Origin of the sequence: Bradyrhizobium liaoningense (genome assembly GCF_018130955.1) — a bacterium.
In the GTDB taxonomy this organism is placed as follows: domain Bacteria; phylum Pseudomonadota; class Alphaproteobacteria; order Rhizobiales; family Xanthobacteraceae; genus Bradyrhizobium; species Bradyrhizobium liaoningense_C.
The window spans coordinates 1-57671 of sequence record NZ_JAFCJM010000001.1; the positions used below are offsets into that span (position 1 = coordinate 1).

Here is a 57671-nt window from a genome sequence, read left to right on the forward strand (position 1 = left end):
TTCGGCCACGCTCGTCGCCGCCACGAGCATCAGCGGCAACACGCTGTCGACGGCGACCGGCGCCGGCGCGCTCACCGCGAGCGGTGCGGTCAACTGGAACTCTCTTGATATCGCCAAGGCACTCGGGATCACCTCGAGCCAGGGCAGCATCGTCCTCAAGACGGCGCAGAGCGGCGGCACGCAGACGATCCACGCCCATCAGGACGTGACGTTCAACGCACTGACCGCGACCGGCGTGACCGGCGATGCCGGCGGCATCAACGTCAATGCCGACACCGGCTTCATCCTGGCGCAGACGGTGGCCTCGGGTGGGGTCACCACGCAAGGTTCGGTCGCGGCCCACGGCTCGGCGACACTGGTGGCCGCCACGACCATCACCGGCAACACGCTGTCGGCAGCGACCGGCGCCGGCTCGCTCACCGCGAGCGGTGCGGTCAACTGGAACACGCTTGATGTCGCGAGGGCGCTCGGCATCACCTCGAGCCAGGACAGCATCACCCTCAAGACGGCGCAGAGCGGCGGCACGCAGACGATCCACGCCCATCAGAACGTGACGTTCAACGCACTGACCGCGACCGGCGTGACCGGCGATGCAGGCAGCATCAACGTCAACGCCAACACCGGCTTCCTGCTGGCGCAGACGGTGACCTCGGGCGGCGTGACCACGCTAGGTTCGGTCGACGCCCACGGCTCCGTGAGCCTGATCGCGGCGACCTCCAACACCGGCCACAACCTGACGGTGGCCACCGGCAATGCGCTGCTCCAGGGCCAAATCGTCCGCTGGGATAACCTCCAGGTCGCGGGCACGCTCGGCATCACCGCGACGACCGGCGGGATCACGCTCGGCACGGCCGTCAGCGGTGGCACGCAGTCGCTCCAGGCCCATGGCGACATCGTCTTCAGCCAGCTCACCACCAACGGCATCCCGGGTGATGCCGGCGACATCAACCTGCGCTCCGACGCCGGCTCGATCCGCGGCGGATCACTGTCGGCGAACGGCGACACGCACTTCGAATCGGCTGGATCGATCGCGCTCGACCGCATTCGCGGCAACACCGTCAAGCTGGCATCGCCCGGCGACCTGACCATCGGCTTCGTCAGCGTGGTCAAGGAGCTGGACCTCGCGGCCAACACGATCAACGTCAAGGGCGAGCAGATCAAATCCAACCCGTCGATCCCGCTGATCATGAACATCACCGGCTACAACGGCGGGACCGCGACGACGGCCAACGTCTTCATCGACCCGGACGCGATCATCATCAACCAGTTCCGGGTAGTGGACGCGAACTTCATCACCGACGCGCCGGCCGTCAGCATCGTGAACGGCTACGTGCCCGGCCAGCTGATGCTGACCACGGCAACTCAGCAAGTGCTGCTGAACAACCGCTCGCCGGCGCCGTCGGCCTGGCCGACTTTGCAGCTCTACCAGCCCGGTGGCGTGTTCACGATGAGCCAGATCGGCAACGCCAACATCAGCAACAGCTATGTCGTGTTCTACACCGGCGACATCTCGGCCACCGTCACCAATTACGGGTCGTCGCACACCTGCTGCAACGCCTATACGGGCGCCAGCATGCTGCGCAACGTGTCGATCGACGGCGAGGGCACCGAGACCATCGATACCTGGCTGGCGCAGAAGGGCGGGGCAGGGACGTTCTACCTGCTCGGCCTCTCCGGCCATGCGCGGCTGGACGCGCTGCTGACGCCGCGGCCGGTCGAGGCGATCGGCGCGGGCCCCGCCGTCAACGTCGAAGGCCTCAGCGACATGCGCAAGCTACGGCGTCATCAGCCGGGCCAGCGCGCCGGTCGTGCGGGTTGGAAGGACGCGGCCGTGACCGGAGCGGCGAAGCCAGACCTCGGCCATTTCGCCGAGGCCAGGTAACGGGATCGAGTAACGACGATGCGGGGGCTTGGGGCAGCGCTGGGGATCGGATTTGCAGTTTCCTGCATCGTCCCGGCGCGCGCGCAGATCCAGCAGATCAATCCCGGCGTGATCCAGAACGACATCGACCGCCAGCGCCAGCAGCTCGAGCAGCGCAGCGCGCCACCGAAGATCCAGGGTCCTGCGGTGATCGGCGGCGAGCGGGAAAAGGCGCCGCTCTTGAAGCCCGGCGGACCCAAATTCAAGCTGCGCAAGGTCGAGTTCGACACCTCGAAGTTCATCACGCCGGCGGAGCTCGACGAGATCGCGAAGAAATATGTCGGCAAGGACGCCGACATCGCGACGCTGCTCCAGCTGGTCGCAGACATCAATGCCATCTATACCGAGCGCGGCATCGTCACGGCGATTGCGACCTTGCCGGAGCAGGATGCCAAGGACGGCGTCGTTCGCGTCAAGCTCACCGAAGGGCGTCTCGAGAAGATGGCCGTCACGGGCAATCAGCAGACCCGCACCGACTACATCCTCCAGCGGGTGAAGGAACCCGTCGGCGAGGTGCTCGACGTTCCCAAGCTCAATCGGGACGTGATCTGGTTCAACCGGACCAATGACGTGCAGATCAAGGCGCTGTTACAGCCGGGAACGAATTTTGGCCTGACCGACCTGCAATTCGCGGTCATCGAGCCGCCGGTCGATACCTGGCAGCTCTTCGTGGACAATCAGGGCGTCCAGAATACCGGCCGGTGGGAAGGCGGCATGTTCTACAAGCGCCACGGCCTGTTCGGCGTCGACGACCGTCTGACCTTCTATGGCGTACGGTCGGACGGCAACCTCAACGGCAACGTCGCCTACAGCATCCCGGTGAATCCGTGGGGCGGGCGCGTCGGCGTCAGCTACACGCAGGGCCAGATCAAGATCATCCAGGGGCCGTTCGTCGCACTCGACGTCACCGGACGCTCGAGCCAGGCTTCGGTCAATTTCAGCCAGCCGGTCTGGGTGACCCAGAACTGGATGCTGCTGCTCAACGCCGCCCAGACCGAAGGCAAGACGATCAGCCGCTTCGTCGACGTCGCCACCACCAACGACCACTATGACAAGGCAACCGGCGGCTTCGCTCTGAGCCGCTTCGGCGACAACTATTCCGTGACCGTCTCGCCTGCCGTGAACTACATCGAATGGCACGACCACGTGCTGGGCAACAACCGCACCTTCAACACCTATACCGGCACGATGATCGCGTCGGCGGCCGGCGGGCCGCCCAACTTCAGCGTCAATTTTTTGGCGAGCTGGCAGTACACGCAGGAAAAACTGTTGCCGGGCGACCAGATCTTTTCGATCGGCGGGCCGACCACCGTGCGCGGCTATCCGACCAACGCGGTCGCGGGCGACAGCGGCTATTATGTCAACGCCGAGCTGCACTACAACTGGTCGAACTGGCTCAGGGGCTTTGATACCTACGTCTTCGCCGATTGGGGCGCGGTCTATTCGACGTTCCCCGGCATCGTCGAACTGGCCTCGGTGGGCACCGGCTTCTCCTTTACCTACGCGCCGTCGATGACCTTCGAGGCGAGCTACGCGACGCCGTTGAAGTACGCTCTCTCGACCCAGCGCCACTACGAGGCCTATGCGCGATTCATCTTCCGCCCGCTGTTGATGTTCCAGAAGCCCGACAGCCCCGACAGCGATCCCGGCAAGCGGAAGTCGTAGGGCGCTTCCACGCACGCCGCTGTCATCGCCCGCGAAGGCGGGCGATCCAGTATTCCAGAGACGGCGACGAATACGGAGAAGCTGCGGCGTACTGGATGCCCCGCCTGCGCGGGGCATGACGGCGGTAGTTGGGGCGCCGTCCTTCCGCAACGACTTCGCTCGTTCCGAGCCCATCTTCCCACGCCGGCTGCGCTCGACCCCGGCCTTCCCCCCAGGCCGATTGACAACGAATTATTACATGTCTAAAAATATGCAAATTCATATAACTCGAGATGCCTGAATGGACGCGCATCCGCTGAGACTCAAGGTGCAGTCGGTCGCTGCGGAGACACCGTTCATTCGGAGCCTTGTGTTCGGCGTGGACGGCGGAAGCGTCCCTGAGTGGCAGGCTGGTGCGCATATCCGCGTGTCGCTTCCGAGCGGGGGCGACCGGCCTTACTCCTTGATGGCCCTGCCGGATTTGCCCGAGGGGACGTTGGCGCTCGGCGTACTGCGTGAGCAACAGAGTACCGGCGGCTCCCAGTTCATGCATGCGCTCAAGGTCGGCGACGTCGTCACCGCGACGGGACCAGTCAACAATTTTGGTTTGCACGAGGACCGTTCGCCGGCGCTGCTGTTCGCCGGCGGAATCGGCATCACGCCGATCCTGTCGATGGCGGCGAAGCTGAAGGCGCAGGGCATTCCTTACCGGGTGCACTACGCCGGCCGGACGGAAGGACTGTTGGCCTTCCTGCCGCAGTTGCAGACGATTTGCGCGGAGAGTCTGTCCGTCCACTACGACAGCGACGACTCCCGGCTTGATATCGCGGCAGCGCTTGGCGATGCGCCCGCAGGCGCGCACGTCTACGCCTGTGGTCCCGCAGGCATGATCGATGCGGTGAAGGCGGCCGCGCTCGCCCGGGGTATTCCTGCGGATCGGATCCATTATGAGCTCTTCAAGGCGGAGCAGCCGTCTTCGCCCGACAAGCCCTTTGAGGTCGAGCTTAAATCGACCGGACAGGTGGTCACTGTTGCGGCCGGCCAGAGCATCATCCAGGCGCTGGAAGCGGCGGGGCTCGACGTTCTCTACGACTGCCAGCGCGGCGACTGCGGCATCTGCCAGTGCGGCGTGATCGAAGGGGTGCCTGACCATCGCGACGTCATCCTCAGCGACGACGAGAAGGCATCGAACAAGGTGATGCAGATCTGCGTGTCGCGCGCGAAGTCGGAACGGCTGGTGCTGGATCTCTAAGGGGAGGTGAGGGACACCATGGCAAGATACGGACAGAATGCCGGCGCGATTCAAGCGCTGGTGCGCGAGGCCGAAGTTCACCGCGACGTCTATGTCGATCCCGAGGTTTTTGATCTCGAGATGGAGCATCTGTTCCCGAACAGCTGGATCTATGTCGGACATGCGAGCCAGCTGTCGAAGCCCGGCGACTTCATCACCGCCAACATCGGCCGCCAGCCGGTGATGGCAAGCCGCCACATCGACGGCTCGATCCACGTCTTCTATAACCGCTGTCCGCACAAGGGCGTGAAGATCGCCTCCGAGCCCTGCGGCCACACCGGAAAGTTCTTCCGTTGCCCCTATCACGCCTGGTCGTTCAAGACCGACGGCTCGCTGCTCGCGATCCCCCTGAAGAAAGGCTATGAGGGCACCGGCTTTGGCGATGCGAAGGCCAATGAGGGGCTGTCGAGGATCAAGAACGTCAAAATCTACCGAGACTTCATCTTCGCGCGGCTGAACGACACCGGCGTGTCCTTCGAGGATTATTTTGGCGAGAGCCTGTCGACCATCGACAACATGGTGGACCGTTCGCCGGAGGGGAAGCTCGCCGTGATGGCGGCACCGATCCGCTACATGCACACCTGCAATTGGAAGATGCTGGTCGAGAACCAGACCGACACCTGCCATCCCATGGTCGCGCATGAGAGCTCGGCCGGCACCGCAGTGAAGGTCTGGAAGTGCGAGCAGGGCGATGCCACGGAAACGCCGATGGCGGTGCAGCTCTACGGGCCCTTCATGAGCCCGTACGAGTTCTACGAGCAGAGTGGCATCCGGATCTGGCCGAACGGCCACGGCCATACCGGCGTCGCCAACTCGATCCATTCGAACTATTCGGATGTCGAAGGCTATCTCGGCCAGATGGTCGCGGCCTACGGTGAACAGCGGGCGCACGAGATCCTCGGCGAAGTCCGGCACAACACCGTCTATTTCCCGAACATCATGGTGAAGGGTGCCGTGCAGATCTTGCGCAACTTCATCCCGATCGCGGTGGACAAGACGCTGGTCGAGAGCTGGGTCTATCGGCTCGTTGGCGCGCCCGACAAGCTATACGAGCGCGCGCTGATGTACAACCGCTTCATCAACGCGCCGACCTCGATCGTCGGCCACGACGATCTCGAAATGTACGAGCGCGCGCAGGAAGGGCTGAAGTCCAACGGCAACCAATGGGTCAATCTGCAGCGTCTCTATGAGGACGGCGAGGAGGCCGATGCGACCGCTGTCATCAACGGCACCTCCGAGCGCCAGATGCGGAACCAGTTTCATGCCTGGGCCAAGTTCATGACCATGGACATGGACAAGCAGGTCGAGGCCGCGGAATGATCACGGAGAAGACGATCACCGACTTCATCTACCGGGAGGCCGAACTTCTCGATACGATGCAATGGCAGGCTTGGCTCGACCTGTTCCATGCGGAGGGACGCTACTGGATGCCGATGGAGTGGCAGCAGCAGGATCCGGTGCTCCAGCCGTCGCTGATGTACGAGGACCTGTTGCTGCTCAAGGTGCGGGTCGAACGCCTGGCCGGCGAACGCACCTTCAGCCAGAAGCCGAAGAGCCGCTGCCACCATCTGCTCCAGGCCCCGCAGATCGTTGCCTGCGACCCGGCGGCCGGCGTTTTCAAGGCGAAGACGTCCTACATCTACACGGAGACGCGCGGCGATTTGCTGGAGCGGTTTTCGGGATGGGCGTCCCACGATCTGGTTCAGGTCGGCGATAGCCTGAAGATCAAGCTCAAGCGCGTCGATCTCGTCAATTTCGACGCGCCGTTCGGCAACATCCAGCTTTTCATGTGAGCAGACCTTGACCGCTGCGACGACGGTATTCGCCCGCTTTCGTGACACCGCGCTGCGCCGGGGCGCGGCCGGCTTCTTCAACGTGCTGCCGGAAACGGCTGGCATCTACGGCATCGCGGCTGGCGAGATTTCTTATGCCGCCATGCTTGACCGCGTCGAGCGCCGGCGCGCGGCATTCGCAGGCCGCGGCTACGGCGAAGGCCACCGGGTTGGGCTGCTGCTCCAGAACCGCCCCGAGTTCATCGAGCTCTGGTTCGCGCTGAACGCGCTCGGCGTCTCCGTCGTGCCGATCAATCCGGATTTGCGGATGAGCGAGCTCGAATACATCATCGCCCATTCCGAGATGAGCGCAGCCTTCGTGCTCGCCGAGCGGCGTGAAGAAGTCGCGACCGCAGCCCGTCAGGCCGGCCGGCCGATTCCGGTCGTGTCCGAGGCCGACGACATTCCCGCGCCCTTCGGCGGTCCGCGGCCGGCAAGCGCCGGTAACAGCGCGACCGAATGCGCACTGCTCTACACCTCGGGGACCACAGGGCAGCCTAAGGGCTGCGTGCTCACCAACGAATACTTTCTGCATTCCGGAAACTGGTATCGCGACGCCGGCGGGCTGATCGGCCTGAAACCTGACAGCGAGCGGATGATCACGCCGCTGCCGCTGTTCCACATGAATGCGATGGCGGTGTCGCTGATGGCGATGCTCTCGGTCGGCGGCAGCCTGACCATGCTCGACCGCTTCCATCCGCGCACCTGGTGGCAGTCGGTGCGCGACAGCCGCGCCACCTGCCTGCATTATCTCGGCGTCATGCCGTCGATGCTGATGAGCGCGCCTGCCTCTGAGCAGGATCGCGCGCACACCGTCCGCTTCGGCTTCGGCGCCGGCGTCGACAAGCTCCTGCACGCGCCGTTCGAGGAACGTTTCGGCTTTCCGCTGCTGGAGGCCTGGGCGATGACCGAGACCGGCAGCGGCGGCGTGATCGCCGCCAATGTCGAGCCGCGCAAGGTCGGCACCTCCTGTTTTGGCCGCCCGGCACCCGAGGTGGACGTTCGTATTGTCGATGACGGCGGGAATGAAGCAGCGGTGGGAGCACCGGGCGAGCTTCTGGTGCGTCGCGCGGGCGCAAACCCCCGGTACGGTTTCTTTCGGGAATATCTGAAGAACCGGGAAGCCACCGACGAGGCGTGGGCCGGCGGCTGGCTGCACACCGGCGATATCGTCTCGCGCGATGCGGATGGTGATCTTCACTTCGTCGATCGCAAGAAGAACGTCATCCGCCGCTCCGGCGAGAACATTGCCGCTGTCGAGGTCGAGTCCGTGCTCAATCGCCATCCCGCGATCCGGCAGGCCGCAGTGGCCGCCACGCCCGACCAGGTGCGTGGCGACGAGGTCGCGGCCGTCATCATCGCCGAGCAGGCGGGCGCGGATCGCGCGCTCGCCGAAGACATCGTGCGCTGGAGCCTGGAGCAAATGGCCTATTACAAGGCGCCGGGCTGGATCGCCTTCGTCGATCGCCTGCCGCTGACCGCAACGGAAAAGATCCAGCGCGGCGGCTTGAAGGATTTTGTCGCCAAACTGATGCGCGAGGGCGCCTTCTTCGATTTGCGTGATCTCAAGAAGCGGCAGGTCTGATCATGAGCGACATCTACACCACGCTCATCACCGGGGGCAATTCCGGCATCGGCGAAGCGCTTGCCAAGCGGTTGGTCGAGAAGGGCCAGCGCGTCGTCTCGGTCGGGCTGGAGAAGCCGGACTGGACGCACGACTTGCTCTCGGCCTATCGCGCGGATCTGACCAGCATCGAGGAGACCCGCACGATCGCGCAAAAAATCTGCCGCGACCATGCGATCGACCGCATCGTGCACAATGCCGGCGTCATCCTGCCGAACCTGCTGCCCGACGCAAAGCCTGAGGACATTTTGACGCTGGCGCAATTGCATCTGGGCGCGCCGATGCTTTTGACCCAGGCCGCGCTGGAGGGCATGAAGTCGCGCCGCTTCGGCCGCATCGTGTTCGTCTCGTCGCGCGCGGCGATGGGGGCTGCGACGCGTTCGGCCTATTCGGCGACCAAGGCCGGCGTGCACGGGCTGGCGCGGACCTGGGCGCTCGAACTGGCGTCCGGCGGAATCACCGTGAACGTGGTCGCACCCGGCCCGATCCTCACCGACAATTTTTGGGGCATCATCCCAAAAGGCTCGGAGCGGCAGGAGCAGATGGCGCGCAACGTGCCGGTCGGACGGCTCGGCTCGCGCGAGGACGTCGCGCACGCCATCGAATTCTTCCTCGACGCGCGGTCCGACTTCGTGACGGGCCAGGTGCTCTATGTCTGCGGCGGCACAAGCCTGGTCGGGCTGGGGCCTTAAATCTGGTTTTGCCGGATGTTTTGCACCATCTTGGCCAGCACGCGCGCGCAGATTTCGATCTCGTCGGGGTCGATGCCCTCGGTCAGTCGGTCGTAGTTGTTTTCCATGATCGGCCAGATCTTGCGCAATAGCGCTTCACCGTCGGGCGTCAGCGCCACGACGCGGCGGCGCTGGTCCTCCTCCGCGATCTCGCGCTTGACGAGGCCCGCGGACACCATCGATTCGACCATGCGGCTCGCCGTCGACTGCTCGGTGACGGCAAGCACGGCGACCTCGTTGACCGTCAGCGTCTTGTAGATGAACAAAACCGACAGCGTCCGGAACACGACATTGTTGATGTTGTGCTCGCTGAGGTCACGGTTCTGGTCGAGATTCCAGCGATTGGCGAGGCGATTGAACAGATAGGGGATGTAGCTCTGCAACTGGTCCTTGGTCCGCGGCGGACCGGACTTCCATTTGCCCTTGGATTCCTTGGCCATTATTTTCTGCGACTCTGCTTCTTGGTCTCGGTGCGAATTTTCTGGGACAGCGACCGCAACACGCCGAGTGCGGTATCGAGCTCCGGGGCCGGGATATTTTCCAGCCGCTTGCTGAGATGCCTCTTGTGAATGTCGGCAGCTTTCCGGAACAGCGTCGCGCCCTTCGGCGTCAGGCGGACGATGAAGGAGCGGCGGTCCTCGCTCGACATCGCCTTGCTGATGAGGTCGTCGGCGAGAAGCCGCTGCACCAGCCCGGAGACGTTACCCCCGGAGACTTTCAAATTCTGCGACAGCTGCCCGAGCGCGAGCCCCTCCGGATAGCGGTCGAGCTGCGCCAGCACGTCGAACTTTGCCAGCGACAGGCCGAACTCCGAGCTCAGCATGGAATTGAGCGAGGCAAAAATCTCGCCATGCAGCGACAGCAATTGCAGCCAGAGCCGGGTCTCGATCTGGCCCTGGACGGGAACGATGTTGTCTTTGAGTGCTGCAGGCATTGCATGACCAATCGCGGACAAGACGTCTCGTCAAGAGGGTGGGGAGGCAGTTGTCGGAATTATCGCTCCGATGAACGGACCGGGAATCGCAGTCGGGATCGCCGATCCTGACGTTGTTCGCCGTATCAGGCAATCCTGGGCGATCCCGGCCGCATCACGCAAACGTCTTGATGGTCTGGATGACACCGTCGAGCTCCTTGCCGGGGCCGTCCTTCAGCGCGGCCTCGCGCAGGCGGCGGGCCCAGTCGGCGGCATCGTCGCGCCGCTCCACCAGCTTGATCGCGGCCAGCGTCTTGTCGAATTTGGAAAGCCCCCGGCTATGGGTATCGGAATAGCCTTTCACCAGCCGCCGGCATTGCAGGATCTCGACGCCGAGCTGGTAGTTGGTGCGAACAGCCTCCGTCGCGGCCTTCAGCCATGCGTCCCGATGCGCCGTCTCGACGGCATGGCGCAGCGAGCGGCGGCGCATGCCGCGCATCCCGCCCACGACATAAAGCATCAGGAACCAGGGCAGCGAATAGGTCCGCACCCTCCGTCCTTTGTTGACCCGGCGATCGAGCCAGCCGAGCAGGCGGGGCCTTGCGCCAAGCCAGCGGCCAAAGCCGGCCGGCAGCATGCCCATCACCTCCTCCATGCGGGGATGCATGAACTCGGTGGTCTGCAGCACCTGGCCCTCTGACAGCTCCAGCTCGCCCTCGATCCTGACACGGCGGCTGGCGCGCGTCTTGAGATCGGCGACGCGGATCACGTCGTCATAGGTCATGGCGTTGGCAAGATACTTTGCCGCCGCCTGCGTAAAGGCAAAGCTCTTGCTGTCGCCGCCGGCATTCCGATCGGCGGCGTGCAGCGCGCCGAGGATGTCGAGATATTCGCCGCCATACGCGACGTCCTGGAAATCGACCACCTTCTTCAGTCCGGCCCGCGCCATGGCCGTCGCAGGCTCCGGCAGTTCCTTCAGCCGCGCGACGAGCCCGGCCAGTCGGGCGTCCGGGGCCACAGGGGAGGGCGCCACCTTGGACGGCGGGGATGCGGGCGCAGCCGCATCGTCAAAGGACCTCGTCTGCACCCGATCAAAAGCCGCCTCAAACGTCCCGATGCTCGCCTTCGCGCCCTTCTCGCCGGCTTTGATCACGTCGAGATAGCTCTCTCGGCTGAACGGCAGCACGCCGGCGCCTGCGAGCGCACCGAACATCGCGGCCGAGATCACGCTGCCATGCGCGATCGCCAGCGCGTTCAAATCGAAGATGATCTCGGTCTTGGCGGCAACCCCGATCGCGCCTGACACGGCACCCTTGTCGGCGATACCATTGCCCGGCGCGATCTTTTCTCCGATCGCAAAGGAGCGATGGTTGGAGGCGATCAGCGTGGTGCGGTCCGGCGTCACCAGGCCGCGCAGGATCGAGCGGCCGGCCTCCATGAACTCTGCGGCCATCACGACATCGACGTCGCCGGGGGTCGGCATCAGCGACAGGATCGGCTTGCGGCCGTCGAGCGGCGGCATCGCCTCGATGTAGTAGATGGTGGCGCCGGTGCGCTGGGCGACGCCGGGCACCGAGGTGGACTGCGCGACCCAGCCGTGGTTCTCCGCGAGCTGCACGATCCAGTCGGTCAAGACACCGCCGCCCTGGCCGCCCATCGCGACGATCGCGATCGAGATCGGCCGCTCGGTTGCGTCTCCAGCGGCAGGCAGCGCCAGTCTGACGGTTTCGTCTCTCATGCCAGCGCCTCGAGCGCGGGACGGCGGCGATCACGCCGCCGCTGCAGCCAGCCGATCACGGCCATGGCGACCTTGGATTTGAACTTGTCCCAGCCGGTCGGATTGTGAATGACGTCGGCGCGATAGAAGGACGGGCAGAGCACGGCGGCTTCAGCGACCTCGCCGCAATTGCCGCAGCCGACGCAGGAATTGTCGATGGCCGCAACAGGATCGTCGCGCAGGGGATCGTCGAGCTGCTTGACGGACAGGGAAGGGCAGCCCGAGAGCCGGATGCAGGCATGGTCGCCGGTGCAGACGTCCTCGTCGACGCCAAAACGCTCCTTGACGATCCGCGCGCCGTCCTTGATCGCCTTTGATATCTGCGGCTTCACGCGGCGCTGCTTGTTCAGCATGCATTCGGAGGAGGCGACGATGACCTTTGGGCCTTCCTCCTTCGTGGTCAGCGCTTCCTTCAGCGTGTCGCGCATCTTGCCGACATCGTAGGTGCGGTCGAGCTGCCGCACCCATTGGCCGCCGATGCCCTTCACCGCCTGGACGATCGAGTTGTTGGTGTTGCGCCGCTTGTTGACCGCGCGCGAGGACAGGATGTCCTGACCGCCGGTCGCGGAGGTGTAGTAATTGTCGACGATGACGAACACGCCGTCATGCTTGTTGAAGACGGCGTTGCCGATGCCGCTGGTCAGCCCGTTGTGCCAGAAGCCGCCGTCGCCCATCACGGCGATCGAGCGCTTGTCGGCCTTGACGTTGAAGGCCGAGGTCGAGGCCGGACCAAGACCAAAGCCCATGGTCGTCGCGCCGATGTTGAAGGGCGGCAGGATCGAGAACAGATGGCAGCCGATGTCTGCCGAGACATGATGCTGGCCGAGTTCTTCTTCGACGAGCTTCATCGCGGCAAAGATCGGCCGCTCCGGGCAGCCGGTGCAGAGGCCGGGTGGACGCGCCGGCACGACCTGCTTGAGTTTTTCGACCGCGGGATGATTGAGCGTAGGGGCTGCGTCCGGCGCCGGCGGCCGGTTGCCGAGCAGCCGCGGCTCGGTCTTGTCAAGAAATTCCCTGATGCCGCCGAGCAGCACCTGCGCGGTGTAGTCGCCGCCCATCGGCAGCACGTCCTTGCCGTGGACGCGCGCATTGATGTCCCTGCGCCGCAGCACGGTGTTGATCGCCTGCTCCAGATATTCCGGCTGGCCTTCCTCGACGATCAGCACCGCGTCCTTGCCGACACAGAACTCCGCGACCTCGGTGTCGATCACGGGGTAGGTGACGTTCATGATGTAGAGCGGCACCTGCGTATTCGCGTAGGCATCCGACAGTCCCAGATATTGCAGCGCGCGGATGACGTTGTTGTACATCCCGCCCTGCATGATGATGCCGACCTTGCCGTCATCAGGTCCCATCCATTCATTGAGCTTGTGGTCGCGGATGAAGCCGATCGCCGCGGGCATGCGCGTCTTGATCTTCTCCTGCTCGTGTTCATAAGCCGCCGGCGGCAGGACGATGCGGTTGACGTCGCGCTTGGGATTGTTGAGCGCGTCCTTGATGGTGTGCGCCGGCTTGACGTTGTCCTTGCAGGCAAAGCTGCCGTGCATGTGGCAGGCGCGAACACGCACCTCCAGCATCACGGGCGTATTGGAGAACTCCGAGAGCTCAAAGCCCTTCTCGATTAGGTTGACGATGCATTCATGGTCGGGACGGGGATCGAGCAGCCACATCTGCGACTTCATCGCAAATGCATGGGTGCGCTCCTGCATGATGGAGGAGCCTTCGCCATAATCCTCGCCGACGATGATCATGGTGCCGCCGGTGACGCCGCCCGAGGCGAGGTTGGCGAGCGCGTCGGAGGCGACGTTGGTGCCGACCGTCGACTTCCAGGCGACCGCGCCACGCAGGGGATACATCACCGAGGCCGACAGCATCGCCGCGGCAGCCGCTTCATTGGCAGAACTCTGGAACACCACGCCGAGGTCGTCGAGCACGTCCTTGGCATCCGCAAGCACGTCCATGAGATGGGAGATCGGCGAGCCCTGGTAGCCGCCGACATAGGCGACACCGGATTGCAGCAGGGCCTTGGTGATGGCGAGGATGCCTTCACCGCGAAAGGTGTCGCCGTCGCCGAGCCGAAGATCCTCGACTTCGCGAGCGAAGGAACGTTCAGCCATTGCACCCTCCAGAAATATGCGTTAGCATACGTTTACATGTGAAGTAAGTCAACGCCGGGCCATGGTCAGTCTAGCGGATATCTGATCCCGCGGGCGGTCGTGCCGGAGCGACAGGGTGGGCCGAATGCTGAAGCTGCCGCGCTTTAAAGCCGCCGCCGTCCAGGCCTCTCCCGTCTATCTCGATGCGAGCGCGACCGCCGACAAGGCCGCTTCACTGGTGCGTGAAGCAGCACGCAACGGCGCAAGGCTCGTCGCGTTCCCCGAGGTCTTCGTTCCCGGCTATCCCTATTGGAACTGGATCACCGATCCCGTCACGGGAAGTGCGTGGTTCGAGAAGCTCGCCAAGGCCTCTGTCCTCGTTCCGGGGCCGGAGGTGGATGTCGTCCGCAAGGCGGCGCGCGATTCCGGCTGTTACGTCGTGCTCGGCGTCAACGAGCGCAGCCCGGTGTCGCTGGGTGCGATCTACAACACGCTTGTGTTCATCGGGCCGGACGGTGCGCTGATCGGCAAGCACCGCAAGCTGGTGCCGACCTGGGCCGAGAAGCTGACCTGGACCGGCGGTGACGGCTCGAGCCTGCGCGTCTATGATACCGAGATCGGGCGCCTCGGAGGCCTGGCCTGCGGCGAGAACACCAACACGCTGGCGCGGTTTGCGCTGCTGGGGCAGGGCGAGCTGGTGCACGTCGCAAGCTACATCTCGCTTCCCGTCGCGCCGCCCGACTACGACATGGCGGAGGCGATCAAGTTGCGCGCGATTGCCCACTCCTTCGAAGGCAAGATCTTTACGGTGGTCTCCTGCTCGACCGTGTCGGAGGAGATCATCACGGCGATGGAGGCTGTCGTGCCGGATGCACGTGCGCGGCTGCAGCGGAAATCCAGCGCCTTCTCCGGCATCATCGGGCCCGATGGCCGGGTCGTCGGCGAGTCCCTGATCGACGACGAAGGCATCGTCTATGCCGAGATCGACCTCGAACGTTGCATCCAGCCGAAGCAGATGCACGACATCGTCGGCCACTATAATCGCTTCGACGTTTTTGATTTGCGGGTCAACCGGCGTCCCCTGGCGCCGCTGGACCTCGCAGGCGGTGAGGGCGCTGCCGCGGAGCAGGGCTTCATGCCGATCCCACTGAGATCGGAATAGGACTTTGGAGGACAGGATGCGCGAGAACGTGATCGGCCGGGCCAATGTCGAGGACACACCGGAACTCAAAGCCTACTACAAGGATCTCGAAAAATACGAGGCCGGCGCGCTCTGGACCGTCGCCAACAAGATCGAACCGTGGGCGCCGCAATCGGCGTCCGTTCCCGTGCTCTGGCGCTACAACGATCTGCGCGAGCACGTGCTGCGCTCCGTCGTGCTGGTCTCGCCGGAGAAGGCGGGCCGTCGCGTGATCTATCTCAACAATCCCGGCCGCCGTGATGTCTCGGCTGCCGTCGGCTGGCTCTATTCGGGCCTGCAGGTGATGCACCCCGGCGAGGTCGCCACCGCGCATGCGCATTCGGCGTCCGCCTTGCGCTTCATCATGGAAGGATCCGGTGCCTACACCATCGTCGACGGCCACAAGATGACGCTGGGCGCGCGCGATTTCGTGCTGACGCCGAACGGCACCTGGCACGAGCATGGCGTCGAGGCCGACGGCTCGGTCTGCATCTGGCAGGACGGCCTCGACATTCCCCTGGTCAATGCGCTCGAAGCCAATTTCTTCGTCGTGCATCCAAAAGTCCAGCAGGAGGAATCCGGCTATCCCGTCGACGACATGACCAAGACCTGGGGCAATCCCGGTCTGCGGCCGGCCGACTCCAGATGGTCAAAAGGCTATTCGCCCATGTTCAAATATGAGTGGGAGCCGACCTACGATTCCCTGCGCAAGTATGGCGCCGCGACCGACGGATCACGCTATGACGGCGTCCTCATGAATTACGTCAACCCGATCACCGGCGGGCACGTGATGCAGACGATCGGCGCCAGCATGCAGTTGTTGCGGCCGGGCGAGCGTACCAAGTCGCACCGCCACACCGGCAGCTTCATTTACCAGGTCGCCAAGGGCCGCGGCTATTCCGTCATCGGCGGCAAACGCTTCGAGTGGCAGGAGCGCGACATTTTTTGCGTGCCGTCCTGGGCTTGGCACGAGCATGGCAATCTCTCTGACAGCGAGGATGCCTGCCTGTTCTGCTTCAACGATCTGCCCGTGATCGAAGGCCTCGGTCTCTACCGGGAAGAGGCCTATGGCGACAATGCCGGCCACCAGCCGGTCGCCGCCTGACGCGTTCACCAACAGAATTCAACCGAAAGAGTCGGATCAAACCTCCATGCGCCTTGTCACCTATACTTTGGGCTCCAGCGGTGCGCGCCTCGGCGCGCTCGTCAACGGATTGGTCGTCGATGTCGAGCACCTCGGTGCGTCCAGCGGCGCGACATGGCCGAGCGACATGCTGTCGTTCATCGACAACAGTGTGACCCTGTTGCCGGCGCTGAGGGATGCTCTGGAGGATGCGAATGGGCGCTTCCCGGCCGGCTCCGCCGTTGCCGTCGAGGACGTCAAGCTGCAGGCCCCAATTCCGCGTCCGCGGAAAAACATCTTTGGCATCGGGCTGAATTACCGCGCCCATGTCGCTGAGTCAGCCAAGAGCCTCGATACCAGCAAGGACCTGCCGAAGCAGCCGGTTGTGTTCTCCAAGCCACCGACCTCGGTGATCGGCCCCGGCGCCGCCATCCAGCACAACGCGAAGATGACCCAGCAGCTCGACTGGGAGGTCGAGCTCGCCGTCATCGTCGGCAAGACCGCAACGCGCATCGCAACCGACAAGGCGATGGATCACGTGTTCGGCTATTCGGTCATGATCGACATTTCCGCGCGCGACAATCGCCGCGCCGGCCAGTGGATTTTTTCCAAGGGTATGGACACCTATGCGCCGTTCGGCCCATGCATCGTGACCGCGGACGAGATCCCAAATCCGCATGATCTGCGGCTGTGGCTGACCAAGAACGGTGTCATGAAGCAGGACTCCAACACCAAGTACATGATCTTCGACATCCCGGTGTTGATCGCCGACATCTCCTCCGGCATGACGCTCGAACCCGGCGATATCATCGCGACCGGAACGCCCGAAGGCGTCGGCGCCGGCATGAGCCCGCAGGAATGGCTGTGGCCGGGCGACGTGGTCGAGGCCGGCGTCGACGGTGTCGGCGTCATCAGGCATCCGGTTGTCGCGATCTGATGACGAGGTTCTCGTTCGATCGCGAGCTGCGGTTCGGGGACTGCGATCCTTCGGGCATCGCCTATTTCCCGTCCTACCTCAACATCCTCAACGGTGTCGTCGAGGAGTTTTGGGCAGGAATCGGATTCCCCTGGCCTGAGCTCATCACGGTCCGCAAGATCGGGACGCCCACGGTGCACCTCTCCTGCGATTTCTCCCGGCCGTCGCTGTTCGGCGATCGCCTGACGTTCGCCTTGCGCATCGGCAAGGTCGGCCGTGCGTCGCTGCATCTGGCGCACGTCGTGTCGGGCGCAGACGGCGTGCGCTGGAAGGCGCGCCAGGTTTTGGCCGCGACATCGCTCGTCGATCACCATGCCATCCCCTGGCCCGACGACATCCGCACTGCGCTGATGGCGCACCTGCACGTGGAGAAGGGAGCGGAGGCGATGTCCTCATGATCTCCTTCTTCATGACCTTCTCCGATCCGGCCGGCGCGCGCCGGATCAGCCCCGGCGATCTTGACGCAGCCGCGGCCATGATCGGATCGGTCCCGCGCATGACCGAAGGCTTGCTGTTCACACCGCTGGAGCATCCGGTCGAGCATCCCTACAGGGCCGATGGCGCCGGGCCGGCCTTCGCCGTCCAATTGCGCTTTCCGGACCTCTTCGCCTGCGAAGCAGCGCTCGACCGCGGCGGAGTTATCGCTGTCCTCGCGGCGGGCGGAGGCCTGCCAAGCCTCGCCGGACTCGACGTCACGCACCAGACCATGGTGACGCGGTCGTTTTCCGTCGATGTCTCCGAGCATCCCGAGGGCACGACGAGCCCGTGCAGCTACCTCGTCCACTATCCCGGCCCGCCCGAGGATCTGAACGCGTGGCATCTGCACTATCTGGAGCACCATCCAAGGATCATGCGGACCTTCCCGAACGTCCGTCAGGTCGAGATCTATTCGGGCATCGACTGGGTCGATCGCCTGCCGTCCCGGCGGGAGGCTCACATGCAGCGCAACAAGCTGGTGTTCGACAGCCCCGCCGCACTCTCGCACGCCCTGACCTCAGACGTGATCCAACGCATGCGCGCAGACTTCGTCCAGTTCCCGCCGTTCAAGGGCGGCAACAAGCATTTTCCGATGCTGACGAGAACGGTGCGGCCGTAGGATGGGTTGAGCTCTTCGCGAAACCCATCGCAACTTGTGCTACGATGTTATCATGACATCGTATCGTCGCAACTTCGTCCCCGGCGGAAGCGTCTTCTTCACCGTCAACCTGGCGGAGCGAAGACGATCGTTGCTGACGATGCATGTCGAATTGTTGCGTTCAGTGTTCCGCGAGACGCATCGCCGTCATCCCTTCACGATCGACGCCATCGTCATCCTGCCGGATCATCTTCATACCGTGTTGACGATGCCTGACGGGGACGCGGATTTCGCGACGCGTTGGCGGCTGATCAAATCGGCTTTTTCCCGCGGCATGGCGCGCAGCGAACGGGTCTCGGCGAGCCGCGCGGCCAAGGGCGAGCGCGGCATCTGGCAGCGCCGCAATTGGGAGCACACCATTCGAGACGAGAACGATTTCGCGCGGCACGTCGACTATGTCCACATCAATCCCGTCAAGCACGGATTGGTGAAGCAGGTCTGCGAGTGGAAGCATTCGTCGTTCCATCGGCATGTCGAGGACGGGATCTACCCGGTGGATTGGGCCGGCGATCCGTCGGATGACGGTAGTGACTATGGCGAAAGGCGATAAAGTGATGGGTTTCGCAAGGGCTCAACCCATCCTACGGGCTGCTCCCTGTCGCTCAACGACTGGGCCCCCTTGAGCTTGTAATATGCTAATTTGAGCCGGCACGATCCCGCGTTCTCAGCCTGGACGTTGCACAGTGACCGATGGTCGTCACCCGGCATGGACCGAGGAAAGCCGCTTCCGCGGCGCCATCGACGATGTGATTATCATCCCACTTGTTGTTGTCGCGCTCGCCGCAAGCAAGACCCTCCGTTTCGTTCTTTCGATCTTGATCCGGATGCTCGACTACGCCTTCCCGTTAGCAATGCAGATTGTCTGGCTTCCGCTCTTTGCGGCCAAGGTTCTTGGCGATGTGATCGTTACCGTCATAAACGGCGCGTTGCGCATCCTTCCCCTATCCGAGGCGAAACGTCGACAGTGGAGTAGATCGATTCGCCGGAACTGGTTGTGGTTCCGGCGGAAGATCAGCTATCGCGCGTTCGAACAAGCTGTACATGATGCCTTTGAAGGCGGCATGGCATGGGTGTTTAGGAGGTGCCGGTATCTTACGCCGAACACCGCATTGCTCGTCATCCTGTGCGCAGTACTTTGGCTGCCGATCTCTTTCGGGGCTGCAACGGCGATGCACGCGGTATTGTTTGCCAAGGTCGCATCCTGGCCAGCATGGATGCAACTCTTGCATCCGCTCGCAACGGTCATCGCGAAGAGCAAGCTTTTGGTGCTACCGGTCTACCCGGCTGCCTGGCCGCAGGCCAAAAAACATCCATTCGTTCAATTCGTTTTCAAGGGCTACGAAACCATCAAGTGCGTGTATGTCATCAGAAAAGTCGGCTTTCGCTATCGGCAGGCAGAGATCGCCGGAATCGCGGCGGTTGAGCGGCTCGAGCGCACGGCCGGCCTCACATCGGCGGTGAGGTGGCTGCGCGAGGCGCATGTCGCCGAACATTTCGGCGTCGAAAAGCCCACTCAGGAATTGCGTTCATTCTTCGCGCGATGGTCAATCAAGTTCTCAGCCGAATACTACGAAGCGAAGGAACGGCAAGCCTCGGGCGTCCCATCATCAAACAGCTCGTAGGATGGGTAGAGCGTAGCGAAACCCATCAATAATAATGCACACGGCACAGCAGCGCTGCTTATGTGATCACGCTGATGGGTTTCGCAAGAGCTCAACCCATCCTACGGCTTCATCGTCCTAGTCCGACACAAGCTGCGAGAATCGGAAATTGCAGTGGCTTGCGCCGCCGGCCAACGTTTGCGTCCTTTCCAGACGAATGCCGCGCGTTGCGTAGGCGTCGAAATCGAGCCCACAAATGTTCGGCAGGATTTCTTTATCTCCATGACGAGCCGCGAATTTGCAGAAGCCGCATGCCTTGTAGTTGATCCCGAATTCAAAATTGTCACCCGGGCCCGGTTCGACGAAATTGTAGACGAAATCTCCCGGAAACTCCTTCTGGTGGCTTTCTGTAGCGCTTTTGGCCGCCTGCGCGCGTAGCAAAGCCTGGTTCTCCGACGACATGAATTGACGCCCCGCGGCGAGACGTTCGGCCTCTGATACGGTGAGCAATTGCGCCTTGTAGGTTTCCCGCTCGATGTCGCCGATCACGGGCAGCGGAACGCCGTGTCGCCGGAGCACCCGGCTGATGGCCATGAAGCCCATGAGACGCATGAAGAAATCGCTCATGCGACTTGCCGCGCCTCCGACATAGGGCATTTGGGTGAGGACGATTTCAGATTCGTCCATCACCTCCTGCCTGATCCCGTCAATATCGGTGAGATGCGCGCGCTCGCGCAACATCGCTTCGGCGAGGTCGAGTCGCTCACGCATGGCGGCCTCCATGGCGCCGCGATGCCGTTCGTAGAAGGGATGGACGGTCTCAGCCATGGGACACCTGAATTGGCTTGTTGGAAAATCGGTGAAGCTGTGTCACTCCGCGGCGATCGCCTCGATCTCCAGCAGCCATTTGCTGTCAACGGTCTCGGCGACCATGACCGTCAGCGCCGGCTGATGGTCCCCGAGCATTTTGCGACGAATGGCGCGGTTGGTCACGACTTGATTCCGGTCGGTCAGGAACGTGGTGACCTTGACCAGATGCTCGACGCGGAGACCAGCGGTGGCGAGCACCTCCGTGACGTTGCGCCAGGCCTGCTCGCACTGCGCCTCAAAACCCTCGGGCACGGTGCCGTCGGATCTCTCGGGCACCTGGCCGCTGATGAACAACAGGCGGCGGTGCTGCGTCAATTCAAGTCCCATGCAATAGCCGCCGGCGGGAGGGTGGACCGTTGCGGGATTGTGGCTGACGATGTGAACCATTTCGGTGCGTCTCCTGCTCGACAAATTTGCGGGCTGACCGTATCCGGCAGCATCGCAGCCGCGCAAAGCATCTTTGCTGCGGCTCAGCGCAAGAAAATCTATTGCAAGGCCGCGGCCTATCGGTGTCAAACTGCGGCGCGATGACCTACACCCTTCCTCCGCTCAACGCGCTCCGCGCTTTTGAGGCCGCCGCGCGGCATCTTAGCTTCAAGCTGGCCGCGCACGAGCTGCACGTGACGCCTGCCGCCGTGGGGCAGCAGGTGAAGGCGCTGGAAGCGCGCCTCGGCGTGCCGCTGTTCGAGCGGCTGCATAAGCAGCTGATCCTGACCGCAGCCGGTCAGGCCTATCTGCCCGGGGTCTCCGAAGGCTTTCGACAGATCGCGGAGGCGACCTCGCAATTGAAGCCGGCAGGTAGCGTGCTGCTCCAACTGGGCGTTCATGCCAGCTTCGACCTGCGCCGCCTCGATCTGGCGGGGTTTCGCAGCGCGCATGTGGAGATCGGTTTGCGCGTGCTGCAGCCCGCCGGTTTGCACGAGCTGGTCGAGGGCAAGGTCGACCTGCTGATAGCCCGCGGTGTTGGCCACCATCCGGGCTATCGCTGCGACCGGGTCAATGCGGGATCAGGTCTGGGTGATTGGCTGATTGCGCCTGAGGGCACCGCGGATTGCCCTGAAATCGTCAGCTTCCGCGAATGGCTGCGCGCGCTGTTGGCCGAGAAGCCGCTCGCAACCCAGCGCCGTCCGCGGCTGGTCGGGTAGCGGACATTGGCTGCGATGATGGCAATATACACCTGATTTGCCCGACGGGTCAAGCGAAATTCGTAAAATACGAAGATGCCTGCCGGCACCCGTCGGCTACTGTGCATGGGGTTGTTTTCGATGTTTTGGTCGGGCGACCGACATCCTCGGGCGAAGCCCGTCATCCTGAGGTGTGAGCCATGCGGCGCGAAGCGGCGCATGGAGAGCCTCGAAGGATGAACGGCGCCGATGCAGCCGGGCCGTCGCCCTTCGAGGGCCGCTGAAGAAGCGGCCGCCTCCAGCGACAATGGCTTCGCCATTGCGCGGGGGTGACGGATCGAGACTTCGGCCCGCAGTGAGGCTGCGTGTCGCCTCAGTGCCCGCCGAGATAGGCGCTGATCAGCCTGGGATCATGGATCAGGTCCTTGGCCGGGCCTGATTGCACGACCTCGCCGGTTTCGAGCACATAGCCGTAATCGGCCGTCTCGAGCGCGGCGCGGGCATTCTGCTCCACCAGCAGGATCGAAACGCCGAGATCGCGCAAGGAGGCGATGGTGCGAAAGATCTCGCGCACGATCAGCGGCGCGAGACCGAGGCTGGGCTCGTCCAGCATCAGGAGTTTTGGCTTCGCCATCAGTGCCCGGCCGAGCGCGAGCATCTGGCGCTCGCCGCCTGAAAGCGTGCCTGCCGCCTGGCGCTGGCGCTCCTTCAGGCGGGGGAAGCGGTCGTAGACCTCGTCCAGCGTCTTCGCCACGCCGGAGCGGTCGCGCAGGCTGTAGGAGCCGAGCAGGAGGTTGTCGGCGACCGACATGTCCGAGAACAGCTCGCGCTTCTCCGGCACCAGGCACAGCCGGCGCTCGACGCGGTCCTCGACCGGGATTTTTCCGATGTCGTTGCCCTGGAAGATCATGCGGCCGCGCGAGGCCAAGAGGCCGATCGCGGCCATCAGCAGCGTGGTCTTGCCGGCGCCGTTCGGGCCGATGACGGTGACGATCTGGCCTTCCTCGACCGAGAGCGAGACGTTCCGGACAGCCTCGACGTTGTCGTAGCAGACGGTCACGTCGGTCATGGAAAACATCGCGGTCATGCGACGCCTCCGAGATAGGCCTCTTGCACCCGTTCGTCGCTGCGGATCGCGCTCGGCGGGCCCTCGCAGAGCTTTGAGCCGAAATCGAGCACCACGATGCGGTCGACCAGCGACATCACGAACTCCATGTCGTGCTCGACGATCAGGATGGTGAGATGATCCGCCCGCAGCGAGCGCAGCAGCTCGGCAAGCCGCAGCTTCTCCTGGCGGCGCAGACCCGCCGCCGGCTCGTCGAGCACCAGCAGCGCCGGGTCGGCGGCGAGCGCGCGCGCAATCTCGAGGATGCGCTGGTTGCCGAGGGGCAGGTTACCCGCGAGCTCAAAAGGCTTGTCGCCGAGCCCGACGCGCTCGAGCTGCATCAAAGCTTCGTGCCGGGCGCTAGCTTCCTCGCGCTGGTTGAGGCGGAAGGCGCCCGCGAAGAGCCCGGTGCGGGTGCGGGCATAGGTGCCGAGCATCACGTTTTCCAAGAGGCTCATGCGCGGCCGCAGCTTCACATGCTGGAAGGTGCGCGCGATGCCGGCCTTGGCGATCCGCGCCTGCGGGTCGCGCGTGATCGGGCGTCCCGCAAACACGATGTCGCCCTTGTTGACCCGGAGCGCGCCGGTCAGGCAGTTGAACATCGTGCTCTTGCCGGCGCCGTTCGGGCCGATGACCGCGAGGATCTCGCCGGAGCGCACGTCGAAGCTGACATTGTTGACCGCGATCAGACCGCCGAACCGGCGTTCGGCGCCGTCGACCTTCAGAAGCAGCTCGCCCGGTTTGGGCTGCGAACGGCGCGGCAATGGCGGTGCCGGCTGCGGCCGCTCGCGCTTGGCCTTCGGCAGGTAGCGCGCCACGAACGGCACGATGCCTTGCCGCGCCCATTGCAGGAACAGGATGAACAGCGCGGAGAAGGCCACGATCTCGAGCTGGCCGGATGCGCCCTTGGCGATCAGCGGCAGATAGTCCTGCACGCTGTTCTTCAGCAGCGTGACGATGGCAGCGCCGACGACGCCGCCGAGCAGGCTGCCCGCGCCGCCGACCATCGACATCATGAGATATTCGATGCCCATGCCGGCATCGAACGGTCCAGGGCTGATGAAGCGGCTGAGATGGGCGTAGAGCCAGCCGGAGAGCGAGGCCAGGAACGCCGCGATCACGAAGGTCGCGAGCTTGATCCGGAACGCATTGATGCCGAGGCTCTCGACCAGCGTGTTGCCGCCGCGCAGCGCGCGCATGGCGCGGCCGAGCCGGGAGTCTAGCAGGTTGTAGCCGAGGACGAGAACCGCGGCGACGATGCCCCAGATCAGGAAGTAGATCTGCGAGCTCGTGACCAGCGCATAGGGCCCCAAGCTGATCGGCGGGATCGACGCGATGCCGTTGAAGCGGCCGAGCCCCTCGACATTGCCGAACAGGAATCCGATGGCGAGACCCCATGCGACGGTAGAGAGCGACAGGAAATGACCCTGAAGCCGCAAGGTGACGACGCCCAGAATGGTCGCGACGCCGCAGGTCAGGACAACGCCGAACAGCAGGCCGAGCCAGGGCGATTGACCGTTGAGGGCGGATACCCACGCGGTTGCGTAGGCGGCGACGCCGACGAAGGCCGCCTGTCCGAACGACACGATGCCGCCGACGCCGGTGAGCAGCGCGAGCCCAATCGCGACCAGAGAATAGATGCCGATATAGTTCATCAGCGTGATGCTGAACGGGCTCAGCACGAAGGGGGCAGCCGCGAGGCACACCACGGCCGCGAGCGCGGCGAGCTGGATCTGAAAACGCGTCATTCCTCGATCTCCTCCTCGGAATGCAGCGAGGCGAGGGATCGCCAGATCAGGATCGGGATCAGCAGCGAGAACACGATGACATCCTTGAGCGCACTGCTCTCGAACGAGGCGAAGCTCTCCAGGATGCCGACGCCGACGGCGCCGATCACGGCCCCGGGATAGCTGGTCATGCCGCCGACGATGGCGCCGACAAAGGCCTTGAGGCCGATCAGGAAGCCGGAATCGTAGAAGACGGTGTTGACGGGCGCGATCAAAATGCCGGAGACGCCGGCCATCAGCGAGCCCAGGAGATAAGCGATGGTGCCGGCGCGCGCGGGCCTGATTCCCATCAGGCGGGAGCCGGTCCGGTTCACGGCGGTGGCGCGCAGCGATTTGCCGACCAGCGTGTAGTCGAAGAAGAGATAAAGGAGGCCACTGAACACCAGCGCTGCGATCACGATCAGCATGGTCTGACCCGAGATCAAGACGCCCGCGAACTCGGTCGAGAGCGAGGTCAGCGGTTCGGTCCGCACACCCTCGGGGCCGAAGAACAGCAGACCCAGGCCGACGAGGGCAAAGTGCAGTGCGACCGAGACCGTCAGCAGCAACAGCACCGTGCCATCAGCGATCGGGCGGAACACGATGCGGTCGAGCAGCGGGGAGATCGGCATGATGAGCATCAAGGCAAGCACGAGCCGGACGGCGAGCGGCGGGTCGAGCCGCATCGTGAGCCAGGCCGCGCCGACCACCGCGAGGGGAAGCACGAGGTAGAAGGCGAGCGCGCGGGGCAGAAGCCGGAACTCGCCGGCGCGCAGCAGCGAGAGGATTTCGATCAGGGTAGCGAGGCAGGCGAGGATCACGACCAGCGCGCCGGTTCCCGGAAAGCGCTTGGCATCGAGCGCCGCCAGCGTCAGCGCGGTAAACGCCGCGATGTCGCCGAAGGGAATGAAGATGACCCGCGTCACCGTGAAGATAAGGACGGTCCCGATCGCCACCAGCGCATAGACTGCGCCGGTGGCGATACCGTCGATCCCGAGGATGGCTGCGATGTCGCTCGTCATGGAGACGTGGTTTCCTCGTTCTGGCCGCCTGTTGCCTTCAGACTACGGCGCGTACTTCCAGGCGCCGCCGGTCAGGCGCACCACGACGAGCGCACGCTCGTCGACGCCGGTCACCGCACCGGGCTTGAAGTTGTAGACGGCATGCACGCCCGGCAGCTCCTTGGTCGAAAGGATCGCGTCGCGCAGCGCGGCGCGGAATTCGGCCGTGCCGGGCTTTGCAGTCTTGAGCGCACGTTCGGCGGCGTTGGCAAAAATCAGCCAGGCGTCGAAGGAATAGGCGGAGAAGCCGTCGGTGGTCGGGATGTTGTGGGTCTTCTGGTAGACGGCGCGGAAATCCAGCGCGATCTTCTTGGCAAAATGCTCGTCGGGCAGCTGCTCGGCCACGATCACGGGGCCGGCAGACACCTGGATGCCGTCGGCCGCCTTGCCGCCGACATTGACGAAATCAGGATTGACCAGCGCCACCGTTCCGTAAGTGTTACCCTTGAAGCCGCGTTCGGCAAGCGTGAGGAGCGGCAGCGCGCCTTGCGTGCCGGAGCCGCCGATCAGCACGGCGTCGGGACGGGCGGCCATCACCTTGAGGATCTGCGCAGTCACCGAGGTGTCGGTGCGGGCATAGCGCTCGTTGGTCTGGATCTTGATGTCGTCGATCGGCTCGGCCGCCTTGGCGCCGTTATAGACGAGGTCGCCCCAGGCATCGGAGAAGCCGATATAGCCGATGTTCTTCATGTTATCGCGCTTCATGCGGTCGGCGACGATCTTGACCAGCAGCGATGCCGGCTGCGGCACCGAGACGACCCACTGTTCCGGCGATTCCGGCAGCTTGCCGATCGGGGAGACCGCGATCATCGGCACCTTCAGTTCGCTCGCGACCGCCGCCATGGCGATGGTGGAGGGGGCAGTGGCCGTACCGATGAGAAGGTCGACCTTCTCTTCCTCGACGAGCTTGCGCGCATTGCGGGTCGCGGCGGACGGATCCGAGCCGTCGTCGAGCTGGATCAGGCGGACTGTCTCGCCGTTGATCGTCTTCTTGTACTCATATGCGGCATTGATGCCGCGCCCGTAGGGGATGCCGATCGACGAGCCGTTGCCGCTCAGTGACGTCACGAAGCCGATGGTGATGTCGGCCTGCGCGGCTGGTGCCGCCAGCACGCCGGCAGCAAGTGCGAGGAAGCTCAGAGTCTTGCGCATACGCGTTCTCCTCCGTTGATAAGGATATGAAAGGCCGATCGGAAAATGTTCCTGCAGCGCCGAACGCCGGGCGCGACCAAAGGCAGTTCGTTTCGCCCGATGTCAGCGGCCATGGCGACGCCGGCCGCTCGAATGGCGAAGATCGGACGATTTGCGGAGCGATGAGAGGTCGTTGCCACGGTCGCGATACGCGACTGGCGATGCTGCTACCGGCCGTTCAGGTCCGGCGACTGTCCGCACGATTGAGTTTCTCAAAATCGGTGCCCTGCAACATCATTGTCATGGCCACCGGCTCCCGACCGGTGGAGGATTACTTAAAGCCTAAAGTAATATCTGGGCGGCCGTCAACAGGTGTCACGGGGCTGTTAGAAAAAAATGTCGTTGCATACAATTTCGCCCGCATCCGCCAAATCCTTGATCACGGACCCTCGCAAAAGGGGCCTACTGGCTGTTGCAGTGCGATGCGCCTCGCCGACGTCGGCGCGCCCATTTGACGCGCCAATTAGTTTATGGTTGAAATATATTCATCGGCAGCCGACGACCGATCCTCCCATGACCGTTTGAGGAGAAGGACGATGCGCATCTTCTGGCAAAGCTTCGTGGATGCGAGCGTGAACGCGCCCTACTTGGCGCTGCTGTCCGAATACCTCAACAACATCGCAGCCCCCGGCACGACGGTGCACGTCGAGGGGATCTCGCCGCCGGACCGCGAGTTCGGCCGGCTCGCCGAAATGCGCTGCGCGATTCAGGCCATCGACAACGGCCTCGCCGCCGAAGAGGGCGGGTTCGATGCCTTCGTCATGGGGCATTTCCAGGATCCCGGTCTGTACGAGCTGCGCTCGGCGCTCGACATTCCCGTGATCGGGACCGGCGAGGCGACGCTGCTTGCGGCCTCGCAGCTTGGCCGGCGTCTTGGCCTCGTGACGCTCGATCCCGTGTTCGAGGTCTATCACTATGAGCAAGCCGAGCGTTACGGCATCGGCGAGCGCGTCGTTCACGTCACAGGGCTCGGCTGCAAGCCGGAGGATTTTGCGAGTGCATTCGCGGGCGATCAGGCCGCGCACGCCCGCATGGTCGAGGATTTCGTCGCTTGCGCGCAGCCGCTGGTCGCGCGCGGCGCCGACGTCGTGATCCCCGCCGGCGTGCTGCCGGGCCTTCTGATTGGACGCGAGCATGGCTTGAAGATCGGGCATGCGCCCGTGGTCAATTGCGCGGCGGTGGCGTTGAAGAGTGCCGAGATGTGGGTGCAACTCCGCCAACTCAACGGTACCGAGCCGAGCCGCGGACCCAGTTTCAAGCGCGCCAGCGCCCAGGCCCGCAGCGATTTCCGCGCGTTGCTCGCGCGTAAGCGAAGTTAGAGTCGGGAGAGCGGACATGATGACGCCTGAAAAAATCCTCTACGAGACCGAAGTGACGGCGACCGGCGGCCGCGACGGCAAGGCCGCGAGCGCCGATGGCCTGCTGTCGGTGTCGTTGTCCCTGCCCAAGTCGCTGGGCGGCCCAGGTGGCGAGGGCACCAATCCCGAGCAGCTCTTTGCGGCCGGCTATGCCGCGTGCTTTCTCGGAGCGGTCAAGCTCGTGGCGCGCACAAGGAAGGTCGTGCCGTCTGCGGAGCCGTCGGTGACTGCGAGGGTCGCGATGGGGCCGGTTCCGGTCGGCTATGCGCTTGCCGTCGAGCTGAAGGTCAGTCTGCCCGGCATCGACAGGCCGACAGCGGAAGCGGTCGTCGCGGGCGCACACGAGCGTTGTCCCTATTCGAACGCAACGCGCGGCAATATTGACGTCAAGCTCACGGTGATCTGAGGCGCATGAGCGAGGCAGGCGAGCTGTGACGACTTCGTTGCGCACACCCTATGACAGCGTCGTGATGGCCGCGCCCGTCACCGTCCCCTATGCGCGCTACTCCATTGAAAGCGCGCAGTGGTGGATCGGTCGCGCGCTCGCCGGGCTCGTCGCGCAGGCCGGCATCAAGGCGTCCGACATCGACGGTCTCTGCGTCTCCAGCTTCACTATGGGTACGGACAGCGGCGTTGGCTTGACGCAGCATTTTGGCCTCTGCGTGCGCTGGCTGGATACGATTCCGCTCGGCGGTGCCAGCGCCATCGCGGCGCTGCGCAAGGCGGCGCGCGCCGTGCAGGCGCGGGACGCCGACATCGTGGCGTGCGTTGCTGGTGACACCAACCACGTCGATTCCTTCCGCCTGACGCTCGAGAATTTTTCGCGCTTCAATCAGGACGCGGTCTACCCTTACGGCGCGGGCGGCGCCAATTCGAGTTTTGCGCTCATTGCCCGCAACTACATGCGGACCTTTGGCGTCACGCGCGAGGACGTCGGCAGGATCGCGGTGGCCCAGCGCGCCAATGCGTTACGCAACCCGCACGCGCTGATGAAGGCGCCGCTCACGATCGAGCAATATCTGGCGGCCCGCCCGATTTCGGACCCCATCCATCTCTTCGACTGCGTGATGCCCTGTGCCGGTGCCGAGGCGTTTTTGGTGATGCGGGACGAGACGGCGAAATCGCTGGGGCTGCCGGCCGCAAGACTTCTGTCGACGATCGAGCGCCACAACGCGTTCGCCGACGATCCCATGCAGGTGCGCGGCGGCTGGGCGATGGATGTCGGCGAGCTCTACACGATGGCCGGCGTAGGCCCCGACGATCTCGATATTGTGCAAACCTATGACGACTATCCTGTCATCACGATGATGCAGTTCGAGGATCTCGGCTTTTGCGCGAAGGGCGAGGGCGCCGCCTTCGTGCGCGCGCATGACCTGACCATCAACGGCGACTTCCCGCACAACACCTCGGGCGGCCAGCTCTCGGCCGGACAGGCCGGCGCCGCTGGTGCCTATCTCGGGCTCGTCGAAGGGCTGCGGCAGGTGCTGGGAACCGCCGGTCCCACGCAAGTGAAGAACGCGAGCCTCGGTTTGGCCTCCGGTTTCGGTATGATCAATTATGACCGCGGCCTCGCCTCCGGCGCCGCGATCTTTGCAGGGCCTTCGCGATGATCGATCCGATTGAGCCGCCCAAGCGCAAGAATCCGCTGTTGCGGACGCGGCTGCCGACGGCGCCGCCGCGGCCGCGCAGCCGGCGATCGCACGGCTTCACCCGCGCCGCCGCCGAAGGCCGCTTCATGCTGCAGCGCTGCGAGGCCTGCGGCAGCTTTGCCTATCCGGCGCGCGAGGCGTGTCCGTCTTGCCTGTCGGCCGATCTCGCATTCGTCGATGCACCACGCCGGGGCGTGTTGCTTGCGGAGACCACCGCGCGCGTACCGAGCGATGTCTACTTTCGCGAGCGGGCGCCCTGGCGCATCGGCCTCGTCAAGATGGACTGCGGCCCGACCATCGTGGCGCATCTCCATGCCGATTGTTCAGAGGGTGCGGCTATCAGCATGTCGCTCCAACTCGACAAGAGCGGTCAGGCGGTGGCCTTTGCCCGACCGGAGGGGGAGACTCCCAACATGGCAGACGACAGGCAGTGGCGGGAAATGACGGCCGATCCAAAATTCAGGCGCGTGCTCGTGACCAATGGCCGGACCGTCGTCGGCCAGGAGGCCGTCGCCGCGCTGAAGGCAGCCGGCGCAAAGACAGTGTTCGTCGGCGTCGCGGAACCGTGGCGGCCGTTCGCCGGCGAGAAGCTGCTGCGAGGACAGGACGGGATCGAAATCGTCGCTTTGGATGCGGCGGATGAGAAATCCGCCGCCGATCTCGCGGCCGATATCGGTGGCAAGGTCGATATCCTCGTCAACACGACGGAGCATGTGCGGCCCGGCGGCTTGCTCGACCGCCGGGGCACGAGCATCGCGCGGGACGAGATCGATCAGGCCTATCTCGGCTTCATCAATCTCGCCCAGGCCTTTGGGCCCGCGATGCGAATGCGCGGCGCCGACGGTATCAACAACAGCGTTGCCTGGGTCAACATCCTCTCGGTCTATGCGCTCGCGAATTGGCCGGCCTTCGGCTCCTATTCGGCGTCGCAAGCGGCGTGCCTGTCGCTGTCGCATTGTCTTCGCAGTGAACTGAGGCCCGGGGGCGTCAAGGTCATGAACCTCTTCACCGGGCCGGTCGATACCGAATGGTTTCAGACCGTGCCGCCGCCAAAGGTCGCGCCGCGTGCGATCGCGCAGGCCATCGTGTCAGGGCTCAGGAGCGGACTGGAAGACATGTATGTCGGGGATGTCGCCGAAGAAATCCGGCAGCGTCTCGCGGCCAATCCGAAAGCGCTCGAGCGTGAGCTCGACAGGTAAAAATCGAAACTTCAACCAAGCCGGAGGATGTGACGATGCAAACCAAGAGTCTCCTGGAGCTGGCAAGTGCGGTTTCTTCCGGCGCGGTGCGCGTCGTCGACCTCACCTTCACGCTCAGTCCGGATTTCCCCGTCATTGTGCTGCCGCCGGAGTTTGGCCAGGCCGCACCGGTGCGCATCCAGGAGATCTCGCGTTACGACGGTCGCGGTCCTGCCTGGTACTGGAATAATGTCACCTTCGGCGAGCACACCGGCACGCATTTCGACGCACCGATCCACTGGTTCACCGGCAAGGATCTTCCGAACAATGCGGTCGACACCATGCCGGCCAAGGACATGATCGCGCCGGCCTGCGTGATCGACTGTTCCGCGCAAGCCGCAAAGGACCCGGACTTTTTGCTGACCGTGCCTGTCGTCGAGGCCTGGGAAGCCCAGCATGGAAAGATTCCCGCACGTCACTGGGTTCTGCTGCGGACAGACTGGTCCAAGAAGGGCTGGCGCGACTATGCCAACCTCAGGGATGACGGCGCACATACGCCGGGCCCGAACCCGGCCGTGATGAAGTGGCTGGTCGAGGAGCGCAGCGTCATCGGCTTCGGCACCGAGACGATCGGCACGGATGCGGGGCAGGCCGGGCATATGGACCCGCCTTATCCTGCGCATCATTTTTTGCACGGGGCCGGCCGCTATGGCCTGCAGTGCCTCTGCAACCTGGACCAGCTTCCTGCTACTGGCGCGGTCATCGTGGCTTCGCCATTGAAGATCCAGAACGGTTCCGGCAGCCCGCTCCGCGTCATCGCGTTGGTCGGCGCGAGCTGAAGCGAACCGATGGCGCTTGCCAAACAGAACAAGAAACCCTCACGAAAGACAGGTGCCATGAACTTGCTCAAGACCCTGCTGGTCTCGACCACTCTGCTCCTCGTTGCGCCCCAACTTGCGCAGGCGGAGATTCTCGTCGGCTTCGTCACAGCCCTCAGCGGGCCGGTGTCGTCGATCGGCATTCCGAACGGCAAGGGCATCGCGGCGGGCCAGGCCTATGTCGGCGAGATCGACGGCGAGAAGTTGCGCATCATCCAGCTCGATGACGCCTCCGATGCGACCGCATCGACGCGCAACGCGCGCAAGCTCGTCGAGCAGGAGAAGGTCGACATCCTCATCGGCACGTCGGGGGCACCGCAGACGCTGGCGATGGCGACGGCCGCGATCGAGATGAAGGTGCCGATGATAGCGGTGTCGCCGATCGCACCCGTGCCGCCAGGCGAGGGCGGGCCGTGGGTGGTTCAGACACCGCAGCCGACGCCGCTGCTCGTCCAGGGCATCGTCGACCACATGAAGGCGAAGGGCCTCAAGACCGTCGCCTTCATCGGCTTCTCCGATGCGTTCGGCGATCTCATGTACAATTCGCTGGAGCAAGCTGCGAAGACGGCCGACATCAAGGTCATCGCCAACGAACGCTACGCACGGTCCGACTCCTCTGTGACGGCGCAGGTGCTGCGCGCACTCGCGGCCAGACCCGACGGAATCATGCTCGGCGGCACGGGAACGCCGGGTGCGCTGCCGGTCATCGCGCTGTCCGAGCGCGGATACAAGGGGCCGCTCTATGGCAATCACGGCCTGATCAGCGCCGACTTCCTGCGCCTGGCCGGCAAGGCGGCCAATGGCATCATCTGTCCCACCGGGCCGGTGACGGCCGCCGAGCAGTTGCCGGCGAGCAATCCGATCCGGAAGGTCGCGCTGGCGTTTCGCGCAGCGTTCGAGAAGGCGAACGGCGAAGCGCCGACCGACTCGTTCTCGTCCTACTCCTTCGATGGCTGGCTGGTGTTCGCTGACGCTGCCAAGCGCGCGATGGCGACCGGCGCTAAGCCGGGCTCGCCGGAGTTTCGCACCGCGCTGCGTCAGGCGCTGTTCACGACCAAGGAGGTGGTGGGCACGCAAGGCGTCTACACCTACATGCCGGCGGATCGCCATGGCGTCGACGACCGCTCGCGCATCCTGGTCCAGATCGAGGACGGCAAATACAAGCTGTTGCCCTGAGCGAACGTTGTGACGGAGGGCAATTTGCAAACAAGGGTCGGAGAGGGCGCCGGGACGCCAGCCTGGGCGCACGCGGTCGAGCTGTTTCCGCCGCCGGACCGCATCCTCTCGACGATCCTGACGCGGCAGGCCGAGCGCTACGGCGACCGCCTTCTGCTGGTTGCCGGTGAGACGCGCTGGACCTACACGCAGGCTGCGGCGATCGCGGCCGCATCTGCGCAGACGCTCATCGACGCCGGGATCAAGCCTGGCGACCGGGTCGCGCTGATGTGCTCGAACCGGCCGGAGTTCCTTCAGGTCTATCTCGGCTGCGCCTGGCTCGGCGCGATCGTCGTGCCGATCAACACCGCGCTGCGCGGCTTCCAGCTCTCACACATCATGCGTAATTCGCGGCCCGCGCTGCTCGTCGTCGAGGCGCCGTTCCTGGCCGCATTTGACACCGTCGATGCAGCGGTCCAACTGCCGTCGCAAACGTGGCTCATCGGTTCTGCCGACACGACCAATGCCACGAGGATTTTGCCAGTACCGTTGCCAGCGATCGGCTCAAGCGCTTCTCCCGGCGCTGTGCGGCCCGGCGACACCGTCGCCATCCTCTACACATCAGGCACCACGGGTCCCGCAAAAGGGGTGTGCTGTCCGCAGGCGCAGCTGTTCTGGTGGGGCATCTATTCCGCGCGAGCTCTGGGCATCCGCGAGGGCGACGTGCTGTTCACGACGCTGCCGCTGTTTCACACCAATGCGCTGAATGCGTTCTATCAGGCCATGCTGAACGGATGCACCTACGTGCTGGAGCCGAAATTCTCGGCATCCGGCTTCTGGGCCGCAGCGCGGCGGCACGAGGCGACCGTCGGATATCTGCTCGGCGCAATGGCCTCGATGCTGCTGGCGCAGCCGGCGACAACAGATGATTCCGCGCATGGCCTTCGCGTCGCGCTCGGCGGCGGCGTGCCGCCGCAGATCCACAAGCCGTTCCTCGAACGGTTCGGCGTGCCGCTGGTCGACGGTTACGGCTCGACCGAGACCAATTTCGTGTTCGCAGGCACGATCCCGTCGGATCGTCCGGGGACGATGGGCTATCTCGCTGACGGCATTGAAGCGCGGATCGTCGATGAGAATGATTCCGAACTTGCCGATGGGCAGGCGGGCGAGCTCGTGCTGCGCGCCAAGGAGCCCTTCGCCTTTGCGACCGGATATTTCGGCATGCCGGAGAAGACGGTCGAGGCGTGGCGAAACCTGTGGTTCCACTCCGGCGATCGCGTTGTGCGCGATGCGGACGGGCACTATCGCTTCATCGATCGTATGAAGGATTCGATCCGCAGGCGCGGCGAGAACGTGTCTTCGTGGGAGGTCGAGCAGACCGTTTTGTCTCATCCAGCAGTCGCGGCCTGCGCGATCTATCCGCTGCCGTCGGAGCTAGGGGAGGACGAGGTCGCAGCCGCAATTCTGCTGGAGCCCGGTCAATCGCTCGATCCCGTCGACATCGTCAGGCATTGCGAAGGGCAGATCGCCTATTTTGCGATTCCCCGTTACGTGCGCATCGTCAGCGCGATGCCGCTGACGGAAAACGGCAAGATCAAGAAGGGCACACTGCGCGAGGCGGGCGTCACCGCGGACACGTGGGACCGAGAAGCCGCCGGGATCAAGGTGCGACGTTAGGACTTGTGCAGGGCGTCCCGGACGGCGCCCTTGAGCTCGTCGAGCTCGTCGATCAAGCCGTCGAGCCGCTCGGTCGGAAATTCGGCCAGCAGTTCGGCAAGCCACGAGCCATGGCTCTTGGCCATGCGGCGGAAAGCTTTTCGGCCCTCGACCGTCATGCAGACGATCTGCACGCGCCGGTCCAGGTTCGACGGCGTCCTTGTGATGTAGCCGTCCTCGACCAGGCGGTCGACGATCGGCGTGAGGTTGCCGGCCGACACCATCAGCCGCTTGGGCAGCTCGCCCAGCACGAGCCCGCTCGGCTCGCGGTCGAGCTGGGCGAGGACGTCGAAGCGGGGCATCGTGAAGTCGAATTCCTCGCGGAACCTTCGCCGCAATTCCCCCTCGATCAGCGTCGCGCAGGCCAGCAGCCGCAGCCACAGCCGGGTCTGGGCCCTGTACTCGGCCTCCTGATCGGCGCCGTTCTTGGGCGAAACGGGCGGGGACTCCTTAGCGACTGCCAAATCGGATCTCCTGGTCCCCGGCCTGTCGTAGGCCTGAGGCGGTTCTCGTGGTTGGGTGGCAAGATAGTTCGTGCCAAAAGTAATTTCAAGGCTCACTCGGCGCGCCGGCGAATCGACTCTTCCTTGCCCTGAATTGCGAGCTTATCACTAGAGTGATGCTGCTGCGCCCGGTTCGCTGGGGAGCCGCCCAGAAGCGCCTTGACAATCGCCTCGTCGAGGAAATATTTTATGCTTAAAATAATTTCGGTCAGCCCACGGCGCGACGCGCGAAAGCGAGGGATCATGCGCATAGTCTGTATCGGCGGCGGCCCGGCCGGGCTCTATCTGGGCCTCCTGATGAAGCGCCGGCATCCCGAGCATGTCGTCTCGGTGGTCGAGCGCAACAAGCCCTACGACACGTTCGGCTGGGGCGTGGTGTTCTCCGATGCCATGATGGCCGCGATGCGGATTGCGGATCCGGAAAGCGCTGTCGAAATCGAGGACGCCTTCAACCATTGGGACGACATCGAGCTCGTCTTCAAGGGCACGCGCCAGCGCACCACCGGCCATGGCTTCATCGGCATCGGCCGCAAGCATCTGCTCAACATTTTGCAGCGGCGCTGCGAGGCGCTTGGTGTCGAGCTCGTCTTCGAGCGCGATGTGGATTCCGATCTCGAATTCCCGGACGCCGACCTGATCGTCGCCTGCGACGGCGTCAATTCAAAGATTCGCGCACACTATGCCGAGCAGTTCCAGCCGGACATGGTGATCCGGCCGAATCGCTACATCTGGCTCGGTACCAAAAAACTGTTCGACGCCTTCACCTTCGATTTCCAGAAGACCGAGCACGGCTGGTTCCAGGCGCACATCTACAAGTTCGACGGCGAGACCTCGACCTTCATCGTCGAGACCACGGAAGAGGCCTACAACGCCCACGGCCTCGGCGAGCTCGATCAGCAGGGCTCGATCGATTTCTGCGAGAAGATTTTTGCCGAGACGCTGGACGGCGCAAAGCTCCTGACCAACGCGCGCCATCTGCGCGGCTCGGCCTGGCTCAATTTCAGCCGGCTGATCTGCGGCAAATGGAGCGTGTTCAACGGCCGCTCGCATGTCGTGCTGATGGGGGATGCCGCGCACACCGCGCATTTCGCCATCGGCTCCGGCACCAAGCTCGCGCTCGACGACGCCATCGAGCTCGCTAACCAGTTCGACCGTCACGGCCACGACCGCGCCAACATCCCGGCCGTGCTGGAAGCCTATGAAGAGGTGCGCCGTGTCGACGTCGCGCGGATCCAGAACGCCGCGCGCAACGCCATGGAATGGTTCGAGGTGGTGGGCCGGCGCTATGCCGATACGCTGGAGCCTCCGCAATTCTTCTATTCCATGCTGACGCGCTCGCAGCGCATCAGCCACGAGAATTTGCGCCTGCGCGACCGGACCTGGCTCGAAGGCTTTGAGCGCTGGTTCGCCGCACGTGCGGGTATCAATCTGCGTGACGGCGAACGGGTGCCGCCGCCGATGCTGACGCCGCACCGTGTGCGCGGGCTGTCGCTTGCGAACCGCATCATGGTTTCGCCGATGGCGATGTATTCGGCAAAGGACGGGCTGATCAACGACTTCCACATCGCCCATCTCGGCGCGCGCGCCATGGGCGGAGCCGGGCTGATCTTTGCCGAGATGACCTGCGTCTCGCCGGATGCGCGGATCACGCCGGGCTGTCTCGGGCTCTGGAACGACGCGCAGGCTGCGCAGTGGCGCCGCCTGGTCGATCTCGTCCATGGCGTCGGACACGCCAAGGTGGGCATTCAGCTCGGCCATGCCGGGCGCAAGGGCGCGACCAGGGTGCCTTGGGAGGGGATCGACCAGCCGCTGGTATCAGGCGATTGGCCGCTGATCTCGGCGTCGGCTCTGCCGTATCTGCCCCACAGCCAGTTGCCGCGGGCGATGGATCGCGGCGACATGGACCGCGTGCGCGACGACTTTGTCGCGGCGACGCGTCGCGCCGCCGAGGCCGGTCTCGAATGGCTCGAGCTGCACTGCGCCCACGGCTACCTGCTGTCCAGCTTCCTCTCGCCGCTGACCAATCGGCGCACCGACGAATATGGCGGCAGCCATGAGAACCGCGCGCGTTTTCCGCTTGAAGTATTCAAGGCCATGCGCGCCGCATGGCCATCCGACCGGCCGATGTCGGTGCGCCTGTCGTGTCATGACTGGACCGAAGGCGGCAACACGCCGGCGGATGCCGCGGTCTTCGCGGGTATGTTCAAGGAGGCCGGCGCCGACGTGATCGACTGCTCGTCGGGTCAGGTCTGGAAGGAGGAGCGGCCGGTCTATGGGCGCCTGTTCCAGACGCCGTTCGCCGATCTGATCCGCAACGAGGTCGGCATCGAGACCATCGCGGTCGGCGCGATCTCCGAGGCCGACCATGCCAACTCGATCCTCGCTGCGGGTCGCGCCGATCTCTGCGCCATCGCGCGGCCGCATCTGGCCGATCCTGCCTGGACGCTGCACGAGGCCGCGCGCATCGGCATATCAGCGGTCGAGTGGCCGAAGCAATATCTGTCCGCCAAGGGACAGTATGAAACCAATCTCGCGCGCGCCGCCGCAGCGGCTGCGCAGTAGGCAGGGGAGGCAACCGATGAGCTCCGTTGTAAAGGCCATCAGGCGCGACTGGCTGGACTGGCCGTTCTTCGAGTCGCGTCACCGCACCATCGGCGAGTCGCTCGACCGTTTCGTCCAGTCGGGCGCGCTCGACAAGATCGACCACGGCGATGTCGACGGCGCCTGCCGCAAGCTCGTGCGGGCGATGGGCGAAGCGGGCCTGCTCGATTGCGCGGTCGCGGCGCCCGATGGCGATGCGGCCACGATCGACTCGCGCTCGATCTGCTTGTCGCGCGAGTCGCTCGCTTATGCCGACGGCCTTGCCGACTTCGCCTTCGCGATGCAGGGGCTCGGCTCCGGCGCGATCGCGCTCGGCGGCTCGGCGGAGCTGCGCAAGGCGGTGCTGCCAAAAGTGCGCTCGGGCGAATGGCTCTCGGCCTTTGCCCTGTCGGAGAAGGAGGCGGGCTCCGACGTCGCGGCGATGTCCTGCACCGCCCGTGCCGCGGGCGACGACTATATCATCGATGGCGAGAAGACCTGGATCTCCAACGGCGGCATTGCCGACGTCTACACGTTGTTCGCGCGGACCGGCGAGGCGCCGGGTGCCCGCGGCATTTCGGCTTTTGTCGTATTCCCTGACGATCCCGGGTTCAGCATTGCCGAGCGCATCGACGTCATCGCTCCGCATCCGCTCGCCACGCTGCGTTTTCAGAATTGTCGCATTCCGGCAAGTCGCCGCCTCGGTGCGCCCGGTGGCGGGTTCAAGCTCGCGATGCAGACGCTGGACATTTTTCGCGCGTCGGTTGCGGCCGCCGCCCTCGGTTTCGCGCGACGCGCACTCGACGAGGCGCTGTCGCATGCCCGCAACCGGCACATGTTCGGTGCGACGCTCGGCGATCTCCAGCTCACGCAAGCCGCGCTCGGCGATATGGCGACCGACACCGACGCGGCTGCGCTGCTGACTTACCGCGCGGCGTGGCGCCGCGACGTCCAGAAGCTGCCCACCACGCGCGAGGCTGCGATGGCCAAACTGACGGCCACCGAGACCGCGCAGCGTGTCATCGATCACGCCGTGCAGATGTTCGGCGGTCGCGGCGTGCGCAAGGGCGAGGTCGTCGAAAGCCTCTACCGCGAAATCCGCGCGCTGCGCATCTACGAGGGTGCGACCGAAGTGCAGAAACTGATCGTTGCGCGCGAGCTCTTGAAGCCGCGCTGAGAGGATAGAGAAAGATCGATGAGTGCGATAAGACAGCCGGCCGCCACCGCGTCCGCCAAGAACAACGGTTTAGAGGTGCTTCAGCCGAGCGGCTGGCCGCAGCCGAAGGGATATGCCAACGGTATGATGGCCGACGGACGCTACGTCGTCACCGGAGGCGTCGTCGGCTGGGACGCTTCTGGCCGGTTTGCCGACGGCTTTATCGCACAGGTCCGCCAGACGCTCGAGAATATCGTCGCAATCCTGGCCGAAGGCGGCGCCCGACCGGACCATCTGGTGCGGCTGACCTGGTACGTCGTCGATATGGACGAGTACGTCGCCAATCTCAAGGCGCTCGGCAAGGTCTACCGCGAAGTCGTCGGCACCCACTATCCCAGCATGGCGCTGGTGCAGGTCGTTCGCCTCGTCGAGCCGACCGCGCGCGTCGAGATCGAGGCGACGGCAGTCGTGCCGCGCTAATCGCCCGGCGCGAGAGGAGCGGAACGGCCGACGCAAACACGCCAGACATCCGGGCCTCTCTCGACATAATCCCAGGTGAAGGCGCCTGGGTATCTGACATCGAACAGGTAGCGCAGCGGACGCGGGTCGTGGTCACTCACGACACAGAAGAACTCTCCCAAGTCCAGCCGATCAAATGTGCCGAAGATCAACGGATGACGCCTCGGCCGCGGGATTGTGCGGACATCGATCATTGCCCCTTCAGGCGGGTGATCGACAAGCTGATGTTGTTTCATGAACGCAACGTCGGCCGAGATGGCGATCACGTCTTTGTCGCAGCGCAACCGCTGGAGACGTTAGCTGCCTATCATCGAGCTAGGGATGCGATGGTCCGAAGGTCCGCCAGCCGAGCGATGGAGCGCGCCGCGAGCTGCTGAGCCAGTTCCAGCCGGGATTGGTCGACGGCTTTGTCGGCTTCATTTAGATAAATCGAAGACAATTGCTCGGCGTGGCGAAGCGCGCGACGCTTGATCTCGTCGAGTGACTCGACGTGCGGCAGCTTGTCATTTGTCTCGGGGATCGGCCCCTGTGAGCCGATCATGGACAGGAGGTGTTGTCGCTGCGGCGCGGGCGCGTCCTGCAACCACCGATAAATGTCCCGGAGAAGAAGGCTTTCAAGCAGCGCTGCCGAGGACAGCTCAGCAGCTGCCGGCGCGTCTCCGGCAAGAGCCTCTTTTCGTTCAGTCCGCCATGCCTGGCGGCGTTCGCGGCGAAGCAGATTGCCGTCGCGCAACGCCTCGCGGGCCATACTCTCGGCAGCGGCGCGTACGTTTGCCGTTTCCGCGAGCGCTGCAACATAAGTCCAGAAGATGAAAGCACGTTCGCGGTGCCTGACGGCAAGGGCCCATGCGCCATAGGCAGTTGAGAGAAGCGAGTTCTCGAGATCGGAAAGCTCTTCCGCGGGAACCAGGTCCACCGGTATCCAGCGGAGATCGGCCGAAGCCGTCGGACGTCCAATGGCAGCGATGCAGGCTTCCTCGATCGCCTGGGCGCGGTCTTGTTCCCGCTCGCTCAACACTTCGAATACGCAGCGGACGGGCTCGAACGCCTTGTCTCCGGCCGCCGCGAGCTTGCCATAATGCTGCGCGGCCTTCTTTGTTTGGGTGCTTGCAATCGCAAAGAGTTCGCCGATGTTCCGGACCGGAGCGGGCGGTTCTGCGGCCAACAGGGGTTCGCTGCGCATCTTGGGTTCCAATCAGGCCACCGAGCTTGGCCTGATCCGCGCCGCACGTCAATTTGAGATAGCGCAAAGGGGAGCCCGGTCGAGCTGTTACAAGGAGCGCGATTCAGAACAACGGCGTTCTGCTAACTGGAAGCGGCGCCCTTGAGAAAGTACTTCAACATCCAACTGTTTTTGGGTGTGGCCCTGGCCATTTTCGGCTGGATCGCCTTTGGCTGTCCGGCTCATGCGGCCAGCAGATTGACTGACTATCTGCCGAAGGCGGAACCGGGCGAACTGGTTCCCGGTGCAAACCGATTGGGATCGCCGCAAGGCGATCCGGCAATCGTACCGGCATACCGAGACGACCGGCTTCTCGGCTTCGTGTATCTGAACTCGGACTTCGCCAACGCAACCGGCTACTCCGGCAAGCCGATTCAGCTACTTGTCGGAATCAACCCGAAGGGCGTGCTTACCGGCCTCAAGCTGGTCGAGCACAAGGAACCCATCGTTCTCGTCGGTATTCCGGAAAAACGTATCCTGGAAGCCGTCAACAAGCTGATTGGCACCGACATGGATCCCGTCGTGCGCGGCGTGGTGCCCGCGCCGCAGGTCGATATTGTCAGCGGCGCGACGGTGACCGTTCTGGTGATGGGGGACAGCATAGTCCGATCCGCGACCAAGCTCATCAAGAGTGGTCGTCTCGGTGCTCCGGCCAATGCGCCCGCCGGTGCAGCGCCTCAAGCCGCCAAAGCGATTGATCCCGGCAAGAGCGCGATCCGCGATTGGCAAAGCCTGGTCGGTGACGGCTCCGTTCGCCGCCTCACTCTCTCCCTTGCCGATGTTAATCAGGCATTCGAGAAATCCGGCAACGCGGCCGCAGCTGCCCGTCCGGAAGAGGGAGAGCCTGGCGACACCTTCATCGACCTGTATGTCGCCGACGTCGCGGTGCCGACCATCGGCCGCAGCCTGCTCGGCAACGACGGGTACGATCGCCTGAGCGCGAGGCTCAAGCCGGGCCAGCAGGCTCTCGTCGTTGCGGGGGCAGGCCGCTACTCCTTCAAGGGGGCCGCTTACGTTCGCGGCGGGATCTTCGACCGGATCGAACTCATCCAGGAAACTAACAGCATTCGTTTCCGCGATCGCGACCACACCCGGCTGGGCAGCCTCGAAGCCGAGGGCGCGCCCGACTTTCCCGAGATTGCACTTTTCATCGTGCCGGCTGAGTTCAATTTCGATCCGACTGAACCGTGGACGCTGCAACTGCTGGTGCAGCGCGTCGTGGGCGCGCGCGAAAAGGCATGGGTGACCTTCGAACTGGGATATGCGTTGCCCGATGTCTACGTGAAGCGCGAGCCGGTCAAGCCCGCGGCGCAACCGTCAGCAGCCCAGCCGGCCAAGATGCCGGGCGGGGCGCCCGTATCGACGGCAGACCAGCACGGCGCCGCGGCGACCCCTGCCGCCGAGGACGAGCCGCTGTGGATGAAGATCTGGCGAGGCGACATCGTCAAGATCGGCACGACGGTGCTTGCGCTTGGCGCGCTCACGCTGATCTTCTTCTTTCAGAATCAACTCGTGCGCCGCCCGCAGGTCTACACCTGGGTGCGCCGGGCTTACCTCGCGTTCATCCTGGTATGGCTTGGCTGGTACGCGAATGCACAGTTGTCGGTGGTCAACGTCCTGACGTTCGCCAATTCACTATTGACCGGCTTCAGCTGGGAATACTTCCTCTCCGCGCCGCTGATCTTCCTGCTGTGGTGCTCGATCGCCGCCGGGCTGCTGTTCTGGGGACGCGGCCCGTTCTGCGGCTGGCTCTGTCCGTTCGGCGCGTTGCAGGAGCTGCTCAACAACGTCGCGCAGGCGGTGAATATCCCGCAATATCGATTGCCATGGGGTCTTCATGAGCGGCTGTGGCCGCTCAAATACATCATCTTCCTCGGCCTGTTCGGGATGTCGTTGTACTCGACGGCGTTTGCGGAGCAACTCGCGGAAGTCGAGCCTTTCAAGACGGCGGTCATCCTGAAGTTCGCGCGCGAATGGCCGTTCGTCATCTACGCGTTGACACTTCTATCGGCGGGATTGTTCGTCGAGCGCTTTTTCTGCCGCTACATGTGCCCGCTCGGCGCGGCGCTGGCGATTCCGGGCCGCGTCCGCATGTTCGAATGGCTGCGCCGCTGGCCTGAATGCGGCTCGCCCTGTCAGCGCTGCGCCAACGAATGCCCCGTGCAGGCGATCCATCCCGAGGGACACATCAACGTCAATGAATGCATTTACTGCATGCATTGCCAGGAGCTCTACTTCGACGACCACCGATGCCCGCACATGATCCAGGTTCGGCTGAAGCGCGAGAAGCGCGAAGCGCTGTCGTCGTCGTCGATGCGTAGCGGCGGCAAGGGACCGAGCACGATCATCACCGCGTCCGGCAAGCCAGTTGGCCTGCCACGCGCAGAAGCCGTCACCCCACCGTCAACTTGAGAGCCCAGGAGGCCAACATGAGTGAGAACGAAAATGGAAAATCCGTCAGCCGACGCACTTTGTTAGGGACCACGGCGGCGGCGGCCGGTGTAGGCCTTGCGGGCGGGGTCGGCCTGTCGAGCGACGGCCGCGGCCTCGTTACGACTGCGGATGCGCAGACCAAGACGGCGCCCAAGGCGCCGGCTGCGCGCCCGGCGGTGCAGAAGACCGAGGTGGCGCCAGGCGAACTCGACGAATATTACGTGTTCTTTTCAAGCGGCCAGTCCGGCGAAATGCGCATCGTCGGCCTGCCCTCGATGCGCGAACTGATGCGCGTTCCCGTGTTCAATCGCTGCAGCGCCACAGGATGGGGGCAGACCAACGAAAGCCTCAAGGTGCTGACCGAAGGGATGCAGCCGGCTACGCGCGAATTGCTCAAGAACCGCGGCGGCACGTTCATGAACGGCGACCTGCATCACCCGCACATCACGTTCACCGACGGCACCTATGACGGCCGATATGCGTTCATGAACGACAAGGCGAACACCCGCGTCGCGCGTGTGCGCCTCGATGTCATGAAGTGCGACAAGATCATCGAGTTGCCCAACCAGCATACGGTTCACGGTCTCCGGCTGCAAAAATATCCCCGCACCGGATATGTGTTCTGCAACGGCGAGGACGGCGTGCCGCTCCCGAACGACGGCAAGGTGCTCGACAAACCGAAGGAATACCAGGCGATCTTCACGGCGCTGGACGCCGATACCATGAAGGTCGCGTGGCAGGTGATCGTCGACGGCAATCTCGACAACGTCGATGCCGACTACCAGGGCAAATACGCGTTCTCGACCTGCTACAATGCGGAAGGAGGCGTCACCCTGGCCGAGATGACGGCCAACGAGCAGGATTGGGTCGTGATCTTCAACCTCAAACGGATCGAAGAGGGTGTGAAGAAGGGCGACTTCAAGGAAATGAATGGTGTGCCGGTGCTCGACGGCCGCAAGGGCTCGCCCTACACGCGTTACGTCCCGGTCTCGAACAATCCGCACGGCATGAACACCGCGCCCGACGGCATCCATATCGTTGCGGCCGGAAAGCTGTCGCCGACCGTCACGGTGATGGACGTTCGGCTGTTCGACCAGTTGTTCGACGACAAGATCAAGCCGCGTGACGTCGTTGTGGCCGAACCGGAACTTGGCCTCGGGCCGCTGCATACCGCCTATGACGGCAAGGGCAACGCCTACACGACGCTGTTCCTCGACAGCCAGGTCTGCAAGTGGAACATTGATCTCGCAAAGCGCGCCTTCAAGGGCGAGAAGGTCGATCCCATCATTCAGAAGCTCGACGTTCACTATCAACCCGGTCACAACCACTCCTCGATGGGCCAGACCAAGGAGGCCGATGGAAAGTGGCTGATCTCCCTGAACAAGTTCTCCAAGGACCGCTTCCTCAACGTCGGTCCGCTGAAGCCGGAGAACGATCAGTTGATCGACATATCGGGCGACAAGATGACTCTGGTCCACGACGGTCCGAGCTTCGCCGAGCCGCACGACGCGACGATCGTCCATCGATCCAAGATCAACCCGATCTCGATCTGGGATCGGGCCGACCCGATGTTCGCTGACGCGGTGAAGCAGGCGAAGGCCGACGGGATCAATCTCGAAGCCGACTCGAAGGTCATCCGCGACGGCAACAAGGTCCGCGTCTATATGACCTCGACCGCGCCGGCGTTCGGCCTCGAGACCTTCCAGGTCAAGCAGGGCGACGAGGTGACCGTCTATGTCACCAACATCGACGCCGTGGAGGACCTGACACACGGCTTCTGCATCGTGAACTACGGCATCCAGATGGAGGTTGCGCCGATGGCGACGGCCTCGGTGTCGTTCGCGGCGGATAAGCCCGGCGTCTACTGGTACTACTGCTCGTGGTTCTGTCATGCCATGCATATGGAGATGAAGGGCCGCATGTTTGTCGAGCCAAAGATGGTTTGAACGAGGACAGAACGTGCGTCTTCTGCAACATCTCATTCCGGCGGCGATCTTCGCCGCCGGAGTCATTGGTTCCGCCACCGCGGCGGAGCTGAAAGCTGTTGCGGACCAGCCGCTTCAAGCGGTGCTGGACCGCGCGCAGGACGGCGACGTCGTCAAGCTGGCGCCCGGCGTTTACAAGGGTGGGATCAAGATTGACCGTCGCCTCGTTTTAACTGGGGGACCCGGTGTCGTGCTCAGTGGCGGCGGGTCCGGCAATGTCATCACCGTGGCCGCGTCGGACGTCATCATCCGCGGCATCACCATCAGGGAATCCGGCCGCGATCTCCAGGCCATGAATTCCGGGATATTCCTCGAGAAGACCGCAGAGCGAGCGGTGATCGAAAACAACCGTCTGGAAGGAAACCTGTTCGGCATCTACGTTCACGGCGCGGCGGGCTCCCGCGTCGAACGCAACGTCATCGAAGGAATGCGCGACGAGGGTCGCCGCAGCGAGAGCGGGAATGGCGTGTCGCTCTGGAACGCGCCCGACGTCACCATCGCGGAAAATAGCTTCCGCTATGGTCGAGACGGCATCTTCACGATTTCCAGCCGCAAGGACCGCTTCATCAATAACCGTTTTGAACAGGTGCGCTTTGCGGTTCACTACATGTACACCAACGACAGCGAAGTCAGCGGCAACGTCTCCGTGCGCAACACTGTCGGCTACGCCATCATGTATTCGAACCGACTGGTGATCCGCAACAACATCTCGGATCGTGACCGGGACTACGGGATACTTTTCAACTACGCCAACTACGCCGAGATCGACGGCAACCGGGTCGTTGGCGGACCGTTGGGCAATGTTGCAGTCGACCGCGAAGGTGCGGACGACGAGAAGGAGATGGTGCCCGACATAAGGCCAGTGCGGGATGTTCGCAGCGGGCCGGAAAAGTGCGTGTTCATCTACAACACTAACCACAACAAGTTCCGTAATAACTGGTTCGAACGTTGCGGTATCGGCGTTCACTTCACGGCCGGCTCGGAAGGCAACGAAATTTCCGGCAACGCCTTCGTCGGCAACCGCAACCAGGTGAAATATGTCGGTACGCGTGATCTCGACTGGTCGAAGGGCGGCCGCGGGAACTACTGGAGCGACAATCCGGCATTCGACCTGAACGGAGACGGCATCGCTGACACCGCTTATCGGCCCAACGATCTGGTCGATCGCGTGCTGTGGACGGCGCCGTCCGCCAAGGTTTTGATCAACAGTCCGGCGGTGCAGGTCTTGCGCTGGGCGCAGGCGCAGTTTCCCGCTCTCTATCCCGGCGGCGTCGTCGACAGCCATCCGCTCGTGGCGCCGCCGCCGAAGCCCTCGCTCGCGTGGAGCCGCAGATGACCGCTACCGTGTCCGTGACCGGCGTCGACAAGAACTATCGCAAGGTGCGCGCGCTGCGCGATGTCTCGTTCTCTCTCGTTCCCGGACGGCTGAGCGCGCTGGTCGGCCACAATGGCGCCGGTAAGACCACGCTGATCAAATTGATGCTGGGGTTGATCCGCTCCGATCGCGGTGAAATTCGCGTGATGGGGCAGGACCCGGCGGCGGGCGAGTTTTCGGCACGGCGGCTCCTTGGCTATCTTCCTGAAAACGTCGCCTTCAATGCGGCCCTTACTGGGCGCGAAACGCTGGCGTTCTACGCGCGTCTGAAGCAGATCAAGCCAGCCTCGGCATGGGCGCTGCTCGACCGAGTCGGACTGAGCGATGCCGCCGATCGTCGCGTCGGGACTTATTCCAAGGGCATGCGGCAGCGATTGGGTCTGGCCCAGGCGCTGCTCGGGCAGCCACGCGTGCTGTTGCTAGATGAGCCGACCACCGGACTCGATCCTGCACTGCGGCAGACGTTCTATGAGATTCTGAACGAATTGCGGGACGGTGGCGCCACCGTCCTGATCTCGTCCCACGCACTCAACGAGCTCGAAGATCGTGCGGAGCATGTCCTGATCATGAACCGGGGCCGGCTGGTCGCACAAGGCACTATGGCGGAGTTGCGCTCGCTCTCGCAGTTGCCGATCCGGGTCTCGCTCGATCTGGCGGCCGGCGCCGATGACGCAATTGCCGTCCCGACAGCGGACGAAGCCATTTTTGCCGCGGGCCGCAGAACCGTGCTGGTGGCTGACGAAAAGGGGAAAATGGATCTGCTGCGCGCGGTTGCGAATGATCCCCGTGTCAAGAATATCGAGATTGCGGCACCGACCCTCGATGATCTCTACGCACACTTTCTCAATACGCAGGAGAGGGCCGCGTGAGGACAGTCGCAATCATCGCCTTCAAGGAGATCCAGGAGGGTCTGCGGAATCGCTGGGTATTGGCGACAACACTGCTGCTTGCCGCGCTTGCCTTGTCGCTGACGTTCCTGGGCAGCGCGCCAACAGGCAACGTGGGGGCCGGCGCCCTCGACGTGGTGGTCGTCAGCCTGTCCAGCCTGACAATCTTCTTGTTGCCGCTGATCGCGCTTCTGATCTCGCACGATGCGGTGGTCGGTGAAATGGAGCGGGGCACGATGATCCTGCTGCTGAGCTACCCGGTAGGCCGCGGCCAGGTCATCCTTGGCAAATTCTGCGGTCATGTCCTGATCCTGGCCTTCGCGACGATCCTCGGTTACGGCGCGGCGGCCGCCGCGCTTGCGATCACCGGCGCCTCCGTGTTGGCGGCGAGCTGGTACGCCTTCGCTTCCATGCTTGGGACGTCGATCATGCTTGGGGCTGTGTTCGTGGCGATCGGATACCTGATTAGCAGTCTGGTCCGCGATCGCGGCACCGCGGCAGGTCTGTCGGTCGGCATCTGGCTCTTGATGGTGTTGGTGTTCGATATGGCCTTGCTTGGCATCCTGGTGGTCGACCAGGGACAGATTATCTCGGCGACGGTCCTCGAATGGCTCCTGTTCCTCAATCCCACTGATCTTTACCGTCTGGCGAATCTCACCGGTTTCAATGTGAGCCAGTTTTCCGGCATGGCCGGGCTGTCGGGAACGGCGACCACCGGCATTGCTGCGCTATTGCTGGGGCTGCTGGTCTGGATCGTGGCGCCGCTCGGGCTTGCGACAACCTTCTTCGCACGGAGGGAACTATGACCCCAAGATCGGTCGGTGCGATCATCATCGCGGCGTTGCTTCTCGTTGGCTGCAATCCGGACAGCGGCAACACCAACATGCCGCCGCCATTTGCGCTGACCCGCGATGCGATGGGCGTCTTTTGCGGCATGAACCTGACCGAGCATCCCGGACCCAAGGGGCAGATCATCACGGCGGGCCGCATCGATCCGTTCTGGTTCTCCTCGGTCCGGGATACCGTGGCGTTCACGTTGATGCCCGATCAGCCACGCGACATCCGTGCGATCTATGTCTCGGACATGTCCCGCGCGACGAGTTGGGAGGACCCTGGCGCAACGAACTGGATCGACGCGCGGAAAGCGTTTTTCGTGATCGAAAGCCGCAAGCAGGGCGGCATGGGTGCGGCGGAGGCGGTCCCATTCGGCAACCGGGCGGCAGCCGACGGCTTCGCAGCCGACAATGGCGGGCGAGTGGTGACGCTTGCGGAAATTCCCGGCGCGTACGTGCTGGGGAGTGATACGGCAGGCGGGTCGGTCGAACATGATCGTGGGGATGTCAGGCTCAACTGAGGATCTCGATGATGCAGAATCCCAATCTCACGCGGCGGCGGATGATTGCAATCACGGCGGCGGCAGCCGGTTCGGCTTTCGTGGGTGGTGCCCGCATCGCTCGGGCGGGAGAAGCTGTCCGCTGGCACGGATCGGCGCTTGGGGCACAGGTCTCGATTGAGATCTATCACCCGGACCGTGCCGAGGCAGCGCGATTGGTCGATAGCTGTCTTCTCGACGTGCGCAGGCTGGAGCAGCAATTCAGCTTGTATCGTCAGGACTCCGCGATAAGCATGCTCAACCGCACGGGCATCCTCGTTGCACCGGATCCTGACATGGTGGCGCTGCTGGAGGCCTCGCTGATCTTCGCCGACCTGACGGGAGGCGCATTCGATCCGACTGTTCAGCCGTTGTGGCGGCTCTATGCCGATCATTTCTCATCGGAGCGTCCGGATCCGACCGGTCCGCCGCGGGAGCATCTCGTTGAAGTGCTGACCAGGGTCGGCCATGGCGGACTGCTGGTGAGCCCGGATCGCGTCGCTCTGGCACATCGCGGCGCTGCGATTACTCTGAACGGCATTGCGCAGGGGTTCGCGACCGACAAGGTGGTCGAGAAACTGCGCAAGGCGGGCCTGTCGACGACCCTCGTCAATATGGGAGAGATACGTGCGATCGGGCCGCGACCCGGGGGTACGCCGTGGCGTGTCGGTCTTGCGGATCCGGACCGACCTGGCGCTCTCACGGAGACGATCGATCTCGTCGACCGCGCCGTCGCGACAACAGCCGGTGCTGGATTCCGTTTCGACGCCGCCGGTCGGTTTACGCACCTCTTCGACCCAAAAACGGGAATCAGTCCCTCCCTCTATCGAACGGTCAGCGTGGTGGCGCCGAGTGCTACGGAGGCCGACGCTCTCTCGACCGCGTTTAGCCTGATGACCATTCCACGAATTCTGGACATCGTCGCCACCCGTCCGAATGTCCAGGCGCGCTTGATCGATGCAGATGGTCGTATGACCGTGTGTGGCGCGTGAGACGTCGTTATCGCAAGAACTCCCTGAATCGCCGTAAAGAGAAGAAGAACAGGATCCCTCCGATCGCCAGCAGGGCGGCAATCTGCGGCCAGACCACGGCTATCCCTGCGCCGCGGAATAGCACGGCCTGTGCGAGGATGACGAAGTGGGTGTTGGGGGCGGCGAGCATGATGTTCTGGATGATCTCGGGCATGCTCTCCCGCGGCGTCGTCGCGCCCGACAGCATCTGAAGCGGCATCAGGACGAGCATCAGGAGCAGGCCGAACTGCGGCATGGTGCCCGCGGACGTGGCAAGGAAGATGCCCAGGCTGGTGGTGGCGAAGAGATAGAGCGCGGTGCCGAACAGGAACAGCGGGATCGAGCCGCTGATCCGGACCGCGAGCAATCCCTGCACGATGAAGATGAGCGACACGCTCGCGGCCACCAGCACGACAAGTCCCATCGACCAGATCTTGCTCGCCATGACCTCGAACGGCGTCACCGGCATCACCAGGAGATGCTCGATCGTGCCGTGCTCGCGCTCGCGGATCAGCGCCGCCCCGGTCAGAATGATCGACAGCATGGTGACCGAGGAGATAACGTTGTTGATGGCGCCGAACCAGCCCTTGTTGAGCTCGGGGTTGAAGCGCGCCCGCAAGGCCAGATCGATCGGCAGTGGTGCGGCCGAACGATAGCGGGACAAGAACTCCCCGACCTCGTCGCTGACGATGGACTGGATATATCCGCTACCCGTGAACGCCTGCGACATGCGAGTCGCATCCACGTTGAGCTGGATGGCGGGCGATCTCCGCGCCAGGAGATCACGCTGGAAGTTCGGCGGAATGTTGAGCGCGAAAGTATCTAGCCCTGCATCCATGCGGGTCATCATCTCCGACTGCGGGATCAGCCGCGGGACCATGAAGAAAGGCGGGCTGAACGCCGTGATGATGCGGGTCGCGGCCGGCGACTTGTCCTCGTCGACGATGGCAAGCGCTGCCTGGTTGAGCGTCTCGGGCTGCGCCCGGGAGGCGGTGTAGATCGAGACCGTAAAGGCATAGACGATCAGGGCCAGCATCATGGGGTCGCGGACCAGGCCGCGCAATTCCTTGATGCCGAGCTCGACGATGTTACCGATACGCATGACTAGTTCGCCTGTTTCTTCAAGAGCGCGACGCCGAGGCCGAGCAGCACTGGTATGGTGATCAGCAGCGCAATGAACGGTCCGGACAGATCGCCGAAATCGAGTCCTTTCGAGAAGGTGCCGCGGGTGATCGTGACGAAATGGGCGGTCGGGTAGATCCGTCCGATGACGGCGCCGGCGCCCTGCAGCGACGACACCGGGTCGACCAGCCCGGAATATTGCGTCGCCGGGATCATGGTGAGCAGCGCAGTCGCGAAGATGGCCGCGATCTGGCTTTTCATGAACGCCGAGATCACGAGCCCCATCGCGGTCGTGACGATGGTGTAGAGAAGCGCAGCACTCGCGAAGGCCGCGAAACTGCCGGTGAAGGGAACACGGAAGATGAAGACGGCAAAGGCCGTCAGCAGGAAGAAGTTCAGCATGGCCAGCGCGACATAGGGAAGCTGCTTGCCGACGAGAAACTCCAGGCGCGTGACCGGCGTGACGTAGAAATTTATGATCGATCCCAGCTCCTTCTCGCGCACGACGCTCAGCGTCGCCAGGATCGCCGGAATTATCAGGAGCAGGATCGGGATCACGGCCGGCGCCATCGCGACGATGCTACGGATGTCGGGGTTGTAGAGGAAGCGAACCTCGATCCCGAAATCGCCGGTCGCGGCGGCATTGCCGTAGAGCTGCCGCGCCCGCTGCGTCAGCCAGGTTGCGTGCATCGCCTGCACATAGCTTCGCACCGTCTCGGCGCGCGAGGGCATCGCGCCGTCGACCCAAGCGCCGATCGTTACGTTTCTACCGCGCGCCACGTCGCGGCCGAAGCCCGGTGGTATTTCGATCGCAAGGCTCAGTTCGCCGCTCCGCATGCGGCGGTCGAGATCGTCATAGTCGGTGACCGAGGGAAGTTCCGTGAAATAGCGCGAGCCCGCGATTTGCAGGACGTAGTCGCGGCTGATCGTGGTGTCGTCGCGATCCATGGCGGCGAAGGAGAGATTCTCGACGTCCATGTTGATGCCGTAGCCCATCACGAACATCAGGATGAGGCTGCCGACGATCGCGAGGGTGGCGCGGATCGGATCGCGCTTGAGTTCGAGCGCTTCGCGTTGCGTATAGGCAAACATGCGACGCGGATCGAAAGAGCTCGAGGCGCCGTGCGCCGTACCGGGTGCCTGGGCGGCTGCGTCTTCGGCGAGCATCTGCGGTGCAGCCCCCGCCAAGGTCGCTTCGGCCGGTCCGATCGCATCCTTGAGATAGGCGACAAAGGCCTCTTCGAGGCTGCCGCCGCCACGCCGCTCCGCAATCCGGGCCGGTGTATCGCTGATCATCACCTTGCCGGCATGCATCAGCGAGATGCGGTCGCAGCGCTCCGCCTCGTTCATGAAGTGGGTGGACACGAAAATCGTGACGTTATCCTGCCGCGACAGGTCGGACAGGATCTGCCAGAAACCGTCGCGTGCCACCGGGTCGACCCCGGAAGTCGGCTCGTCCAGGATCAGGATATCGGGCGCGTGAATCATGGCGACCGCAAGCGACAGACGCTGGCGGACGCCGAGCGGCAGCGCGTCGGGCAGGGCGTCGATGACCTTGGTCAGGTCGAAGCGCTCGACCATGTCGCGGATCCGGCCCTCGATCGTGTCGGGCGCGAGCCGGAACAGGCGGGCATGCAGTTCGAGGTTCTGCCGGATCGTCAGCTCGGAATAAAGCGAGAAGGCCTGCGACATGTAGCCGACGCGACGGCGAATATCCATGTCATTGGGATCAACCTCGTGCCCGAACAGCTTGGCTTCGCCTTCGCTGGCCGGCAGAAGACCGGTCAGCACCTTCATGGTCGTGGTCTTGCCGCAACCGTTCGAGCCGAGGAAGCCGAAGATCTCGCCACGGGCAATGCGAAAGCTCACACGATCGACTGCCGTGAAATCGCCGAACCGCACCGTCAACTGCTCGGCTTCGATGGCGATGTCGCCGTGCTGATCGCTCACGCGAGGCGGGATCACCACCTCCTTGTGGTGCCGCCGCTGCTCCTCGGGGAGCAGGGCGATGAAGGCTGCATCGAGAGTGCCCGTGCCGGTCTGCCGCAGCAGCTCGGCGGGCGTGCCGGTCGCCAGCACGCGCCCCTCGTCCATGGCGACCAGGAGATCGAAGCGCGCCGCCTCCTCCATATAGGCGGTGGCGACGATCACGCTCATGCCGGGACGGCCTTCGCGAATCCCCTCGATCAGCTCCCAGAACTGCCGGCGCGAGAGCGGGTCGACACCGGTGGTCGGCTCGTCGAGGATCAACAGGTCGGGATCGTGGATCAGCGCACAGCAAAGGCCGAGCTTTTGCTTCATGCCGCCGGATAGCTTGCCGGCGGGCCGGTCCGTAAAGGGGGAGAGGCCCGTGTCCTTCAGGAGCTGCTTGATCCTTTCCTCGCGTTCGCGCCTGTTGTGGCCGAACAGGCGGCCGAAGAAATCGACATTCTCGAACACGGACAGGGTCGGATAGAGGTTCTTGCCCAGGCCCTGCGGCATGTAGGCGATCTGGGGACAGGTCCGCCGCCGGTGCGCGGCGTCGGCCATATCGCCGCCGAGCACGTGAACCCGTCCTTCCGCGATCGCGCGCGCTCCTGCGACCAGCGCGAGCAGGCTGGACTTGCCGACGCCGTCGGGGCCGATCAAGCCGACCATGCGCGCCGAGGGAATATCGAGCGTGATGCCGTCGAGCGCGCGCGTCGCGCCGTAGGACAGCCCGACCGCCGCAAGGCTTATCACGGGCGCAAAGGGCAGGGATCGCGCTCCATTCGACGCGGTGCTCATTTGACCAGATGTTCCGTCAGTTGGGCCGGCCACTCGGCATTCGGATCAAGGCGAATGAAGGCGCGGCCGGGCAGGCCGGTCTTGACCTGTTCGATGTTTCTCCGCAGCAGGTCTGGTGAAATATGAGCCCTGACGCGGAACATCAGCTTTTGACGCTCCTCCTCGGTCTCGACCGTCTTGGGTGTGAATTGCGCAACACTGGCGACGAACGTCGCCTTGGCGGGAATGACCCATTGCGGAGCGGCGTCGAGCACGAGGCGGACTTCCGAACCAATGGCGACGCGGCCGGCCTGCGCCGTCGGCAGGAAGAAGGTCATGAAGACGTCGCCGAGATCGACGAGGTTGAGCACGCGTCCGCCTGCGGTGAGCACTTCTCCCGGCTGAGCCACGCGGAACTGGACGCGTCCGTCGCGCGGTGCACGCAGCGTCGAGTCGTTGATGTCGGCCTTGATGCTCTCGATCGCGGCCTTTGCTGCCTCGACGGCGGCTTCCGCATCGACCACCTGCGCCTCGGCGGCGCTGATGGCGGCTTCCGACCCCGCGAGCTGCGCCTCCGCCGCCGCTACGGCCGCTGTTGCTCCGTTGGCAGCCGCGCGGTCGTCATCGAGCACCTGCTGCGACACGGCGTTGGTCCTGATCAATTGCTCGGAACGCTGGAGCTTGCGGGCGGCCGCATCCAGTTCGGCGCTGCGCTGCGCGATCACCGCGGTCGCCGTCTTCTTCTCGGCCTCGCGTTGGGTCACGAGACTTTTCGCAGTGTCGATACCGATCGTAGCACGCCGCAACTGTGCCTGGGCCTGACGGTACTGCGCCTCGAGCTGCACAGTATCCATCTGCGCCAACGCCTGTCCCGCCGAGACCAGATCGCCTTCTCTCGCCAGGATGTCCCGGATGCGCCCGGCCGTCTTGGTCGCGATATCTATTTCGACGGCCTCGATGCGGCCGTTGCCGCTGGCGAAACCGGACGGAAGGCTGTCGCCGCTGAGCCTCTGCCAGGCAAAGTAGCCGCCTGCGCCAAGGACGACGACAAGAAGGGCGATCAGCCAGCGTTTTCGATTGCTTGTCATGTCTAGACCGTTTCATCGACAGGCGGCGTCAGCCGATTGGTTGGTTTGGTAGCCTCCTTCGCGCGCTCGCGCAGACGCTGGAACGTCACGTAGAGCATCGGGATCATGAAGATCCCGATCGAGCTTGCGGCGAGCATGCCGGCGAAGACGGCGGTACCGACGGCTCTGCGGCTGATCTCAGCGGCGCCGGTTGCGATCACGAGCGGCAGGAGACCCAGGATGAAGGCGACCGAGGTCATCATGACCGCACGGAAGCGCATGTGGGCCCCCTGGATCGCGGCATCGTTGAGTCCCACGCCGGCCTCACGTCGCTCCTTCGCGAATTCGACGATCAGAATGCCGTTCTTGGCGGCGAGCGCGATCAGCACCACGAGCCCGATCTGGCCATAGAGATCGAGATTGAGGCCCGCGAGCTTGATGCCGACATAGGAGCCCAGCACGCCGACGACGACCGACAGCAGCACAGGTATCGGGACGATCGTGCTCTCATAGAGCGCGACCAGGAACAGATACGCGAACAGCACGGCAAGTGCGAGCACGATGCCGGTCTGGCCGGCGGCTTGTTGCTCCTGATAGGCGGTGCCGGTCCATTCAAAGCTGTAGCCCGGAGGCAGCACCGTGTTGGAGATGTCGGCCATCGCAGCAATCGCCGTCCCGGAGGAGACGCCCGGCGCCGGGCTGCCATTGACCGTCACTGAGCGATAGTTGTTGTAGCGGGTGATCACCTGAGGTCCGGTCACGACCTTGATGCCGGCCAGTGATCGCAAAGGCACCATGTCGCCCGAATTGTTGCGCAGGTAGATCCGCCAGATGTCCGAGATATCGGCGCGGTCGAACGCTTCACCCTGGACGTTCACTTGCCAGGTGCGGCCGAACAGGTTGAAGTTGTTGACGTAGATGCCGCCAAGCGTCGCCTGCAGGGCGGTAAAGATGTCGGTGACGGTGACGCCGAGCGCCTGCGCCTTGCGACGATCGATGTCGAGATAGAGGGACGGATTGGTTGCCGTGAAGGTCGAGAACACGCGGGCAAGCCGTGAATCGGCGTTTGCGGCACCGATCAGCGCGCTTGTGACGCTGGAGATCGCGGCCGGGCTCTGCCCTTCCAGCGCCTGGAGCTGGTATTCGAATCCGCCGCCGGTCGAGAGCCCGATGATGGGCGGCAGGTTGAACGGGAGGACGTTGGCCTGACGGATCTGCGCCCCGGCCGCGAAAGTGCGTGCGATCAATGCCTGGGCCGAATCGGCGGCCGCCTTTCGATCGGCAAACGGCTTCAGGCGCGTGACCACCAGCGCGCTGTTTGGTTCGGATGCGCCGTCGAGCAAGGAAAAGCCGATGATGGCAAGGACGTGGTCGACGGCCGGCATCTGCTTCAGGACGTTTTCGATCTGTTGGGTGACTTCGCTGGTTCGCGCCACCGATGCGCCGTCCGGCAGTTGCACCGAGGTGAAGAAGGCGCCTTGGTCTTCCTCCGGCAAAAACCCCGTTGGCGTGATCAGCGACATGCCGAAGATGCCGGCGGCGAATACCGCGACCAGGAGGAGCGATAGTCCGGCCACACGCACCAGCCGGCGGACGCCGCCGCTGTAGCGATCGCGCAGCCAGTCGATGCCGCCGAGGACGCGGCCCATCATGCCGCGCCGAGGGCCGGTGTGGCGCAGGAACAGCGCGCACAAGGCGGGCGACAGCGTCAGTGCATTCAGCGCCGAGATCATCATGGCGGCGCTGATCGTCACCGCAAACTGACGAAACAATGTGCCGGAGATGCCGGGGATGAACGCGATCGGCACGAATACGGAGAGCAACACCAGCGTGATCGCGATGATCGGCGCGCTGATCTGCGTCATGGCTTTCTTGCTGGCCTCGCCCGGAGAAATATCCGGCTCTTCCTCCATCACGCGTTCGACGTTCTCCACGACGACAATGGCGTCGTCCACGACGATGCCGATGGCGAGGACCATCGCCAGCAGCGATACCGTGTTGACCGTGTAGCCGAACGCCAGCAGGACGGCGAAGGTGCCCACCAGACTCACCGGCACGGCAATGGCCGGAATCACGGTGGCACGGAGGTTGCCGAGAAAGAGGTAAACCACGATCACCACCAGGACGAAGGCCTCGCCCAGTGTTCGCAATACCTCCGCGATCGTATCCCGAACAAAGCTCGTGGAATCGTATTGCACGAGGTAGTTCAGGCCGGCGGGAAACCGCACGGCCAGGCGCTGCATGGTCGCCGCCACCGCCTGCGCCGTGGTCACGGCATTGGCGCCGGGCGCAAGGTAAATCGCGACCGGCACGGCGGCGCGCCCATCGATGCGCGCTTCGCTGTCGAGACTCTGCGCCCCCATCTCGACCCGGGCGACGTCCTTGACGAGCAGTGACGAACCGTCGGGATTTGAGCGCAGAACGATGTTGGCGAACTGATCGACCGTCGCCAACCGGCCGAGGGTCTGCACATTGAACTGGAATTGCTGCTGATCGCTGATCGGTCGGGCCCCGATGCGGCCGACGGGCGCCTGGACGCTCTGCGTGCGGATTGCGGCGATGACATCGGCCGCCGTGAGATTGAGGCTGGTCAGTCGCTGCGCATCGAACCAGATGCGCATTGAATAGTTCATCTTGGCGAACAGATTGACCTGGCCGACCCCGGGCGTGCTGGCGAGGGCATCGAGCACGTTGATGATGGCGTAGTTGGTGATGAAGAGCGGATCCTGCTGTCCGTCGGCGCTGTAGAGCACGAGGAACTGCAGGATCGCCGAAGACCGCTTGCGCACGGTCACGCCCT

At 63.9% G+C, this 57671-nt stretch carries 51 protein-coding genes (1 of these 51 running past the window's edge); 33 read left to right on the forward strand and 18 right to left on the reverse strand.

From position 1 onward, the window contains the following. The 7 genes from JQ632_RS00005 to JQ632_RS00035 all read left to right on the forward strand — a co-directional run. Positions 1–1882 (forward strand): beta strand repeat-containing protein (locus JQ632_RS00005; protein WP_409363456.1); only part of this gene is annotated, 1882 nt, incomplete at its 5' end. 18 nt (positions 1883–1900) lie between these two features. Continuing rightward, positions 1901–3586, forward strand: a complete 1686-nt coding sequence (locus JQ632_RS00010; RefSeq protein WP_212400172.1) for a ShlB/FhaC/HecB family hemolysin secretion/activation protein — start codon at positions 1901–1903, stop codon at positions 3584–3586. A 280-nt stretch (positions 3587–3866) separates the two neighbouring features. After that, entirely contained in the window at positions 3867–4817 is a 951-nt protein-coding gene (locus tag JQ632_RS00015) for a PDR/VanB family oxidoreductase (protein WP_212400173.1), read from the forward strand. 18 nt (positions 4818–4835) lie between these two features. Beyond that, on the forward strand, positions 4836–6176 hold the full coding sequence (locus tag JQ632_RS00020) for an aromatic ring-hydroxylating dioxygenase subunit alpha (RefSeq protein ID WP_212400174.1): 1341 nt from the start codon (positions 4836–4838) through the stop codon (positions 6174–6176). Next, positions 6173–6649 carry an aromatic-ring-hydroxylating dioxygenase subunit beta gene (locus tag JQ632_RS00025; RefSeq protein ID WP_212400175.1) on the forward strand — a complete coding sequence of 159 codons (477 nt, stop codon included), beginning with the start codon at positions 6173–6175 and terminating at the stop codon, positions 6647–6649. The genes JQ632_RS00020 and JQ632_RS00025 overlap by 4 nt, the downstream gene beginning before the upstream one ends. Before the next feature lie 7 nt (positions 6650–6656). Next, the gene (locus JQ632_RS00030; protein ID WP_212400176.1) at positions 6657–8273 is read left to right on the forward strand and encodes an ATP-dependent acyl-CoA ligase; all 1617 of its coding nucleotides are present in this window, start codon (positions 6657–6659) and stop codon (positions 8271–8273) included. A 2-nt stretch (positions 8274–8275) separates the two neighbouring features. Then, positions 8276–9004, forward strand: a complete 729-nt coding sequence (locus tag JQ632_RS00035; protein ID WP_212400177.1) for an SDR family NAD(P)-dependent oxidoreductase — start codon at positions 8276–8278, stop codon at positions 9002–9004. Here JQ632_RS00035 and JQ632_RS00040 read toward each other — a convergent pair. The 4 genes from JQ632_RS00040 to JQ632_RS00055 form a co-directional block, all read right to left on the reverse strand. Beyond that, complete coding sequence (locus JQ632_RS00040) at positions 9001–9483, reverse strand: MarR family winged helix-turn-helix transcriptional regulator (RefSeq protein ID WP_212400178.1); 483 nt, start codon at positions 9481–9483, stop codon at positions 9001–9003. The genes JQ632_RS00035 and JQ632_RS00040 overlap by 4 nt on opposite strands. Beyond that, positions 9483–9977, reverse strand: coding sequence for a MarR family winged helix-turn-helix transcriptional regulator (locus tag JQ632_RS00045; RefSeq protein WP_212400179.1), 495 nt, complete (start codon positions 9975–9977; stop codon positions 9483–9485). Before JQ632_RS00045 ends, JQ632_RS00040 begins: the two co-directional genes overlap by 1 nt. 154 nt (positions 9978–10131) lie before the next feature. Beyond that, positions 10132–11694: an indolepyruvate oxidoreductase subunit beta family protein gene (locus tag JQ632_RS00050; protein WP_212400180.1), complete on the reverse strand. Its 1563-nt coding sequence runs from the start codon at positions 11692–11694 to the stop codon at positions 10132–10134. Further along, positions 11691–13850, reverse strand: coding sequence for an indolepyruvate ferredoxin oxidoreductase subunit alpha (locus JQ632_RS00055; RefSeq protein ID WP_212400181.1), 2160 nt, complete (start codon positions 13848–13850; stop codon positions 11691–11693). Before JQ632_RS00055 ends, JQ632_RS00050 begins: the two co-directional genes overlap by 4 nt. Before the next feature lie 124 nt (positions 13851–13974). Here JQ632_RS00055 and JQ632_RS00060 point away from each other — a divergent pair, with 124 nt between their 5' ends. From JQ632_RS00060 to JQ632_RS00090, 7 genes are all read left to right on the forward strand, one after another. Then, positions 13975–14991 (forward strand): carbon-nitrogen hydrolase family protein, encoded by a 1017-nt coding sequence (locus JQ632_RS00060; protein WP_212400182.1) that lies wholly within the window; start codon positions 13975–13977, stop codon positions 14989–14991. 16 nt (positions 14992–15007) lie between these two features. Next, positions 15008–16114, forward strand: a complete 1107-nt coding sequence (locus JQ632_RS00065) for a cupin domain-containing protein (RefSeq protein WP_212400183.1) — start codon at positions 15008–15010, stop codon at positions 16112–16114. 46 nt (positions 16115–16160) lie between these two features. Next, a complete protein-coding gene (locus tag JQ632_RS00070; RefSeq protein WP_212400184.1) occupies positions 16161–17069 on the forward strand; it encodes a fumarylacetoacetate hydrolase family protein in 909 nt (302 codons plus the stop codon). Then, positions 17069–17506, forward strand: a complete 438-nt coding sequence (locus JQ632_RS00075; RefSeq protein ID WP_212400185.1) for a thioesterase family protein — start codon at positions 17069–17071, stop codon at positions 17504–17506. Before JQ632_RS00070 ends, JQ632_RS00075 begins: the two co-directional genes overlap by 1 nt. Beyond that, on the forward strand, positions 17503–18204 hold the full coding sequence (locus JQ632_RS00080) for a hypothetical protein (protein WP_212400186.1): 702 nt from the start codon (positions 17503–17505) through the stop codon (positions 18202–18204). Before JQ632_RS00075 ends, JQ632_RS00080 begins: the two co-directional genes overlap by 4 nt. Positions 18205–18256: 52 nt before the next feature. After that, complete coding sequence (locus JQ632_RS00085; RefSeq protein WP_212400187.1) at positions 18257–18793, forward strand: REP-associated tyrosine transposase; 537 nt, start codon at positions 18257–18259, stop codon at positions 18791–18793. Between the two features lie 133 nt (positions 18794–18926). After that, entirely contained in the window at positions 18927–19865 is a 939-nt protein-coding gene (locus JQ632_RS00090; protein WP_212400188.1) for a hypothetical protein, read from the forward strand. A gap of 117 nt (positions 19866–19982) precedes the next feature. Here JQ632_RS00090 and JQ632_RS00095 read toward each other — a convergent pair whose 3' ends face one another. Together JQ632_RS00095 and JQ632_RS00100 are read right to left on the reverse strand one after the other, a co-directional pair. Continuing rightward, positions 19983–20672 (reverse strand): L-2-amino-thiazoline-4-carboxylic acid hydrolase, encoded by a 690-nt coding sequence (locus JQ632_RS00095; RefSeq protein ID WP_212400189.1) that lies wholly within the window; start codon positions 20670–20672, stop codon positions 19983–19985. A 42-nt stretch (positions 20673–20714) separates the two neighbouring features. After that, complete coding sequence (locus JQ632_RS00100) at positions 20715–21101, reverse strand: RidA family protein (RefSeq protein ID WP_212400190.1); 387 nt, start codon at positions 21099–21101, stop codon at positions 20715–20717. 140 nt (positions 21102–21241) lie between these two features. On the opposite strand from JQ632_RS00100, the gene JQ632_RS00105 reads away from it, so the two are divergent. Next, positions 21242–21859 (forward strand): LysR family transcriptional regulator, encoded by a 618-nt coding sequence (locus JQ632_RS00105; protein WP_212400191.1) that lies wholly within the window; start codon positions 21242–21244, stop codon positions 21857–21859. 352 nt (positions 21860–22211) lie between these two features. On the opposite strand, the gene JQ632_RS00110 is transcribed toward JQ632_RS00105, so the two are convergent. From JQ632_RS00110 to JQ632_RS00125, 4 genes are read right to left on the reverse strand one after another with little or no spacing between them, the layout of a single operon-like run. After that, positions 22212–22925, reverse strand: coding sequence for an ABC transporter ATP-binding protein (locus JQ632_RS00110; protein ID WP_212400192.1), 714 nt, complete (start codon positions 22923–22925; stop codon positions 22212–22214). Further along, positions 22922–24691 (reverse strand): ABC transporter permease subunit, encoded by a 1770-nt coding sequence (locus JQ632_RS00115; protein ID WP_212400193.1) that lies wholly within the window; start codon positions 24689–24691, stop codon positions 22922–22924. The genes JQ632_RS00110 and JQ632_RS00115 overlap by 4 nt, the downstream gene beginning before the upstream one ends. After that, positions 24688–25731, reverse strand: a complete 1044-nt coding sequence (locus JQ632_RS00120; protein WP_212400194.1) for a branched-chain amino acid ABC transporter permease — start codon at positions 25729–25731, stop codon at positions 24688–24690. Before JQ632_RS00120 ends, JQ632_RS00115 begins: the two co-directional genes overlap by 4 nt. A 42-nt stretch (positions 25732–25773) precedes the next feature. Continuing rightward, positions 25774–26922 (reverse strand): ABC transporter substrate-binding protein, encoded by a 1149-nt coding sequence (locus tag JQ632_RS00125; protein WP_212400195.1) that lies wholly within the window; start codon positions 26920–26922, stop codon positions 25774–25776. 26 nt (positions 26923–26948) lie between these two features. Here JQ632_RS00125 and JQ632_RS00130 point away from each other — a divergent pair, with 26 nt between their 5' ends. The 8 genes from JQ632_RS00130 (at position 26949) to JQ632_RS00165 (ending at position 34856) form a co-directional block, all read left to right on the forward strand. Further along, positions 26949–27416 (forward strand): hypothetical protein, encoded by a 468-nt coding sequence (locus JQ632_RS00130; protein WP_212400196.1) that lies wholly within the window; start codon positions 26949–26951, stop codon positions 27414–27416. A gap of 81 nt (positions 27417–27497) precedes the next feature. After that, the gene (locus tag JQ632_RS00135; RefSeq protein WP_212400197.1) at positions 27498–28280 is read left to right on the forward strand and encodes an aspartate/glutamate racemase family protein; all 783 of its coding nucleotides are present in this window, start codon (positions 27498–27500) and stop codon (positions 28278–28280) included. Between the two features lie 16 nt (positions 28281–28296). Next, positions 28297–28725, forward strand: a complete 429-nt coding sequence (locus tag JQ632_RS00140) for an organic hydroperoxide resistance protein (protein ID WP_312015545.1) — start codon at positions 28297–28299, stop codon at positions 28723–28725. Between the two features lie 25 nt (positions 28726–28750). Beyond that, on the forward strand, positions 28751–29929 hold the full coding sequence (locus JQ632_RS00145; RefSeq protein WP_212400198.1) for a thiolase family protein: 1179 nt from the start codon (positions 28751–28753) through the stop codon (positions 29927–29929). Further along, positions 29926–31167: an SDR family NAD(P)-dependent oxidoreductase gene (locus JQ632_RS00150; RefSeq protein ID WP_212400199.1), complete on the forward strand. Its 1242-nt coding sequence runs from the start codon at positions 29926–29928 to the stop codon at positions 31165–31167. The genes JQ632_RS00145 and JQ632_RS00150 overlap by 4 nt, the downstream gene beginning before the upstream one ends. 35 nt (positions 31168–31202) lie before the next feature. Continuing rightward, positions 31203–31985, forward strand: a complete 783-nt coding sequence (locus JQ632_RS00155) for a cyclase family protein (RefSeq protein WP_212400200.1) — start codon at positions 31203–31205, stop codon at positions 31983–31985. A gap of 57 nt (positions 31986–32042) precedes the next feature. Next, positions 32043–33200, forward strand: coding sequence for an ABC transporter substrate-binding protein (locus tag JQ632_RS00160; RefSeq protein WP_212400201.1), 1158 nt, complete (start codon positions 32043–32045; stop codon positions 33198–33200). Between the two features lie 24 nt (positions 33201–33224). Next, positions 33225–34856 (forward strand): ATP-dependent acyl-CoA ligase, encoded by a 1632-nt coding sequence (locus JQ632_RS00165; RefSeq protein WP_249151173.1) that lies wholly within the window; start codon positions 33225–33227, stop codon positions 34854–34856. On the opposite strand, the gene JQ632_RS00170 is transcribed toward JQ632_RS00165, so the two are convergent. Further along, the gene (locus JQ632_RS00170; protein ID WP_212400203.1) at positions 34853–35359 is read right to left on the reverse strand and encodes a MarR family winged helix-turn-helix transcriptional regulator; all 507 of its coding nucleotides are present in this window, start codon (positions 35357–35359) and stop codon (positions 34853–34855) included. The genes JQ632_RS00165 and JQ632_RS00170 overlap by 4 nt on opposite strands. 92 nt (positions 35360–35451) lie before the next feature. Further along, the gene (locus JQ632_RS00175) at positions 35452–35649 is read right to left on the reverse strand and encodes a hypothetical protein (RefSeq protein WP_212400204.1); all 198 of its coding nucleotides are present in this window, start codon (positions 35647–35649) and stop codon (positions 35452–35454) included. Here JQ632_RS00175 and JQ632_RS00180 point away from each other — a divergent pair. From JQ632_RS00180 to JQ632_RS00190, 3 genes are read left to right on the forward strand one after another with little or no spacing between them, the layout of a single operon-like run. Further along, complete coding sequence (locus JQ632_RS00180) at positions 35642–37960, forward strand: bifunctional salicylyl-CoA 5-hydroxylase/oxidoreductase (protein ID WP_212400205.1); 2319 nt, start codon at positions 35642–35644, stop codon at positions 37958–37960. The genes JQ632_RS00175 and JQ632_RS00180 overlap by 8 nt on opposite strands. Before the next feature lie 16 nt (positions 37961–37976). Next, a complete protein-coding gene (locus JQ632_RS00185; RefSeq protein WP_212400206.1) occupies positions 37977–39155 on the forward strand; it encodes an acyl-CoA dehydrogenase family protein in 1179 nt (392 codons plus the stop codon). An 18-nt stretch (positions 39156–39173) separates the two neighbouring features. After that, positions 39174–39614, forward strand: coding sequence for a RidA family protein (locus JQ632_RS00190; RefSeq protein ID WP_212400207.1), 441 nt, complete (start codon positions 39174–39176; stop codon positions 39612–39614). Here the strand turns inward: JQ632_RS00190 and JQ632_RS00195 are convergent. Both JQ632_RS00195 and JQ632_RS00200 read right to left on the reverse strand, forming a co-directional pair. After that, positions 39611–39919, reverse strand: a complete 309-nt coding sequence (locus JQ632_RS00195; RefSeq protein ID WP_409363457.1) for a DUF2249 domain-containing protein — start codon at positions 39917–39919, stop codon at positions 39611–39613. The genes JQ632_RS00190 and JQ632_RS00195 overlap by 4 nt on opposite strands. A gap of 41 nt (positions 39920–39960) precedes the next feature. Then, positions 39961–40836 (reverse strand): hypothetical protein, encoded by an 876-nt coding sequence (locus JQ632_RS00200; protein WP_212400208.1) that lies wholly within the window; start codon positions 40834–40836, stop codon positions 39961–39963. A 177-nt stretch (positions 40837–41013) separates the two neighbouring features. On the opposite strand from JQ632_RS00200, the gene JQ632_RS00205 reads away from it, so the two are divergent. Genes JQ632_RS00205 through JQ632_RS00235 form a run of 7 tightly spaced genes read left to right on the forward strand, consistent with a single transcriptional unit; the run spans position 41014 to position 49919 of the window. Further along, positions 41014–43287: a 4Fe-4S binding protein gene (locus tag JQ632_RS00205; protein ID WP_312015549.1), complete on the forward strand. Its 2274-nt coding sequence runs from the start codon at positions 41014–41016 to the stop codon at positions 43285–43287. A 17-nt stretch (positions 43288–43304) separates the two neighbouring features. After that, positions 43305–45254 (forward strand): TAT-dependent nitrous-oxide reductase, encoded by a 1950-nt coding sequence (gene nosZ, locus JQ632_RS00210; RefSeq protein ID WP_212400209.1) that lies wholly within the window; start codon positions 43305–43307, stop codon positions 45252–45254. A 13-nt stretch (positions 45255–45267) separates the two neighbouring features. Continuing rightward, positions 45268–46629, forward strand: coding sequence for a nitrous oxide reductase family maturation protein NosD (locus JQ632_RS00215; protein WP_212400210.1), 1362 nt, complete (start codon positions 45268–45270; stop codon positions 46627–46629). Further along, positions 46626–47537: an ABC transporter ATP-binding protein gene (locus JQ632_RS00220; protein WP_212400211.1), complete on the forward strand. Its 912-nt coding sequence runs from the start codon at positions 46626–46628 to the stop codon at positions 47535–47537. Before JQ632_RS00215 ends, JQ632_RS00220 begins: the two co-directional genes overlap by 4 nt. Then, complete coding sequence (locus JQ632_RS00225) at positions 47534–48361, forward strand: ABC transporter permease subunit (protein WP_212400212.1); 828 nt, start codon at positions 47534–47536, stop codon at positions 48359–48361. Before JQ632_RS00220 ends, JQ632_RS00225 begins: the two co-directional genes overlap by 4 nt. Beyond that, positions 48358–48909, forward strand: coding sequence for a nitrous oxide reductase accessory protein NosL (locus tag JQ632_RS00230; protein WP_212400213.1), 552 nt, complete (start codon positions 48358–48360; stop codon positions 48907–48909). Before JQ632_RS00225 ends, JQ632_RS00230 begins: the two co-directional genes overlap by 4 nt. Before the next feature lie 11 nt (positions 48910–48920). Beyond that, positions 48921–49919 carry an FAD:protein FMN transferase gene (locus JQ632_RS00235; protein ID WP_212400509.1) on the forward strand — a complete coding sequence of 333 codons (999 nt, stop codon included), beginning with the start codon at positions 48921–48923 and terminating at the stop codon, positions 49917–49919. 7 nt (positions 49920–49926) lie between these two features. Here JQ632_RS00235 and JQ632_RS00240 read toward each other — a convergent pair whose 3' ends face one another. The 4 genes in view from JQ632_RS00240 to JQ632_RS00255 are tightly spaced (at most 2 nt apart) and all read right to left on the reverse strand, a layout consistent with a single transcriptional unit that may run on beyond the window. After that, positions 49927–51039 carry an ABC transporter permease gene (locus tag JQ632_RS00240; protein WP_212400214.1) on the reverse strand — a complete coding sequence of 371 codons (1113 nt, stop codon included), beginning with the start codon at positions 51037–51039 and terminating at the stop codon, positions 49927–49929. A gap of 2 nt (positions 51040–51041) precedes the next feature. Continuing rightward, positions 51042–53825, reverse strand: coding sequence for a ribosome-associated ATPase/putative transporter RbbA (gene rbbA / locus JQ632_RS00245; protein ID WP_212400215.1), 2784 nt, complete (start codon positions 53823–53825; stop codon positions 51042–51044). Beyond that, positions 53822–54892: an HlyD family secretion protein gene (locus JQ632_RS00250; RefSeq protein ID WP_212400216.1), complete on the reverse strand. Its 1071-nt coding sequence runs from the start codon at positions 54890–54892 to the stop codon at positions 53822–53824. Before JQ632_RS00250 ends, rbbA begins: the two co-directional genes overlap by 4 nt. 2 nt (positions 54893–54894) lie before the next feature. Continuing rightward, on the reverse strand, positions 54895–57671 hold the 3' portion of the coding sequence (locus tag JQ632_RS00255) for an efflux RND transporter permease subunit (protein WP_212400217.1). Its footprint extends 376 nt past the window's final position; the window shows 2777 of its 3153 coding nt (coding positions 377–3153); its start codon lies off the right edge, out of view; its stop codon occupies positions 54895–54897.

Bases quoted from the DNA above. Each gene is read 5' to 3' on its own strand.
- JQ632_RS00035 (WP_212400177.1), top strand. From the start codon at position 8,276: ATGAGCGACATCTACACCACGCTCATCACCGGGGGCAATTCCGGCATC.
- JQ632_RS00025 (WP_212400175.1), top strand. From the start codon at position 6,173: ATGATCACGGAGAAGACGATCACCGACTTCATCTACCGGGAGGCCGAA.
- JQ632_RS00065 (WP_212400183.1), top strand. From the start codon at position 15,008: ATGCGCGAGAACGTGATCGGCCGGGCCAATGTCGAGGACACACCGGAA.
- JQ632_RS00130 (WP_212400196.1), top strand. From the start codon at position 26,949: ATGAAAGGCCGATCGGAAAATGTTCCTGCAGCGCCGAACGCCGGGCGC.
- JQ632_RS00160 (WP_212400201.1), top strand. From the start codon at position 32,043: ATGAACTTGCTCAAGACCCTGCTGGTCTCGACCACTCTGCTCCTCGTT.
- rbbA (WP_212400215.1), bottom strand. From the start codon at position 53,825: ATGAGCACCGCGTCGAATGGAGCGCGATCCCTGCCCTTTGCGCCCGTG.
- JQ632_RS00120 (WP_212400194.1), bottom strand. From the start codon at position 25,731: ATGACGAGCGACATCGCAGCCATCCTCGGGATCGACGGTATCGCCACC.
- JQ632_RS00095 (WP_212400189.1), bottom strand. From the start codon at position 20,672: ATGGCTGAGACCGTCCATCCCTTCTACGAACGGCATCGCGGCGCCATG.
- JQ632_RS00250 (WP_212400216.1), bottom strand. From the start codon at position 54,892: ATGACAAGCAATCGAAAACGCTGGCTGATCGCCCTTCTTGTCGTCGTC.
- JQ632_RS00085 (WP_212400187.1), top strand. From the start codon at position 18,257: ATGACATCGTATCGTCGCAACTTCGTCCCCGGCGGAAGCGTCTTCTTC.
- JQ632_RS00150 (WP_212400199.1), top strand. From the start codon at position 29,926: ATGATCGATCCGATTGAGCCGCCCAAGCGCAAGAATCCGCTGTTGCGG.
- JQ632_RS00125 (WP_212400195.1), bottom strand. From the start codon at position 26,922: ATGCGCAAGACTCTGAGCTTCCTCGCACTTGCTGCCGGCGTGCTGGCG.
- JQ632_RS00075 (WP_212400185.1), top strand. From the start codon at position 17,069: ATGACGAGGTTCTCGTTCGATCGCGAGCTGCGGTTCGGGGACTGCGAT.
- JQ632_RS00070 (WP_212400184.1), top strand. From the start codon at position 16,161: ATGCGCCTTGTCACCTATACTTTGGGCTCCAGCGGTGCGCGCCTCGGC.
- JQ632_RS00060 (WP_212400182.1), top strand. From the start codon at position 13,975: ATGCTGAAGCTGCCGCGCTTTAAAGCCGCCGCCGTCCAGGCCTCTCCC.
- nosZ (WP_212400209.1), top strand. From the start codon at position 43,305: ATGAGTGAGAACGAAAATGGAAAATCCGTCAGCCGACGCACTTTGTTA.
- JQ632_RS00105 (WP_212400191.1), top strand. From the start codon at position 21,242: ATGACCTACACCCTTCCTCCGCTCAACGCGCTCCGCGCTTTTGAGGCC.
- JQ632_RS00055 (WP_212400181.1), bottom strand. From the start codon at position 13,850: ATGGCTGAACGTTCCTTCGCTCGCGAAGTCGAGGATCTTCGGCTCGGC.
- JQ632_RS00045 (WP_212400179.1), bottom strand. From the start codon at position 9,977: ATGCCTGCAGCACTCAAAGACAACATCGTTCCCGTCCAGGGCCAGATC.
- JQ632_RS00100 (WP_212400190.1), bottom strand. From the start codon at position 21,101: ATGGTTCACATCGTCAGCCACAATCCCGCAACGGTCCACCCTCCCGCC.
- JQ632_RS00015 (WP_212400173.1), top strand. From the start codon at position 3,867: ATGGACGCGCATCCGCTGAGACTCAAGGTGCAGTCGGTCGCTGCGGAG.
- JQ632_RS00180 (WP_212400205.1), top strand. From the start codon at position 35,642: ATGCGCATAGTCTGTATCGGCGGCGGCCCGGCCGGGCTCTATCTGGGC.
- JQ632_RS00175 (WP_212400204.1), bottom strand. From the start codon at position 35,649: ATGCGCATGATCCCTCGCTTTCGCGCGTCGCGCCGTGGGCTGACCGAA.
- JQ632_RS00010 (WP_212400172.1), top strand. From the start codon at position 1,901: ATGCGGGGGCTTGGGGCAGCGCTGGGGATCGGATTTGCAGTTTCCTGC.
- JQ632_RS00110 (WP_212400192.1), bottom strand. From the start codon at position 22,925: ATGACCGCGATGTTTTCCATGACCGACGTGACCGTCTGCTACGACAAC.
- JQ632_RS00040 (WP_212400178.1), bottom strand. From the start codon at position 9,483: ATGGCCAAGGAATCCAAGGGCAAATGGAAGTCCGGTCCGCCGCGGACC.
- JQ632_RS00235 (WP_212400509.1), top strand. From the start codon at position 48,921: ATGCAGAATCCCAATCTCACGCGGCGGCGGATGATTGCAATCACGGCG.
- JQ632_RS00080 (WP_212400186.1), top strand. From the start codon at position 17,503: ATGATCTCCTTCTTCATGACCTTCTCCGATCCGGCCGGCGCGCGCCGG.
- JQ632_RS00020 (WP_212400174.1), top strand. From the start codon at position 4,836: ATGGCAAGATACGGACAGAATGCCGGCGCGATTCAAGCGCTGGTGCGC.
- JQ632_RS00140 (WP_312015545.1), top strand. From the start codon at position 28,297: ATGATGACGCCTGAAAAAATCCTCTACGAGACCGAAGTGACGGCGACC.
- JQ632_RS00185 (WP_212400206.1), top strand. From the start codon at position 37,977: ATGAGCTCCGTTGTAAAGGCCATCAGGCGCGACTGGCTGGACTGGCCG.
- JQ632_RS00115 (WP_212400193.1), bottom strand. From the start codon at position 24,691: ATGACGCGTTTTCAGATCCAGCTCGCCGCGCTCGCGGCCGTGGTGTGC.
- JQ632_RS00135 (WP_212400197.1), top strand. From the start codon at position 27,498: ATGCGCATCTTCTGGCAAAGCTTCGTGGATGCGAGCGTGAACGCGCCC.
- JQ632_RS00155 (WP_212400200.1), top strand. From the start codon at position 31,203: ATGCAAACCAAGAGTCTCCTGGAGCTGGCAAGTGCGGTTTCTTCCGGC.
- JQ632_RS00240 (WP_212400214.1), bottom strand. From the start codon at position 51,039: ATGCGTATCGGTAACATCGTCGAGCTCGGCATCAAGGAATTGCGCGGC.
- JQ632_RS00190 (WP_212400207.1), top strand. From the start codon at position 39,174: ATGAGTGCGATAAGACAGCCGGCCGCCACCGCGTCCGCCAAGAACAAC.
- JQ632_RS00220 (WP_212400211.1), top strand. From the start codon at position 46,626: ATGACCGCTACCGTGTCCGTGACCGGCGTCGACAAGAACTATCGCAAG.
- JQ632_RS00230 (WP_212400213.1), top strand. From the start codon at position 48,358: ATGACCCCAAGATCGGTCGGTGCGATCATCATCGCGGCGTTGCTTCTC.
- JQ632_RS00200 (WP_212400208.1), bottom strand. From the start codon at position 40,836: ATGCGCAGCGAACCCCTGTTGGCCGCAGAACCGCCCGCTCCGGTCCGG.
- JQ632_RS00050 (WP_212400180.1), bottom strand. From the start codon at position 11,694: ATGAGAGACGAAACCGTCAGACTGGCGCTGCCTGCCGCTGGAGACGCA.